The 56,265-nt window shown below is 63.2% G+C and carries 52 protein-coding genes (2 of these 52 running past the window's edge); 35 read left to right on the top strand and 17 right to left on the bottom strand.

From position 1 onward, the window contains the following. The 18 genes from ACWGTI_RS25700 to ACWGTI_RS25615 form a co-directional block, all read left to right on the top strand. On the top strand, positions 1 to 936 hold the 3' portion of the coding sequence (locus tag ACWGTI_RS25700; protein ID WP_454589716.1) for a peptidoglycan D,D-transpeptidase FtsI family protein. It extends 789 nt beyond the left edge of the window; the window shows 936 of its 1,725 coding nt (coding positions 790-1,725); its start codon lies beyond the left edge, outside the window; the stop codon is at positions 934 to 936. Between the two features lie 54 nt (positions 937 to 990). After that, positions 991 to 2,445, top strand: a complete 1,455-nt coding sequence (locus ACWGTI_RS25695; protein WP_454574888.1) for a UDP-N-acetylmuramoyl-L-alanyl-D-glutamate--2,6-diaminopimelate ligase — start codon at positions 991 to 993, stop codon at positions 2,443 to 2,445. Further along, positions 2,442 to 3,875 carry a UDP-N-acetylmuramoylalanyl-D-glutamyl-2,6-diaminopimelate--D-alanyl-D-alanine ligase gene (locus tag ACWGTI_RS25690; RefSeq protein WP_454589715.1) on the top strand — a complete coding sequence of 478 codons (1,434 nt, stop codon included), beginning with the start codon at positions 2,442 to 2,444 and terminating at the stop codon, positions 3,873 to 3,875. The genes ACWGTI_RS25695 and ACWGTI_RS25690 overlap by 4 nt, the downstream gene beginning before the upstream one ends. A gap of 19 nt (positions 3,876 to 3,894) precedes the next feature. Further along, positions 3,895 to 4,977: a phospho-N-acetylmuramoyl-pentapeptide-transferase gene (mraY, locus tag ACWGTI_RS25685; protein WP_023668273.1), complete on the top strand. Its 1,083-nt coding sequence runs from the start codon at positions 3,895 to 3,897 to the stop codon at positions 4,975 to 4,977. Positions 4,978 to 4,985: 8 nt separating this feature from the next. Then, entirely contained in the window at positions 4,986 to 6,386 is a 1,401-nt protein-coding gene (murD, locus tag ACWGTI_RS25680; RefSeq protein WP_454589714.1) for a UDP-N-acetylmuramoyl-L-alanine--D-glutamate ligase, read from the top strand. Then, the gene (gene ftsW / locus ACWGTI_RS25675) at positions 6,386 to 7,537 is read left to right on the top strand and encodes a putative lipid II flippase FtsW (RefSeq protein ID WP_454589713.1); all 1,152 of its coding nucleotides are present in this window, start codon (positions 6,386 to 6,388) and stop codon (positions 7,535 to 7,537) included. The genes murD and ftsW overlap by 1 nt, the downstream gene beginning before the upstream one ends. A 1-nt stretch (position 7,538) precedes the next feature. Continuing rightward, the gene (gene murG / locus ACWGTI_RS25670; RefSeq protein ID WP_454589712.1) at positions 7,539 to 8,663 is read left to right on the top strand and encodes an undecaprenyldiphospho-muramoylpentapeptide beta-N-acetylglucosaminyltransferase; all 1,125 of its coding nucleotides are present in this window, start codon (positions 7,539 to 7,541) and stop codon (positions 8,661 to 8,663) included. Further along, entirely contained in the window at positions 8,663 to 10,069 is a 1,407-nt protein-coding gene (murC, locus tag ACWGTI_RS25665) for a UDP-N-acetylmuramate--L-alanine ligase (protein WP_454589711.1), read from the top strand. The genes murG and murC overlap by 1 nt, the downstream gene beginning before the upstream one ends. Beyond that, on the top strand, positions 10,066 to 11,031 hold the full coding sequence (gene murB, locus ACWGTI_RS25660) for a UDP-N-acetylmuramate dehydrogenase (protein ID WP_454589710.1): 966 nt from the start codon (positions 10,066 to 10,068) through the stop codon (positions 11,029 to 11,031). The genes murC and murB overlap by 4 nt, the downstream gene beginning before the upstream one ends. A 450-nt stretch (positions 11,032 to 11,481) precedes the next feature. Then, a complete protein-coding gene (locus ACWGTI_RS25655) occupies positions 11,482 to 12,408 on the top strand; it encodes a D-alanine--D-alanine ligase (RefSeq protein ID WP_454589709.1) in 927 nt (308 codons plus the stop codon). Then, complete coding sequence (locus ACWGTI_RS25650) at positions 12,396 to 13,337, top strand: cell division protein FtsQ/DivIB (RefSeq protein ID WP_454589708.1); 942 nt, start codon at positions 12,396 to 12,398, stop codon at positions 13,335 to 13,337. The genes ACWGTI_RS25655 and ACWGTI_RS25650 overlap by 13 nt, the downstream gene beginning before the upstream one ends. Further along, positions 13,334 to 14,641 (top strand): cell division protein FtsA, encoded by a 1,308-nt coding sequence (gene ftsA / locus ACWGTI_RS25645; RefSeq protein WP_112560390.1) that lies wholly within the window; start codon positions 13,334 to 13,336, stop codon positions 14,639 to 14,641. Before ACWGTI_RS25650 ends, ftsA begins: the two co-directional genes overlap by 4 nt. A 66-nt stretch (positions 14,642 to 14,707) precedes the next feature. Then, positions 14,708 to 16,360, top strand: coding sequence for a cell division protein FtsZ (gene ftsZ / locus ACWGTI_RS25640; RefSeq protein ID WP_454589707.1), 1,653 nt, complete (start codon positions 14,708 to 14,710; stop codon positions 16,358 to 16,360). A gap of 275 nt (positions 16,361 to 16,635) precedes the next feature. Then, positions 16,636 to 17,583, top strand: a complete 948-nt coding sequence (gene lpxC, locus ACWGTI_RS25635; RefSeq protein ID WP_454589706.1) for a UDP-3-O-acyl-N-acetylglucosamine deacetylase — start codon at positions 16,636 to 16,638, stop codon at positions 17,581 to 17,583. Positions 17,584 to 17,846: 263 nt separating this feature from the next. Then, entirely contained in the window at positions 17,847 to 18,716 is an 870-nt protein-coding gene (locus ACWGTI_RS25630) for an outer membrane protein assembly factor BamD (protein ID WP_454589705.1), read from the top strand. Between the two features lie 188 nt (positions 18,717 to 18,904). Beyond that, complete coding sequence (gene recN / locus ACWGTI_RS25625; RefSeq protein ID WP_454589704.1) at positions 18,905 to 20,578, top strand: DNA repair protein RecN; 1,674 nt, start codon at positions 18,905 to 18,907, stop codon at positions 20,576 to 20,578. A gap of 111 nt (positions 20,579 to 20,689) precedes the next feature. Continuing rightward, complete coding sequence (gene ligA, locus ACWGTI_RS25620; RefSeq protein ID WP_454589703.1) at positions 20,690 to 22,894, top strand: NAD-dependent DNA ligase LigA; 2,205 nt, start codon at positions 20,690 to 20,692, stop codon at positions 22,892 to 22,894. Further along, positions 22,891 to 23,586, top strand: coding sequence for a DUF2461 domain-containing protein (locus ACWGTI_RS25615; RefSeq protein WP_454589702.1), 696 nt, complete (start codon positions 22,891 to 22,893; stop codon positions 23,584 to 23,586). Before ligA ends, ACWGTI_RS25615 begins: the two co-directional genes overlap by 4 nt. An 18-nt stretch (positions 23,587 to 23,604) precedes the next feature. Here the strand turns inward: ACWGTI_RS25615 and ACWGTI_RS25610 are convergent, their stop codons facing one another. Next, entirely contained in the window at positions 23,605 to 24,363 is a 759-nt protein-coding gene (locus tag ACWGTI_RS25610; protein ID WP_454589701.1) for an SDR family NAD(P)-dependent oxidoreductase, read from the bottom strand. A 122-nt stretch (positions 24,364 to 24,485) separates the two neighbouring features. Between ACWGTI_RS25610 and ACWGTI_RS25605 the strand changes: the two genes are divergently transcribed. Next, a complete protein-coding gene (locus tag ACWGTI_RS25605; RefSeq protein ID WP_454589700.1) occupies positions 24,486 to 25,214 on the top strand; it encodes an AzlC family ABC transporter permease in 729 nt (242 codons plus the stop codon). After that, the gene (locus ACWGTI_RS25600; protein WP_454589699.1) at positions 25,211 to 25,507 is read left to right on the top strand and encodes an AzlD family protein; all 297 of its coding nucleotides are present in this window, start codon (positions 25,211 to 25,213) and stop codon (positions 25,505 to 25,507) included. The genes ACWGTI_RS25605 and ACWGTI_RS25600 overlap by 4 nt, the downstream gene beginning before the upstream one ends. A gap of 4 nt (positions 25,508 to 25,511) precedes the next feature. On the opposite strand, the gene ACWGTI_RS25595 is transcribed toward ACWGTI_RS25600, so the two are convergent. From ACWGTI_RS25595 to ACWGTI_RS25585, 3 genes are all read right to left on the bottom strand, one after another. Then, positions 25,512 to 27,356: an aminopeptidase P family protein gene (locus tag ACWGTI_RS25595; RefSeq protein WP_454589698.1), complete on the bottom strand. Its 1,845-nt coding sequence runs from the start codon at positions 27,354 to 27,356 to the stop codon at positions 25,512 to 25,514. 84 nt (positions 27,357 to 27,440) lie between these two features. Then, positions 27,441 to 28,313, bottom strand: a complete 873-nt coding sequence (locus tag ACWGTI_RS25590) for a 50S ribosomal protein L11 methyltransferase (RefSeq protein WP_454589697.1) — start codon at positions 28,311 to 28,313, stop codon at positions 27,441 to 27,443. Between the two features lie 82 nt (positions 28,314 to 28,395). After that, on the bottom strand, positions 28,396 to 28,974 hold the full coding sequence (locus ACWGTI_RS25585) for an SCO family protein (protein WP_454574906.1): 579 nt from the start codon (positions 28,972 to 28,974) through the stop codon (positions 28,396 to 28,398). Positions 28,975 to 29,153: 179 nt separating this feature from the next. On the opposite strand from ACWGTI_RS25585, the gene ACWGTI_RS25580 reads away from it, so the two are divergent. Together ACWGTI_RS25580 and ACWGTI_RS25575 are read left to right on the top strand one after the other, a co-directional pair. Then, positions 29,154 to 29,657 (top strand): CreA family protein, encoded by a 504-nt coding sequence (locus ACWGTI_RS25580; RefSeq protein ID WP_454589696.1) that lies wholly within the window; start codon positions 29,154 to 29,156, stop codon positions 29,655 to 29,657. Between the two features lie 68 nt (positions 29,658 to 29,725). Next, on the top strand, positions 29,726 to 30,367 hold the full coding sequence (locus ACWGTI_RS25575; RefSeq protein ID WP_454589695.1) for a DapH/DapD/GlmU-related protein: 642 nt from the start codon (positions 29,726 to 29,728) through the stop codon (positions 30,365 to 30,367). Positions 30,368 to 30,436: 69 nt separating this feature from the next. Here the strand turns inward: ACWGTI_RS25575 and ACWGTI_RS25570 are convergent, their stop codons facing one another. Then, positions 30,437 to 30,793: a hypothetical protein gene (locus ACWGTI_RS25570; protein ID WP_454589694.1), complete on the bottom strand. Its 357-nt coding sequence runs from the start codon at positions 30,791 to 30,793 to the stop codon at positions 30,437 to 30,439. On the opposite strand from ACWGTI_RS25570, the gene ACWGTI_RS25565 reads away from it, so the two are divergent. Beyond that, on the top strand, positions 30,777 to 31,202 hold the full coding sequence (locus ACWGTI_RS25565; protein WP_454589693.1) for a low affinity iron permease family protein: 426 nt from the start codon (positions 30,777 to 30,779) through the stop codon (positions 31,200 to 31,202). The genes ACWGTI_RS25570 and ACWGTI_RS25565 overlap by 17 nt on opposite strands. Positions 31,203 to 31,211: 9 nt before the next feature. Here the strand turns inward: ACWGTI_RS25565 and ACWGTI_RS25560 are convergent, their stop codons facing one another. Continuing rightward, positions 31,212 to 32,078, bottom strand: coding sequence for an SDR family NAD(P)-dependent oxidoreductase (locus ACWGTI_RS25560; protein WP_454589692.1), 867 nt, complete (start codon positions 32,076 to 32,078; stop codon positions 31,212 to 31,214). Positions 32,079 to 32,212: 134 nt separating this feature from the next. On the opposite strand from ACWGTI_RS25560, the gene ACWGTI_RS25555 reads away from it, so the two are divergent. Beyond that, on the top strand, positions 32,213 to 32,494 hold the full coding sequence (locus ACWGTI_RS25555) for a hypothetical protein (protein WP_095773965.1): 282 nt from the start codon (positions 32,213 to 32,215) through the stop codon (positions 32,492 to 32,494). Between the two features lie 10 nt (positions 32,495 to 32,504). Here ACWGTI_RS25555 and ACWGTI_RS25550 read toward each other — a convergent pair whose 3' ends face one another. Further along, complete coding sequence (locus ACWGTI_RS25550; RefSeq protein WP_454574911.1) at positions 32,505 to 33,080, bottom strand: TMEM175 family protein; 576 nt, start codon at positions 33,078 to 33,080, stop codon at positions 32,505 to 32,507. 154 nt (positions 33,081 to 33,234) lie between these two features. On the opposite strand from ACWGTI_RS25550, the gene ACWGTI_RS25545 reads away from it, so the two are divergent. Beyond that, positions 33,235 to 34,446: an MFS transporter gene (locus ACWGTI_RS25545; protein WP_454589691.1), complete on the top strand. Its 1,212-nt coding sequence runs from the start codon at positions 33,235 to 33,237 to the stop codon at positions 34,444 to 34,446. 3 nt (positions 34,447 to 34,449) lie between these two features. Here ACWGTI_RS25545 and ACWGTI_RS25540 read toward each other — a convergent pair whose 3' ends face one another. Then, positions 34,450 to 35,922, bottom strand: a complete 1,473-nt coding sequence (locus ACWGTI_RS25540; protein ID WP_454589690.1) for an MATE family efflux transporter — start codon at positions 35,920 to 35,922, stop codon at positions 34,450 to 34,452. A gap of 63 nt (positions 35,923 to 35,985) precedes the next feature. Here ACWGTI_RS25540 and ACWGTI_RS25535 point away from each other — a divergent pair, with 63 nt between their 5' ends. Then, positions 35,986 to 36,780 (top strand): L,D-transpeptidase, encoded by a 795-nt coding sequence (locus tag ACWGTI_RS25535; RefSeq protein ID WP_454589689.1) that lies wholly within the window; start codon positions 35,986 to 35,988, stop codon positions 36,778 to 36,780. Between the two features lie 76 nt (positions 36,781 to 36,856). On the opposite strand, the gene ACWGTI_RS25530 is transcribed toward ACWGTI_RS25535, so the two are convergent. Continuing rightward, positions 36,857 to 38,338, bottom strand: coding sequence for an esterase-like activity of phytase family protein (locus ACWGTI_RS25530; RefSeq protein WP_454589688.1), 1,482 nt, complete (start codon positions 38,336 to 38,338; stop codon positions 36,857 to 36,859). A gap of 171 nt (positions 38,339 to 38,509) precedes the next feature. Between ACWGTI_RS25530 and ACWGTI_RS25525 the strand changes: the two genes are divergently transcribed. Together ACWGTI_RS25525 and ACWGTI_RS25520 are read left to right on the top strand one after the other, a co-directional pair. Continuing rightward, on the top strand, positions 38,510 to 39,265 hold the full coding sequence (locus tag ACWGTI_RS25525; RefSeq protein WP_454589740.1) for a bestrophin-like domain: 756 nt from the start codon (positions 38,510 to 38,512) through the stop codon (positions 39,263 to 39,265). A gap of 71 nt (positions 39,266 to 39,336) precedes the next feature. After that, entirely contained in the window at positions 39,337 to 39,651 is a 315-nt protein-coding gene (locus tag ACWGTI_RS25520; protein WP_454589687.1) for a ferritin family protein, read from the top strand. A gap of 85 nt (positions 39,652 to 39,736) precedes the next feature. Here ACWGTI_RS25520 and ACWGTI_RS25515 read toward each other — a convergent pair whose 3' ends face one another. Further along, positions 39,737 to 40,762, bottom strand: a complete 1,026-nt coding sequence (locus tag ACWGTI_RS25515) for a LacI family DNA-binding transcriptional regulator (RefSeq protein ID WP_454589686.1) — start codon at positions 40,760 to 40,762, stop codon at positions 39,737 to 39,739. A gap of 194 nt (positions 40,763 to 40,956) precedes the next feature. Between ACWGTI_RS25515 and ACWGTI_RS25510 the strand changes: the two genes are divergently transcribed. The 5 genes from ACWGTI_RS25510 to ACWGTI_RS25490 all read left to right on the top strand — a co-directional run bounded on the left by ACWGTI_RS25510 (position 40,957) and on the right by ACWGTI_RS25490 (position 45,930). Beyond that, positions 40,957 to 41,988 carry a Gfo/Idh/MocA family protein gene (locus tag ACWGTI_RS25510; RefSeq protein ID WP_454589685.1) on the top strand — a complete coding sequence of 344 codons (1,032 nt, stop codon included), beginning with the start codon at positions 40,957 to 40,959 and terminating at the stop codon, positions 41,986 to 41,988. Next, complete coding sequence (locus ACWGTI_RS25505; RefSeq protein WP_454589684.1) at positions 41,985 to 42,893, top strand: sugar phosphate isomerase/epimerase family protein; 909 nt, start codon at positions 41,985 to 41,987, stop codon at positions 42,891 to 42,893. The genes ACWGTI_RS25510 and ACWGTI_RS25505 overlap by 4 nt, the downstream gene beginning before the upstream one ends. A gap of 100 nt (positions 42,894 to 42,993) precedes the next feature. Further along, positions 42,994 to 44,001, top strand: coding sequence for a substrate-binding domain-containing protein (locus tag ACWGTI_RS25500; protein WP_454589683.1), 1,008 nt, complete (start codon positions 42,994 to 42,996; stop codon positions 43,999 to 44,001). Positions 44,002 to 44,086: 85 nt separating this feature from the next. Beyond that, entirely contained in the window at positions 44,087 to 44,884 is a 798-nt protein-coding gene (locus ACWGTI_RS25495) for an ATP-binding cassette domain-containing protein (RefSeq protein WP_454589682.1), read from the top strand. Next, a complete protein-coding gene (locus ACWGTI_RS25490) occupies positions 44,881 to 45,930 on the top strand; it encodes an ABC transporter permease (RefSeq protein WP_454589681.1) in 1,050 nt (349 codons plus the stop codon). Before ACWGTI_RS25495 ends, ACWGTI_RS25490 begins: the two co-directional genes overlap by 4 nt. Positions 45,931 to 46,038: 108 nt before the next feature. On the opposite strand, the gene ACWGTI_RS25485 is transcribed toward ACWGTI_RS25490, so the two are convergent. Beyond that, positions 46,039 to 46,596 (bottom strand): hypothetical protein, encoded by a 558-nt coding sequence (locus ACWGTI_RS25485; protein WP_454589680.1) that lies wholly within the window; start codon positions 46,594 to 46,596, stop codon positions 46,039 to 46,041. Positions 46,597 to 47,256: 660 nt separating this feature from the next. Further along, complete coding sequence (locus ACWGTI_RS25480) at positions 47,257 to 49,959, bottom strand: ATP-dependent helicase (RefSeq protein WP_454589679.1); 2,703 nt, start codon at positions 49,957 to 49,959, stop codon at positions 47,257 to 47,259. A 294-nt stretch (positions 49,960 to 50,253) separates the two neighbouring features. Here ACWGTI_RS25480 and ACWGTI_RS25475 point away from each other — a divergent pair, with 294 nt between their 5' ends. After that, positions 50,254 to 52,566 (top strand): glucose/quinate/shikimate family membrane-bound PQQ-dependent dehydrogenase, encoded by a 2,313-nt coding sequence (locus ACWGTI_RS25475; RefSeq protein WP_454589678.1) that lies wholly within the window; start codon positions 50,254 to 50,256, stop codon positions 52,564 to 52,566. Positions 52,567 to 52,604: 38 nt separating this feature from the next. Here ACWGTI_RS25475 and ACWGTI_RS25470 read toward each other — a convergent pair whose 3' ends face one another. Continuing rightward, positions 52,605 to 52,985: a hypothetical protein gene (locus ACWGTI_RS25470; RefSeq protein WP_454589677.1), complete on the bottom strand. Its 381-nt coding sequence runs from the start codon at positions 52,983 to 52,985 to the stop codon at positions 52,605 to 52,607. Between the two features lie 27 nt (positions 52,986 to 53,012). Then, positions 53,013 to 53,153: a hypothetical protein gene (locus ACWGTI_RS25465; protein ID WP_454589676.1), complete on the bottom strand. Its 141-nt coding sequence runs from the start codon at positions 53,151 to 53,153 to the stop codon at positions 53,013 to 53,015. Between the two features lie 238 nt (positions 53,154 to 53,391). Between ACWGTI_RS25465 and ACWGTI_RS25460 the strand changes: the two genes are divergently transcribed. Further along, the gene (locus ACWGTI_RS25460) at positions 53,392 to 54,297 is read left to right on the top strand and encodes a dienelactone hydrolase family protein (RefSeq protein WP_454589675.1); all 906 of its coding nucleotides are present in this window, start codon (positions 53,392 to 53,394) and stop codon (positions 54,295 to 54,297) included. Between the two features lie 3 nt (positions 54,298 to 54,300). Here the strand turns inward: ACWGTI_RS25460 and ACWGTI_RS25455 are convergent, their stop codons facing one another. The 3 genes from ACWGTI_RS25455 to ACWGTI_RS25445 all read right to left on the bottom strand — a co-directional run. Further along, positions 54,301 to 54,750 (bottom strand): response regulator, encoded by a 450-nt coding sequence (locus ACWGTI_RS25455; protein ID WP_454589674.1) that lies wholly within the window; start codon positions 54,748 to 54,750, stop codon positions 54,301 to 54,303. After that, a complete protein-coding gene (locus ACWGTI_RS25450; protein WP_454589673.1) occupies positions 54,747 to 55,895 on the bottom strand; it encodes a histidine kinase dimerization/phosphoacceptor domain -containing protein in 1,149 nt (382 codons plus the stop codon). The genes ACWGTI_RS25455 and ACWGTI_RS25450 overlap by 4 nt, the downstream gene beginning before the upstream one ends. 277 nt (positions 55,896 to 56,172) lie before the next feature. Next, positions 56,173 to 56,265, bottom strand: the 3' end of a protein-coding gene (locus ACWGTI_RS25445) for a hypothetical protein (protein ID WP_056582983.1). Its footprint extends 105 nt past the window's final position; 93 of the gene's 198 nt are visible here — the last part of the coding sequence; the start codon falls outside the window, past its right edge; the stop codon is at positions 56,173 to 56,175.

Here is a 56,265-nt window from a genome sequence, read left to right as displayed (position 1 = left end):
GCGATGGCCTCGGTGCCGGATTTCGATCCGAACAATCCCTTCAATGCGCAGGACAAGGATCGGCTGAACCGCATGTCGGCCGGCCTCTACGAGATGGGCTCTACCTTCAAGAGCTTTACCTCGGCCATGGCGCTTGATTCCGGCAAGGCCAATATGAACAGCCGTTTCGACGCATCGCATCCGATCCGTGTCGGCCATCAGGCCATCCACGATTTCCATGGCAAGAACCGCGTGCTGTCACTGCCGGAAGTGTTCCTCTATTCCTCCAACATCGGATCGGCCCGTGAGGCCGAAATGGTCGGTATCGAAGGGCACCGCGAATTCCTGCATCGCCTCGGTATCCTGGACAGGATGCAGACGGAACTGCCTGAAGTCGCCCGCCCGACCGAGCCGAAGGTCTGGAAACAGGTCAACTCCTTCACCATCGCGTTCGGCCATGGCGTATCGACGACACCGCTGCAGGCCGCTGTCGGCTGCGCGGCGCTGATGCAGGGCTACCTGATCCAGCCGACATTCCTGGTCCGCAGCGAGCAGGAAGCGATGGCGGTGGCCAAGAGAGTGGTCAGCGAAAAGACGGTGGAGGGCATGCGCTACCTCTACACGCTCAATGCCGAGAAAGGCTCGGCAAGAAACGCCAGGGCCCCCGGGTATCGCGTCGGCGGCAAGACCGGAACGGCCGAGAAGGTCATCAATGGCCGCTACTCGAAGGAACTGAATTTCAATACCTTCGTCGCCGCCTTCCCGATGGACGATCCGCAATATCTGGTGTTTACGATTGCCGACGCTCCGCATCCGGAAAAGCCAGGGATGACCGACGTCGCCGCCAACAATGCGGGTGTCATGGCCGGCAATATCATCAGGCGGGCAGCCGCCATGCTTGGCGTGAAGCCAGATTTCAGCCATGAAAATGGTGCAACGCTGGTTTCCTATCAGTGATTCTTGGGGCGCGCCGGCAACTGCGCGCTATTTTGTTGAGATAAACGGGGTTCGATGCACCTGAGAGACTTAGCCGGTATCCTGCCTGTCGAGGGAACAGCTTCCCGCGATGTGGAGGTAACCGGGATTTCATCGGATTCCCGTCAGGTCAAACCGGGTGTCGTCTTTTTTGCGCTTGCCGGCAGCAAGGCGGACGGCGCTGCCTATGCCGCCGATGCGGCGAAGCGCGGCGCGGCGGCGATTGTTGTGGGCAAGACCAGCGCGGTTACGGGCCTGTCGGTCCCGGTTCTCAGCGTTGACGACCCCCGCCTGGCATTGGCGCTGAGCGCGGCAAGTTTCTTCGGCAAGCAGCCTGACACCATGGTCGCGGTCACCGGCACCGCCGGCAAGACTTCGGTCGCCGCCTTCACCAGGCAGATCTGGGAGCAGGCCGGCTTTGCCGCCGCTTCGATCGGCACCACCGGCGTGGTGGCGCCAGGCCGCAACGATTATGGGTCGCTGACCACGCCCGATCCGGTGGCTTTGCACCAGTTGCTCAAGGAATTGGCTGAGGCCGGCGTCACCCATGCTTCGATGGAGGCTTCCAGCCACGGTCTCGACCAGCGCCGGCTGGACGGCGTCAAGCTTGCCGCCGGCGGCTTCACCAATCTTGGCCGCGACCATATGGACTATCATCCGACGGTCGAGGATTATCATCGCGCCAAATTGCGCCTGTTCGACACGCTGCTGCCGCAAGGCGCGCCGGCTGTCATCTTCGCCGACGATCCGTGGTCGGCGCCGACGATAAAGGCGGCGCAGGCCGCGGGGCTCAGTCTGCTGACGGTCGGCCGCCACGGCGATTTCCTGCGCCTGAAGCGGGTCGAGCACGAGCGCCACCGCCAGCGCGCCGAGGTTGAGGCCGACGGCGTGATCTATGAGATCGACCTGCCGCTGGCCGGTGATTTCCAGATCGCCAACGCCCTGGTTTCTGCGGGCCTGGCTATTTCGACTGGAACACCAGTCGCCAAGGCTTTGATGGCGTTGGAGAAACTCCAGGGGGCACCAGGCCGGCTCGACCTTGTCGGCGCGACCGTCAATGGCGCGCCGGTCTATGTCGATTATGCCCACAAGCCGGATGCGCTGGAAAATGTGCTGGCCGCGGTGCGCCCGTTCACCACCGGTCGCGTCATCGTCGTTTTCGGCTGCGGTGGCGACCGCGATAGGGGCAAGCGGCCGATCATGGGCGAGATCGCCACGCGGTTAGCCGATGTCGTCATCGTCACCGACGACAATCCACGTTCGGAAGTCCCCGAAACCATCCGCGCCGCGATCCTCGCGGCTGCGCCCGGCGCCATCGAAATCGGCGACCGCCGCAAGGCGATCCACGAAGCGGTCGCGATGCTCAAAGCCGGCGATACACTGATCGTTGCCGGCAAGGGCCATGAAGAGGGCCAGACCATCGGCGCCGAGACATTTCCTTTCTCAGACCATGAGGAAGTCCGCTCGGCGCTGCGGGAGCGGGCCGCATGAGCATGCTCTGGACTGCCGATGCGCTGGTCGACGCCATGGGCGGACGGCCGCTCGGGCCGATGCCGGAGGGCATTTCGGGGATATCGATCGACAGCCGCAGCCTGCAGCCGGGCGATGCTTTCTTCGCCATCAAGGGCGAGGCGATGGATGGCCATGATTTCGCGACCGCGGCGATCAAGGCCGGCGCCGGCGTGCTCGTTGTCGCCGAAGGCAAATTGCCGTCGCTCGGGCGTCTGACGGCGCCGATGATCGTAGTGCCGGACGTGCTGGCGGCGCTGGAAAAGCTTGGCGCCGCCGCCCGCGCGCGCTCCAAGGCGAAAGTCATCGCGGTGACCGGCTCGGCCGGCAAGACCACCACCAAGGAAGCGTTGCGCCATGTTCTGTCGGCCGTCGGCAAAGTGCACGCCTCGGCGCAGTCGTTCAACAATCACTGGGGTGTGCCGCTGACGCTGGCGCGCATGCCGGACGATTGCGACTATGCGGTGTTCGAGATCGGCATGAACCATCCCGGCGAGATCCGGCCGCTGGTCAAGATGGTCCGGCCGCATGTCGCCATCGTCACGCTGATCGCCGCCGCCCATCTCGGCTTCTTCAAAAATCTCGACGAGATCGCCAAAGCCAAGGCCGAGATTTTTGAAGGCATCGAGCCTGGCGGTGCTGCATTGTTGAACCGTGACGATTCACGCTGGAAGCTGCTCGACAAGATGGCGCGCGCCGCCGGCATAGAACATGTCTTCAGCTTCGGCGAAAACGTCCGCTCGACCTACAAGCTGACCAAATGCGAGCTGCAGGCCGACCATTCCGTCATCACCGCCAGGATCGGCGGGCAAGAGGTGACGGCCCGCATCGGCGCGCCCGGGCGCCACATGGTGCAGAATGTGCTCGCTGTCCTCGGTGCGACACATCTCATCGAGGCTGATATCGGCAAGGTGGCGGAGGCGCTGGCGGATCTCTCTGCCGAGCGCGGCCGCGGCAAGCGGTATGTGCTGCGCCACCCCAAGGGACTAATCACGCTGATCGACGAGAGCTACAACGCCAATCCGGCATCGATGAGTGCGGCCATGGCGCTGCTCAATGCGACGCCTGTCGCGGGCGAGGGCCGGCGTATCGCCGTGCTCGGTGACATGCTCGAGCTCGGCGACCATTCGGCCAAGCTCCATGCCGCCCTGGCCGAACTGATCGTCGGCACTGGGACAAATACAGTTTTTCTCGGCGGCCCGGAAATGCGGGCGCTGGCCGATATCCTGCCCGCCGAAATCACGACGGAATACCGCGCCGGCGCCGAGGAGTTGAAGCCGCTGCTGTTGTCGGCGCTGAGGGCCGGCGACGTGGTGATGATCAAATCGTCGAAAGGCATCGGCTTTTCAAAACTGGTCGAGGCCTTGCTGGGCAAATATCCGGCGGAAGCCGCAGGCACGAAACAGAACTAGTTCCCGGGGACGGAATCGCATGTTTACACTGCTCGTCGATTTTGCGGACAAGGTCTCGGTCTTCAATGTCTTCCGCTACATCACCTTCCGCACCGGCGGCGCGCTGATCACCTCGGCGCTGATCGTCTTCATCTTCGGGCCGACCATCATCAATTCGCTCAGGCTCAGGCAAGGCAAGGGCCAGCCGATCCGCGCCGACGGTCCGCAGACGCATTTCAAGAAGGCCGGCACGCCGACCATGGGTGGACTGATGATCCTTTGCGGCATCGTCGGCTCGTCGCTGCTTTGGGCGAACCTTTCCTCGATCTATGTCTGGGTGGTGCTGCTGGTCACGCTGGGCTTCGGCTCGATCGGCTTTTACGACGACTATCTCAAGGTGACGAAGCAGTCGCATCTCGGCTTTTCCGGCAAGGCGCGGCTGGCGCTGGAGTTCGTCATCGCCGGCATTGCTGCCTGGGCGATCATGCATAATGGCCAGGCGCCGTTCTCGTCGTCGCTGACTTTCCCCTTCGCCAAGGAATTCATCATCAATCTCGGCTGGTTCTTCGTGCCGTTCTCCTGCTTCGTCATCGTCGGCGCCGGCAATGCGGTGAATTTGACCGACGGCCTCGACGGGCTGGCGATCGTGCCGATTATGATTGCGGCGGCATCCTTCGGCGTTATCGCCTATCTCTCAGGCAATGCTGTCTTCGCCGAATATCTGCAGATCCATTTCGTGCCCGGTACCGGCGAGCTTGCTGTCGTGCTCGGCGCCGTCATCGGCGCCGGCCTCGGCTTCCTCTGGTTCAATGCGCCGCCGGCGGCGATCTTCATGGGCGACACCGGCTCGCTGGCGATGGGCGGCCTCATCGGCACCGTCGCGGTCGCCACCAAGCACGAGATCGTGCTGGTCATCGTCGGCGGATTGTTTGTCGTCGAAATCCTGTCGGTGATCATCCAGGTCGGCTACTTCAAGATGACCGGCAAGCGCGTCTTCCTGATGGCGCCGATCCACCACCATTTCGAAAAGCTCGGCTGGACCGAAAGCCAGGTGGTGATCCGCTTCTGGATCATCGCCGTCATCCTGGCGCTGGTCGGCCTGTCGACCCTCAAGTTGAGATAGGAGCCCGCTTGGTCCCCGCCGCATCCTTCTCGGGCAAACGCGTTTCGCTCTTCGGGCTCGGTGGCTCGGGGATCGCCACGGCGCGCGCGCTGATCGAGGGCGGGGCCGACGTGCTGGCCTGGGACGACAATCCCGACAGCGTTGCCAAGGCCGCTGGACAAGGCATTGCGACCGCCGATCTGCGCGGCGCCGAGTGGGCGAAATTCTCGGCCTTCGTGCTGTCGCCCGGCGTGCCGCTGACACATCCCAAGCCGCACTGGACGGTGGAGCTGGCGCGTGGTTCGGGCGTCGAGGTGATCGGCGACATCGAACTGTTCTGCCGCGAGCGGATCTCGCGCGCGCCGACTGCACCGTTCATCGCCATCACCGGCACCAATGGCAAGTCGACGACCACGGCGCTGACTGCGCATATCCTGAAATCGGCAGGGCGCGACACGCAGATGGGCGGCAATATCGGCCGCGCCATCATGACGCTCGATCCGCCGCAGCCCGAGCGCCACTATGTCGTCGAATGCTCCTCCTACCAGATCGATCTCGCCCCCTCGATCAATCCGACGGCCGGCATCCTGCTCAATCTGACGCCGGATCATCTCGACCGTCACGGCACCATGCAGCACTACGCCTCGATCAAGGAGCGGCTCGTCGCCGGCAGCGAGACGGCGATCGTCGGCGTCGACGATAGCTGGTGCGCGCAGATCGCCGATCGGTTGGAGCGGGCGGGCAGGCAGGTGATCCGCATCTCAAAGCGGCTGCCGCTGACCGATGGCTATTTCGCCGACGGCTCCAATCTGATGGAAGCCGTGCATGGCCGCTACAGCCGCGTCGCTTTCCTCGAAGGCATCGGCTCGCTGCGCGGCCAGCATAATGCGCAGAACGCGCTGGCCGCGGTCGCTGCCTGTTTGAAGGTCGGGCTGGACCTCGGCGAGATCCAGGCGGGGCTCGAGAGCTTTCCAGGTTTGGCGCATCGCATGGAGCAGGTCGGCCGCAAGGACCATGTGCTGTTCGTCAACGATTCCAAGGCGACCAATGCCGATGCGGCGGCACCCGCTCTGTCGAGCTTCCCGCGCATCTACTGGATCGCCGGCGGGCTGCCCAAGGAAGGCGGCATCGAGCCGCTGCGCGGGTTCTTCCCGCGCATCGCCAAGGCCTATCTCATTGGTGAGGCAGCACCTGCTTTCTCGGCGACACTCGGTGAAGCCGTGCCTTACGAGATATCGGGCACGCTCGCCGCCGCGGTCGACCATGCGGCCCAGGACGCGGCCAAAGATGACAGCGGCGAGGTGGTGGTGCTGCTGTCGCCGGCCTGCGCCAGTTTCGACCAGTTCAAGAATTTCGAAGTTCGCGGCGAAGCCTTCAGGCAAGCTGCGAATGCTATCGAGGGTGTGAAACCCATCGGAGGGGCACGATAATGCAAAGCCGTCTCGACAAAAGCCCGGTTGCAACCTGGTGGTGGACAATCGATCGCTGGTTCCTGGCGGCGTTCCTGTCGCTGATGGGGCTCGGCATCGTGCTATCCTTCGCGGCAAGCCCGGCGGTCGCCGAACGCATCGGCCTCGACAGTTTCCACTTCGCTACCAGGCAGATCATCTTCACCGTGCCGGCGCTCGGCGTAATGCTGGCAGTGTCCTTTCTCGAATCCAGACAAATTCGGCGCATGGCGCTCGTCATCTTGTGCATCATGCTGGTGCTGATGGTGGCCGTGCTCTACATCGGCGTCGAAGTGAAGGGCGCGCGGCGCTGGGTGTCGTTTGTCGGCATGTCGATCCAGCCGTCGGAATTCCTGAAACCAGCCTTCGTCATCGTCTGCGCCTGGCTGTTCGCCGAACACAAGCGCCAGCCCGACATTCCCGGCAATCTGTTCGCGCTGCTGCTCCTGATCCTGGTCATCTCACTTTTGGTGGCGCAACCCGATCTCGGCCAGACCATGCTGGTGACCGGCACCTGGGGCGTCATGTTCTTCATGGCCGGGCTGCCATGGCTTTGGATCATCGCGCTTGGCGCCACCGGCGCCAGCGGCCTGTTTGCCGCCTATACGGTGTTCCCGCATGTCGCCGCCCGCATCGACAAATTCCTGACCGGCGAAGGCGACACGTTCCAGGTCGATATGGGTCGCGAGGCGCTGATCAACGGCCACTGGTTCGGCGTCGGGCCGGGTGAGGGCACGGTCAAGCGCGTGATTCCCGATGCTCATGCCGACTTCGTGTTTTCAGTCGCGGGCGAAGAGTTCGGCCTGATCATGTGCTTCTTCATCATGTCGATCTTTGCCTTCATCGTGCTGCGCGGCCTGAGCACCGCATTGAAGGAACATGACGATTTCACCCGCTATGCCGTCGGCGGCCTGGTCACGGTGTTCGGCCTGCAGTCGGTCATCAACATGTGCGTCAATCTGCAGCTGATGCCGGCCAAGGGCATGACCCTGCCATTCATCTCCTATGGCGGCTCCTCGCAGATCGCCATTGCCATCTCGATGGGCATGGTACTGGCGCTGACGCGCAAGCGACCGGAAAAGCGCAAGCAGATGGGCTTTGCCCTGTCGCAGCGCGCCTTGCCGGCGGAGTGATATGGCGAGGGGTGTCATTCTTCTCGCGGCGGGCGGAACCGGTGGACATCTGTTTCCGGCCGAGGCGCTGGCGCATGAGCTGATCGAGCGCGGCTGGAGCGTGCAACTGGCGACGGACGACCGCGCGGAACGATTTGCCGGGCATTTCCCGGCCGCCGCCATCCATCCGATCCAGTCGGCGACGATGGGCTCGAAAAACCCTGTCGCCCTGCTTGGCGCGTTCTGGAAGATCTGGCGCGGCGTGCGGCAGGCTTCCGCCGTCATCGCCAGGATCAAGCCAGACGCGGTTGTCGGCTTCGGCGGCTATCCAACCTTGCCGCCGCTTTATGCCGCGACACGACGGAAGGTGCCGACGCTGATCCATGAGCAGAATGCGGTGATGGGCCGGGCCAACCGGGCGCTGTCCGGCCGTGTCGACGCCATTGCCGGCGGCTTCCTGCCCGAAGATGAAAGTGCTGCCGGCGCCAAGACGGTCATAACAGGCAATCCGGTCAGGCCGCCGATCCTGGAGGCCGCAAAGACGCCGTACACGCCATCCGCCGGGGAAGAGCCGTTTCGGCTCCTGGTGTTCGGCGGCAGTCAGGGCGCGCAGTTCTTTTCCGATGCCATGCCGGCGGCCATCGCACTGCTTTCCGATGCGCAACGCAAGCGGCTGGTGATCACCCAGCAGGCCCGCGCCGACGACGTGGCGCGGGTGAAAGCCGGCTATGCGGCCCTTGGCGTCCATGTCGAGGTCTCGCCCTTCTTCACCGATATGGCGCAGCGCATTGCGGCGGCGCATCTGGTGATTTCGCGCTCCGGCGCCTCGACGGTCTCGGAAATCGCCGTCATCGGCCGGCCGGCGCTGCTGGTGCCCTATCCCTATGCGCTGGACCACGACCAGGCAGCGAACGCGGCCGCCCTTGCGGCGGCCGGTGGCGGTGAAGTGCATCCGCAATCGTCGCTGTCGCCGGAGAGCATCGCGGCGCTTGTTGGCGGGCTGATGGACAGTCCCGAGCGGCTGGCGGCCATGGCTGCCGGCGCAAAGTCTGCCGGCAGGCCGAACGCGGCACGGTTGCTCGCCGATCTCACAGAGGCTATTGCGTCCAGAAAAACCGTATCGGATTTCAGGAAAGGGACGCATTGATGAAGATGCCGCAGACCATCGGCCTTGTGCATTTCATCGGCATTGGTGGCATCGGCATGAGCGGCATCGCCGAGGTGCTGCACAATCTCGGCTACAAGGTGCAGGGCTCCGACCAGGCCGACAGCGCCAATGTGCAGCGGCTGCGCGACAAGGGCATCGAATGCTTCGTCGGCCACAAGGCTGAGAATGTCGGCGCCGCCGAAGTCGTGGTCGTTTCGACCGCGATCAAGAAGACCAATCCGGAGCTGAAGGCTGCGCGCGAAAAGCTGCTGCCGATCGTGCGCCGCGCCGAGATGTTGGCCGAACTGATGCGCTTCCGCCAGGCCGTCGCCATCGGCGGCACGCACGGCAAGACGACGACGACCTCGATGGTGGCGACGCTGCTCGACGCCGGCGGGCTCGACCCGACGGTGATCAATGGCGGCATCATCAACGCCTACGGCACCAATGCCCGCATGGGCGATGGCGAATGGATGGTGGTCGAAGCCGATGAGAGCGACGGCACCTTCCTCAAGCTGCCGGCCGAAATCGCCGTCGTCACCAATATCGATCCCGAGCATCTCGACCACTATGGCAGCTTCGACAAGGTGCGTGAGGCGTTTCGCCAGTTCGTCGAGAACGTGCCGTTCTACGGCTTTGGCGTGATGTGCACCGACCATCCGGAGGTGCAGGCGCTGGTCAGCCGTATCGAGGACCGTCGCGTCATCACCTATGGCGAGAACGCGCAGGCCGATGTGCGCTTCACCAACCATCGCATGGCGGGCGCGGCCAGCGAGTTCGACGTGGTGATCCGCGACCGCAAGACCGGCGGCCAGACGACGATATCGGACCTGCGGCTGCCGATGCCCGGCCGCCACAACGTTTCCAACGCCACCGCCGCGATTGCGGTCGCGCATGAGCTCGGCCTGTCGGCCGAGGCGATCAAGAAGGGCCTGTCGTCCTTTGCCGGCGTCAAGAGGCGCTTCACCCACACCGGCTCGTGGAACGGCGTCGAGATCTTCGACGATTACGGCCATCACCCTGTCGAGATCACGGCGGTGCTGAAGGCGGCACGCAGCGCCACCAAGGGCCGTGTCATCGCCATCGCGCAACCGCACCGCTTCACCCGGCTGCACGATCTGTTCGACGAATTCTCGGTCTGCTTCAACGACGCCGACACGGTGATGCTGGCGCCGGTCTATGCGGCGGGTGAGGAGCCGATCGAGGGCGTGACCTCTGAGGCGCTGGTGTCGCGCATCCGCTCCGGCGGCCATCGCGATGCGCGCTATATCGAAGGTCCGACTGCCATCGCCCCCATCCTTCACGACTTGGCCAAGCCCGGCGACTTCGTCGTCTTCCTCGGCGCCGGCAACATCACCCAATGGGCCTATGCGCTGCCCAAAGAACTCGGCGGTGCGGTCTCATGATGCGCGGCCAGGACCTGCTCGACAAACTGGGCGATCGGCTTACCGGCTTGCGCGGCCGGCTGACACCGAACGCCGAGATGGACAAGATCACGTGGTTCCGCGCCGGAGGGCTGGCCGAGGCACTGTTTCAGCCGGCCGACGAGGAAGACCTTGCCGCCTTCCTGCGCGCCGTGCCGGAGGAGATCCCGCTGACCATCGTCGGTGTCGGCTCGAACCTGTTGGTGCGCGACGGCGGCATTCCGGGTTTCGTCGTCAGACTTTCGGCGAAGGGCTTTGGCGAGGCCGAGGCGGTTTCGCCGACCGGCATCAAGGCGGGAGCGGCGACGCCCGACAAGCGTGTTGCTGCCGTCGCCTATGAGGCCGGCATTGGTGGCTTTCATTTCTATCACGGCATTCCCGGCGCCATTGGCGGCGCGCTCAGGATGAATGCCGGCGCCAATGGCGCCGAGACGCGCGAGCGCGTCGTCGAGGTGCGGGCGCTCGACCGCAAGGGCAATCTCCACACGCTCAGCAATGAAGACATGGGTTACGCCTATCGCCATTCGGCAGCACCGGCCGGGCTGATCTTCACCTCGGCCATTTTCGAAGGTGTTCCCGAAGACAAGGCGGCGATCAAGGCGGCGATGGACGCCGTCCAGACGCATCGCGAGACGGTGCAGCCGATCCGCGAGAAGACCGGCGGCTCGACCTTCAAGAATCCGGAAGGCACTTCGGCCTGGAAAGAGATCGACAAGGCCGGCTGCCGTGGGCTGATGATCGGCGGCGCGCAGATGTCGCCGATGCACTGCAACTTCATGATCAACACCGGAACCGCGACCGGCTACGACCTCGAATATCTCGGCGAGACGGTGCGTGCCCGCGTGCTTGAAAATTCGGGTATCCGGTTGCAGTGGGAAATCAAGCGCCTCGGCAATTTCCGCCCCGGCCATGCCGTGCAGGAATTCCTCGGGCAACTGCTTTAAGGCGCATTGATATTCAGGTGAGGCCGGCCTGCAAACGATGGCCTTCTGCGCTTCCGGTGCTCATGGACCCAATGTCCGCTTCGGTTCTCGAACGCCACCATTTTCGGCTCGGCCTGACCTGAATCTCAACGCGCCTTGGTGCGTTAGCGCGTGCTGAAGTTCATGTGATGCATGAACTTCGAACGGTCTGAAATACCCGTCCGACCGTTGCTGCAAAGACTCACAATCCGCTTTTTCCGGCTGTTTTTACGGAAAGTGAATCTGTCGGAATCATAAGCACTTGCCAGCGAATCAACTCTCTGATTCTCTGCCCTAAAGCGTTTCCTGATTTGAGTCGTTCGACGCGTCGACCGCGTTTTCCGTCTGGGGGGCAACCTGCCGGGAGACTCGGACTCAATCTGGTCGCTGAATGCGTGGTTGCGAGCCCGCCGTGAGAGGGGATGACGGGATATGAAGAACAAGCATGTGGCTGTCCTCCTGGGCGGGTTCTCGTCCGAGCGGCCCGTGTCTCTGTCTTCGGGGAAGGCGTGTGCTGATGCGCTTGAGAATGAAGGCTACCAGGTTACCCGCGTCGATGTTGCGCGCGATGTCGGCGCCGTGCTCGCGGAACTCAAGCCGGATGTTGTCTTCAACGCGCTGCACGGCCCGTTCGGCGAGGACGGCACCATCCAGGGCATCCTCGAATATCTGGCCATTCCCTACACCCATTCGGGCGTGCTCGCCTCGGCGCTCGCCATGAACAAGGAACAGGCCAAGAAGGTTGCCAAGGCTGCCGGCATTGCGGTGGCGGAATCGAAGGTTGCCAGCCGCTTCGCCATCCAGAACAAGCATCCGATGAAGCCGCCCTATGTGGTCAAGCCGGTCAATGAAGGCTCGAGCTTCGGCGTCGTCATCGTGCATGAAGGCCAGTCGCATCCGCCGCAGGTCATCGGCTCGTCCGAGTGGAAATATGGCGAAACCGTCATGGTCGAGCGCTACGTCCATGGCCGTGAGTTGACCTGCGCTGTCATGGGCGACGTGGCGCTTGGTGTCTGCGAGATCATTCCGACCGGACATTCCTTCTACGACTACGATTCAAAATACGTCGCCGGCGGATCAAAACACGAAATCCCTGCTAAAATTTCACCGAATATTTACCAAAAAATACAGACACTGGCGCTCAAGGCACATCTGGCTATCGGCTGTCGGGGCGTTTCCCGGTCGGACTTCCGCTATGACGATCGTCACTCCGAAAACGGCGAAATTGTCTGGCTCGAGATCAACACTCAGCCTGGCATGACACCGACGTCTTTGGTGCCTGAAATCGCCGCCCAAGCGGGGCATCCGTTCGGCGATCTGTTGAGTTGGATGGTGGAGGACGCTTCGTGTCTGCGTTGAAATGGGGACAGGACAAGGGCAGGGGCGGCGCCGGGCCGGCGCTGTTCGGCATGCCGTTGTCGTTCGACCATTTCGTGCTGCCGCGCGTGCTGCGCCGGCCGGTGCGCGTGCTGGCGCGCCTGGGTGGCGGCGACTTTGTCGCGCCGCGTTTTTCCGCGGCCATCCTGTCCCTTTCGCTCATTGCATCAAGCAGCCTTTATGGCGCCATTCTCGGCGGCCATGCCGACGACATCGTCCAGAGCATCACCGCCCGCACCGGCTTTGCCGTCGACCAGATCAAGGTGGTGGGCAATCGCCAGACCTCGGAGATCGACATACTGGACCGGCTTGAGCTCGATGGCTGGACCTCGCTGATCGGCTTCGATGCCGAGGCGGCGCGGGAACGGATCGACACCTTGCCCTGGGTCGAAGTGGCGGCCGTGCGCAAGGTCTATCCGCATACACTGGAAGTGCGCGTCGAGGAGCGTGAGCCCTTCGCGCTCTGGCAGCAGGGCTCGGAACTTTCGGTCATTGAGCGGTCCGGTGCGGTGATCGCGCCGTTCTCGGGCGGCAAGCAGGCCTTGCTGCCGCTGCTCATCGGCACCGGTGCGCCGGCCAAGGCGCCCGACTTCGTGGCCAAGATCAAGAAATTTCCCGAGCTTGCCGCGCGGGTCAAAGGCTATATCCGCATCGGCGAACGGCGCTGGGACCTGAAGCTGGAAAACGGCATCACGGTCAAGCTGCCCGAGGATGGCGAGGATCAGGCGATTGCCGATCTGGTCCGCATGGATCATGACAACGGTCTTCTGACGCGCGATATCGCTGCCGTCGACATGCGCATCTCCGATCGCCTGGTCGTGCAGCTGACGCCGGAAGCAGCGACGCAGCGCCAGGCCGCGCTCAACGAAAGGCCGCAGAACCTGAAGCGCAAGCCGGAGACGAAGATATGAGCTGGCTTGGCGGCAATAGCGATGCCTCTTCGCGCCGCTCCGGCACGCTGACCGTGCTGGATGTCGGCTCGAGCAAAGTTTGCTGCGTGGTGGCGAAGCTGAAGCCGCGCGAGGACGGCAAGCTGTTGCGTGGCCGCTCGCATCGCATCCAGGTGATCGGCATCGGCCATCAGAAGTCGCAGGGCGTGAAGTCGGGCGTGGTTGTCGATCTCGACCGCGCCGAACACGCCATTCGCCTGTCCGTCGACGCCGCCGAGCGCATGGCGGGACTGACCGTGGACTCGTTGATCGTCAACATGACGGCCGGCCGGCTGAAGAGCGAAACGTACTCGGCCACCATCAATCTCGGTGGCCATCAGGCCGACGAGGCCGATATCAAGCGCGTCCTTGCCGCCGGCGCCAAGCAGGCACTCAAGGCCGAGCGCGACGTGATCCATTCGCTGCCGGTCGGCTTTTCGCTGGACGCCGAACGCGGCGTGCGCGATCCGCGCGGCATGGTCGGCGATCAACTCGGCGTCGACATGCATGTGCTGACCGGTGACGCCGCACCGCTGCGCAATCTGGAGCTCTGCATCAACCGCTCGCATCTTTCGGTCGAGCGCATGGTGGCAACGCCCTATGCCAGCGGGCTTGCGGCGCTTGTCGACGACGAACTCGAAATGGGTGCCGCCTGCATCGACATGGGCGGCGGCACGACGACAATCTCGGTGTTTTCGGAAGGCAAGTTCGTCCATGGCGACGCCATCGCCATCGGCGGCAACCATGTGACGCTGGATATGGCCAAGGGCCTGTCGACGTCGCTCGACGCCGCCGAACGGCTGAAGGTGATGCATGGCTCGGCGCTGCCCGGCAGTGCCGACGATCGCGACCTGGTTTCGATCCAGCCGATCGGCGAGGAAGGCGAGATGCCGCTGCAGATCCCACGCTCGGTGATGACGCGCATCATCCGCGCCCGCATCGATGAGACGCTGGAACTCCTTCGCGACCGGCTGAACAAGTCCGGCTACGGCAATGCCGTGGGAAAACGCGTCGTGCTGACCGGCGGCGCCAGCCAGCTCGCGGGCCTGCCGGAAGCGGCGCGCCGGATTCTCGGACGCAATGTGCGCATCGGTCGCCCGCTTGGCGTGGCGGGCCTGCCGGAAGCCGCCAAGGGGCCGGCTTTCTCGACGGCGGTCGGACTGCTGATCTATCCGCAGATGGCGAGTTTCGAGAGCCATCCGGCGAAAGGAATTTCCGGTCTCAGGATGACCGGAACGGGCGGAAAACTGCATCGCATGAGTCAGTGGTTGAGAGACAGTTTCTAATTGACGGGGACAGCCCCATAGGCGGCCGCGGCGGCGAAGCGGCGGGAAAGGCAAAGGACGGAGACAATGACCATCAATCTGCAAAAGCCGGACATCACCGAGCTCAAGCCGCGGATCACCGTGTTCGGTGTCGGCGGCGGCGGCGGCAATGCCGTCAACAACATGATCACCGCCGGCTTGCGCGGCGTCGAGTTCGTGGTGGCCAACACCGACGCGCAGGCGCTGACCATGTCGAAGGCCGAGCGGCTGATCCAGCTCGGCGCGCACGTCACCGAGGGCCTCGGCGCCGGATCGCAGCCGGAAGTCGGCCGCGCGGCGGCTGAGGAGTGCATCGATGAGATCATCGATCACCTCTCCAACACCCATATGTGCTTCGTCACCGCCGGCATGGGCGGCGGCACCGGCACCGGTGCTGCCCCGGTCGTTGCCCGCGCGGCGCGCGAAAAGGGCATCCTCACCGTCGGCGTCGTCACCAAGCCGTTCCATTTCGAAGGCCAGCGCCGCATGAAGACGGCGGATATGGGCATCGAGGAACTGCAGAAATGCGTCGACACCCTGATCGTCATCCCCAACCAGAACCTGTTCCGGCTGGCCAATGACAAGACCACCTTCGCCGACGCCTTCGCCATGGCCGACCAGGTGCTCTATTCCGGAGTTGCCTGCATCACCGATCTGATGGTCAAGGAAGGCCTGATCAATCTCGACTTTGCCGACGTTCGCTCGGTGATGCGCGAGATGGGCAAGGCGATGATGGGCACCGGCGAGGCTTCAGGCGAGGGCCGCGCGATGGCCGCCGCCGAAGCAGCGATCGCCAACCCGCTGCTCGACGAGACCTCGATGAGGGGCGCCAAGGGCCTGCTGATCTCGATCACCGGCGGCCGCGACCTGACCCTGTTCGAAGTCGACGAAGCCGCGACCCGCATCCGCGAAGAGGTCGACCAGGACGCCAACATCATCCTCGGCGCCACCTTCGACGAGGAGCTCGAAGGCGTCATCCGCGTCTCGGTTGTCGCGACCGGCATCGACAAGTCGGCGGCCGAAATCGCCGCGGTGCCGATCTCGATCCGCGCCGTGCCGTCGCAGCAGAAGCCTGTCAGCCGTCCGGCTCCGGCGGCGGAAAGCCGGCCAGCGCCGGTCCAGCAGACCTATGAGCCGCGCGCGGCCGATCCGGTCGCCGAGGCGATCCAGCTTGCCGAAGCCAATGCGGCGGCAATGGCTCGTCCGGCGCCGATGGCTCAGGCGGAAGACTTCCGCCCGCAGAGCAAGATCTTCCAGGCTCCGCCTGCCCAGCCGCAGCCTGTCGTGCAGCAGGTCATGCAGCCGGCGCCGCTGAGGGAAATGCCGCAGCCGGTGGCTGCCGCACCGCAGCGCATGCCCCGGGTGGAGGATTTTCCGCCGGTGGTGAAGGCCGAGGTGGAAGCCAAGGCCCGTCCGGCCGATCATGAAAACAGCGGGCCGATGGGGCTGCTCAAGCGGTTGACCAACGGGCTGACGCGCCGCGAGGAAGAGCCGGCCCGACTGCAGCCGGCGCAGCCGCGCGAACCGAAACTGCGCCAGGCAGCGCCGGAAATGCGCCGCCTTGCCAGCCAGGATCCGCAGCTTTACGCACCGCGCCGCGGCCAGCTCGACGATCAGGGCCGGCTGACGCCGCAGACCAGGTCAGCCCAGGAAGACGACCAGCTGGAGATCCCGGCTTTCCTGCGCCGCCAGGCTAACTGAGCCGTTAACGGTATGTAACACTTGTTAACAGGCAGACGAGAGATCGTTTGCCTGTTAACACTTAAAGTGGTTTGATATCAACGCGTTACGATACGACGCTCACAGCAGCTCGCGGTTACACAGAGTAAGAAACCGTGATTTGGAGTCTCCCTGACGGGCCACTATCTTTGCCGCAGCACTTTCGGTGTGCTGGGATTCGGGGAGTTGGCCCTGCCTGCCGATAATCAAGAGCCGCGCCCTTTGGGGCTATAAAGCGGACACTGGCGTTATGGGCTATGGGGTTTGTCTTGCAAGACTACCAGACGACACTTCGATCGCGTGCAACGCTGACAGGTACCGGCGTTCATAGCGGCAAACCGGTCACCGTCAATTTCCTTCCCGCGGACGCCGACACCGGCGTCATCTTCCACCTTTCGAACGGAAGCGAGAGCCGGGAGTTCCGTGCGCTGGTTGCCGAAGTCGGCGCAACCGACCTCTGCACCATGCTCGGCGATCCGGCAGGCGAACATATCGCCACCGTCGAACATCTGATGGCGACGCTCTTCGGGCTCGGCATTGACAACATCGTCATCGAGATCGACGGCCACGAAGTTCCGATCCTCGACGGCAGCGCGGTGGCGTTCGTCGAAGCCATCGACCAGGCCGGCATCGAGACGCTGGCGGTCAAGCGCCGCTACATCAGGGTGGTCAAGCCGGTCCGGATCGAGAACGGCGCGTCCTGGGCCGAGTTCAGGCCCTATAGCGGCACGCGCTTCGAGGTCGAGATCGATTTCGAAAGCCCGGCGATCGGCCGTCAGCTGTTCGCCTCCGACATCAACCCCGACATCTTCCGCCAGGACATTGCGCGCGCCCGCACCTTCGGTTTCATGAAGGATGTCGAGCGGCTGTGGGCGGCCGGCTATGCGCTGGGCTCGTCGCTGGAGAACTCTCTGGTGATCGGCGACGACAACCGGGTGATCAACATGGGCGGCCTGCGCTATCCCAATGAATTCGCCCGCCACAAGACGATGGACGCGATGGGCGATCTGGCGCTGGCCGGCGCCCGCTTCATTGGCTGCTTCCGTTCCTATCGCGGCGGCCACCGGATGAACGCCGCGGCCTTGCGGCGCCTGCTGTCCGACCGTTCAGCCTTCGAGGTCGTCGAGACCACGCGCCGCGAGCGCGGCCGTTCCGCCGAGATGAGCGCCGTCACCGGGCCTGTCTTTGCGCCCTGGGTAATCTGATTCTTAATGGTTTTCTGGCTTTCTTGGCGTCGGCTGGTGTTGCATGGATGCATCACTGGCCGGTGAAAGCGCATAGCTTTCGGGGCAACGCCAGGCCGCCACAAAAATGTGCGATTGGCTAGACATAGCGTTGCTGGGCAAGGCAGTTATGGTTTATGGCTGCCGCCGTCTATTTGGTGCATGTCGCTCAAAAGTGGGGATCAGTTTTGAGGGAACGCCATGCGAAAGGCATTGAAATAACGCCGAAAGGGCGCAATCCAATCATGTTCTTCAAGCGAGTTGGTCAATCGAAAGCGCCGTATCGGGCTGTTTTCCTGGCGCTTTCGGTGGTTGTGCCATCGCTGTTCCTCTCGGCCTGCATGTCGTCGGAGAAAGACGTCGATCTGTCGACCTATGTCGACCAGACCGAACCGGCGGACGTCCTTTACAATCAAGGCCTTGCCAATCTGAACGCCGGCCGCCTGGATGAGGCGAGCAAGAAGTTCGACGCCGTCGACCGCCAGCATCCCTATTCGGAATTCGCCCGCAAATCGATGGTGATGGGCGCCTTTGCCGACTACCGCGCCGGCCATTATGACGAAGCGATCGGCTCGGCCAAGCGCTACCTCACGCTCTACCCGTCGACCGACGACGCCGCTTATGCGCAATACATCATCGGCCTGAGCTACTACCGTCAGATCAAGGACGTCACCCAGGACCAGAAGGAAGCTCGCCAGACCGTGCAGACGATGCAGGATCTGGTGACGCGCTGGCCGACTTCGGAATATGTCGACGACGCCAAGGACAAGATCCGCTTCGCCAACGACCAGCTGGCCGGCAAGGAGATGCAGATCGGCCGCTACTATCTCGAACGGCGCGAATACATCGCTGCCGTCAAGCGCTTCCGCAATGTGGTCGAGAACTATTCCAACACCCGCCACGTCGAAGAGTCGCTGGCGCGTCTGACGGAAAGCTATTACGCGATGGGTCTGACCTCGGAAGCGCAGACAGCTGCCGCCGTGCTCGGCACCAACTATCCCGACAGCCAGTGGTACAAGGATTCCTACAAGCTCTTGCAGAGCAACGGGCTTGAGCCGCGCGAGAATGCCGGATCGTGGATATCCAAGGCCGGAAAGCTGATCACCGGCGCCTGAAGCCTCTACAAAGGCGGACAGCGCTTTTCGGATTGATCCGACGCTCAAACAAAAAGATAGTGCGGCGCTGCGACTCCACCGGTCGCATGCCGCATTGAGGCGCGTCGCGCCTTAAGTCTTTTGTCTTGTGCATGCCGTTGTCCCAAACCGATCCGCTTTGGGACGACATGCGATAGGTTCGGGTTCTGATGCTTTCCAGACTGTCGATCCGCGATATCGTCCTGATCGAGAAGCTGGATATCGACTTCCAGCCCGGCCTTTCCGTGCTGACCGGTGAAACCGGCGCCGGCAAATCCATCCTGCTCGACGCGCTGTCGCTGGCGCTTGGCGCGCGCGGCGACGCCTCGCTGGTGCGCCACGGCGCGGCGCAGGGCCAGGTCATTGCCGTGTTCGACGTACCGCGCAACCACCCTGTGCGCGCGCTGCTGGCCGAAAACGCCATCGAGGACGACGGCGATATCATCCTGCGCCGGCTGCAGACGGCCGATGGCCGCACCCGTGTCTTCGTCAACGACCAGCCATCCAGCGTCACCCTGATGCGCGACATCGGCCATGCACTGGTCGAAATCCATGGCCAGCACGATGAGCGCGCTCTGGTCGATCCGGGCGCACATCGCGAATTGCTGGACAGTTTTGGCGGTCATCTCGGTGCTGCCCGCGCGACTGGCGAGGCATGGCGCTACTGGCGCGGCTGCGAACAGGACTTCGCCAGGCACCGCGCGAAGGTCGAGGCGGCGGCGCGCGAGGCCGATTATCTCAGGGCGTCCGTCGCCGAACTGGCCAAGCTCGATCCGCAGCCCGGCGAGGAGACGCAGCTGGCGGAACTGCGTGCCACGATGATGCGAGCGGAAAAGATTGCTTCGGAAATACATGACGCGCAGGATGTGCTGTCTGGCCCGTCCTCGCCGCTGCCGCAGCTCGCCAGCCTGCTCAGGCGGCTGCAGCGCAAGGCGAGCGAAGCGCCGGGCCTGCTCGAGGATGTGGTGAAGTCGCTTGATGAGGCGATGCTGTCGCTCGACGCCGCGCAGTCCGGTGTCGAGGCGGCTTTGCGCGCCACCGAATATGATCCGCAGCGGCTGGAGAAAGCGGAGGAGCGGCTGTTTTCGCTGCGCGCGGCGTCACGCAAGCACAGTGTGCCCGTCGACGATCTGGCGCAGCTGCGCGATACGATGTCCGCCGACCTTGCCGATCTCGATGCCGGCGAAGGGCGCCTGCATGTCCTGGAAAAGCAGGCTGCAGCCGCGCGCGAAGCCTATGACATTTCCGCGGCCCAGCTGTCCTCGCTTCGCCACGCCGCCGCGATCGGCTTGACCAAGGCTGTCATGGCCGAACTGCCGGCGCTCAAGCTCGAGCGGGCCGAGTTCATCGTTGAACTGGCCAGCGATGGCGAGAACCGTATGGAAGAAGGCATCGACCAGGTAGAGTTTTGGGTGCGCACCAACCCCGGCACCAGGGCCGGTCCGATGATGAGAGTCGCATCCGGCGGCGAGCTGTCGCGCTTCCTTCTCGCGCTCAAGGTGGCGCTGGCGGACCGCGGCTCGGCGCCGACATTGGTCTTCGACGAGATCGACACCGGGGTCGGTGGCGCCGTGGCCGATGCCATCGGCCAACGGTTAGCGAGGCTGTCGACGCGGGTGCAGGTGCTCTCGGTCACGCATGCGCCGCAGGTCGCGGCGCGTGCGGCGACGCATTTCCTGATTTCGAAATCCGGCGGCTCCGACAAGGTCGCCACCGGCATTGCCGAGATGGACCGGGCGGCGCGCCAGGAAGAGATCGCGCGCATGCTGGCCGGCGCCACCATCACTGACGAGGCGCGCGCCGCGGCCGAGCGGTTGCTGCGCGAAAATACCGCCGCTGCTTAGGCTGTCGCATGGCTTTGGGCAGAGTCAGGATATGGCTCCATCCCGCTGTTCGGGAATGATTTTTCCGAAATCCTGATTTATGGTGTCGCGCCACTGTCCAGGGACCGCTGCATGTCTGAAAAACCAGTCGAATCGTTGAGCGAAAACGAGGCCGCGGATGAGCTCCAGCGGCTGGCCGAGGAGATCGCCGGCCATGACCGGCGCTACCATGCCGAGGACGCGCCGACGATCACAGACGCCGAATATGATGCGCTGCGGCGGCGCAATCTTGCCATTGAAGAGCGCTTTCCCGGTCTGGTGCGCGAGGACTCGCCCTCGCTCAGGGTCGGCGCTGCGCCGGCGGAAGGCTTTGCCAAAGTGCGCCATGCCGTGCCGATGCTCAGCCTCGCCAAGGCCTATACCGACGAGGACGTCGCCGATTTCATCGACCGTGGCCGGCGCTTCTTCGACCGCGACAAGGATCTCGACATCGCCTTTACGGCCGAGCCGAAGATCGACGGGCTGTCGGCGTCGCTGCGCTATGAACGCGGCGTGTTCGTGCAGGGCGCTACGCGCGGCGACGGCGCTGTCGGCGAAGACATCACCGCCAACCTCAGGACCATCGCCGACATTCCCGCCAAGCTGAAGGGCTCGGGCTGGCCCGAGACCATCGAGATCCGCGGCGAGGTCTACATGACCTATGCCGAATTCGAGGCGCTGAAGGCGCGCTCGGCGGCGGTTGGCGGCCAGGACTATGTCAACCCGCGCAACACGGCGGCGGGATCGCTGCGCCAGAAGGATGCGTCCGTCACCGCCAGCCGCAATCTCAGATTTTTCGCCTATGCGTGGGGCTACACCACGCACGATCCTGCGCCGACGCAATTCGAGTCGGTGCAAAAATTTGCCGAGTGGGGATTCAAGGTCAGCCCGCTGATGGTGCGGGCGAAGTCTGTCGAGGAACTGATCGCGCAGTATCATAAGATCGAAGAACTGCGCTCGTCGCTCGGCTATGACATTGACGGCGTCGTCTACAAGGTCGACCAGCTGGAACTGCAGCGCCGCTGGGGTTTCGTCACCGGCGAGCCGCGCTGGGCGGTAGCGCATAAATTCCCGGCCGAACAGGCGATGACGACGGTGCAGAGGATCGACATCCAGGTCGGCCGCACCGGCACGCTGGCGCCGGTGGCACGGCTGGCGCCGGTCACCGTCGGCGGCGTGGTGGTCGAAAACGTCACGCTGCACAATGAGGATTACATCAAGGGCTTCGACAGCAATGGCCTGCCGATCCGCGACGGCATCGATGTCCGCATCGGTGACACGGTTGTCATACAACGGGCCGGCGACGTCATTCCACAGATCGTCAGCGTCGTCGTCGACAAGCGGCCTGCCGATGCAGTGCCTTACGAATTCCCGCACACTTGTCCGGTCTGCGGCTCGCCGGCGACGCGCGAGGTCAACGAGAAGACCGGCAAGGAGGATTCGCGCCGGCGCTGCACCGGCGAGCTGATCTGTGCCGCGCAGGCCGTGGAACGATTGCGCCACTTCGTCTCCCGCGGCGCGCTCGACATCGAGGGCCTTGGTGCGGAAAACATCGACCTGTTCTTCAATTCGGGACTGGTCAAGACAGCCGCCGACATCTTTACCCTCAGGGACCGCCGGCCGGCCGTCACCAGGGCGCTGGCCGAGCGGCGCGAGGAGCAGGCCAGGCAGCGTGAGGCGGCATCGGGCAAGGCGCGCAAGAATGTGCGCGGTGTCGAGGATCGCAATTATGAAGGCCTCGACAAGTTGTTCGCCGCCATCGATTCGCGCCGCGAGCCGGAACTCGACCGTTTCATCTTCGCGCTCGGCATCCGCCATATCGGCGAAACGACGGCAGCCGTGCTTGCCCGGACGTTCTCCACCATCGACGAGCTGATCCGCGTCGGCAAGGAGACGGCCGCGGCGGAGGATCCGCACAGTGTCTTCCCTTCGATCAACGGCATCGGCGACACGGTGATCGATGCGCTGCGCGATTTCTTCGGCAATGAGCGCAATGACGACGTGCTCGACAAGCTGCTCGAGCAGGTCAAGCCGAAGCCTTATATCGTCACCGTTTCTGCCGACAGCGAGGTTGCCGGCAAGACCATCGTCTTCACCGGCACGCTGGAAAAGATGACGCGCTCCGAAGCCAAGGCGATGGCCGAGCGGCTCGGCGCCAAGGTGGCAGGTTCGGTCTCGGCGAAGACGGATCTGCTGGTGGCTGGGCCGGGTGCGGGCTCCAAACTGAAGCTTGCCAGTGAACTCGGCGTCGAAGTCATCGACGAGGACACCTGGCTGCAACGGGTCGGCAAGGCGTGACCGGCGGCGCGTTCAAAGGCTTTGGTCCGAAAGCCATTCCGTTCTTCAAGGCGCTTGATTTCCACCAGAGCCGCGAATGGTTCCAGGAGAACCGCGCGCTTTACGACAGCGATCTGCATAGGCCGATCGGCGATCTGGTCGAGACCCTCACAGAGCGCTTCGCAGCGGCGGGGCTTGGCCTGCGCGGCGACCGCAAGAAGTCGCTGTTTCGCATCAACCGCGATGTCCGCTTTGCCAAGGACAAACGGCCCTACAACCGGCATGTTTCGGCCATCCTGTCGCCGGATGGCAGCAAGACAGGCCTGGGCGTCTTCTACGTGCATATCGGGCTGGAGCGCTGCTTTGCCGACGTCGCCTGGTGGAACCCGGAGCCGCCGCTTTTGCTGGCGATGCGCAAGGCGATCACCGATCGGCCCGGCGATTTCCGCAAGCTGCTTTCAACGTTGAAGAAAAACGGCCTCGAATTCGAAACCGAAGGCCGCATGAAGCGGGCGCCGCGTGGTTTCGAGCAGATCGCGGACGCCGATCTCGCGGAGGCCGTGCGCAACCGGTACTTCGTCGTCCAGCGTGTCATCGATCCGGCCGAAATTCACGCGCCGGCGCTGGTCGACGAGCTTGTCGATTTTACCTTACGCGCCAGGCCGCTGCTCGACTGGGGCAGGGCGATCCAGGGCACCGCGCCGCGGAGCTAGCCCAGGCACGCTGCGTGGCTACATCCGCATCAAAAGACCGCCGTCGACCGCCAGTTCGATACCAGTGACGTAGCTTGCCGCGTCGGAAAGCAGGAAGAGCGCCGCATTGGCCATGTCCTGCGGCGTGCCGATGCGGCCGAGCGGGGTGTAATCGGCAACGGCAGCGCGCTTCTCCTCGGTGTCCCAGCGCGCCTGCAGCGGCGTCAGCGCCATGCCCGGGCAGATCGAATTGGAGCGGATGCCGTCGCTCGCCAACTGCATGGCGAGCGACTTCGACAGCGCGCATACGCCGGCCTTGGAGGCCTGGTAGGCATCCTGCGGTTTGGGATCGCCGCGATACCACTGGATGGTCGAGAAATGCACCATGGCGCCGCCGCGCCCGCCGGCGCGCATATGCGGAACGACAGCCCGCGCGGTATGGACGAAGGATTTCAGATTGATGTTGAACACCTGGTCCCAGACATCGAGGTCCATTTCAAGGGCGGACTTGTCGCGGCCGAACCAGAGTACGCCTGCGACATTGGCGAGATAGTCGATGCCGCCGCGCTCGCGACCTGCCGCTCCAATGGTCTGCTCGACAAAGGCGGCGTCGGTGAGGTCGCCCTGGGCGAAGGTGAGCCGGTCGTCATGGGCGGCAAGGGACGCCGGACGCGGCTTGATGTCGAGGGCGGTGACCGAGGCCCCGGCATTGAGCAACGCCAGCGTGATTGCCTCGCCCATACCGCCACCGGCGCCAGTGACGACCGCGTGCCTGCCGGTGAAATCGTAGACGATCATGTGAACCCCTCGTGAAGCTTCGCGACGCCTTACATCAGTTTCGCTGATCTGTTGGCTCAAGCGCATTCGTCTGACTTTTCGAACGTTGGCTCCTACATAGCAGCGCGATTGGGAAATGTGACATGTCGGCAGAGACCTTAACCGAAAAATCTGTGGCCAGCGATTTCTGGGACGGCGTACGGCTGTCGTTGCCGGTGGTGGTCGCCGCGGCCCCGTTCGGGGTGCTGTTCGGTGCAATCGCGGTGGATAACGGCTTTTCCGTTCTCGAAGCTTTTCTGATGAGCGCCACGATCTATGGTGGCGCCAGCCAGATGGTCGGCATCGAACTGTTCGGCCAGCACGTCGCGCCTTGGCTGATCGTGCTGTCGATTTTTGCGGTGAACTTTCGTCATGTGCTCTACTCCGCCGGCATCGGGCGGCGCATCGCGCACTGGCCTGTGATCCAGCAGGCACTGGGCTATTTCGTCCTCACCGATCCACAATTCGCCATCGCCGAAGCGAGGGCAGAATCGGGCCGTTCCGTCGGCTTCGTCTGGTATATGGGTGTCGGCCTGCCGGTCTATGTGTTCTGGGTGATCGAGAGCGGCCTGGGCGCCGTGTTCGGCAAGCTCATCCCGGACACGCACGCACTCGGCATCGATTTCCTGCTGCCGATCTATTTCCTTGGGCTGGTGCTGGGCTTTCGCAAGCGGCCTTTGTGGCTGCCGGTCGTGATCGCCAGCGCCGCCGCCTCGATCATTGCCTACAAGACAGTCGGTTCGCCCTGGCACGTTTCCATCGGCGCCATTGCCGGCGTGCTCCTGGCGGTCATCCTGCCGCCGCACCATAGCGGCGTGGAGGCAAAGCGATGAGCGCGACCTTCTGGATCATCATTGCCGGTGCGATCGCCACCTATCTCACCCGCGTCGGCGGCCATCTGGTCATCTCGCGCTTCGACCACATCCATCCACGCGTCGAGGCCGGCCTCAACGCCGTGCCGGCCGCGGTGCTGACGACGCTGGTGGCGCCGGCCGCCCTTAGCGCCGGGCCGGCCGAATGGGCGGCGCTGATCGTCACCGCCGTGGTGTCGTTGCGCGGCGGCCTGATGGCGATGTTTTTGGCCGGGGCGGCCGTGCTGATCCTGGCGCGGCAGTTCGTCGGGTAGAATCTCAAATCTTGGCATCGTGCGGCAGCGGAGCCGTCGCCTTCTCCAGCCAGGCCAGCGTCTCGCCGTCGAGCATCGGGCCAATCTCGGCCAGCACCCAGGCGTGATACCGGTCGAGCCATTGCAGCTCGTCGCGGTGCAAGAGGTCGGTGCGGATCAGGCGCTTGTCGATCGGCACCAGTGTCAGCGTCTCGAAACTGTGCATGGCGATGTCGCCGCCCTCTACCGGTTCGGCCTGCGTCACCAGGATCAGGTTCTCGATTCGGATGCCGTAGGAGCCTTCCTTGTAGTAGCCGGGTTCGTTGGAGAGCATCATGCCGGCAAGCAGCTTTTCGGTGCCGGTGCGAGCGATACGCTGCGGCCCTTCATGGACGGCCAGATAGGAGCCGACGCCATGCCCGGTGCCGTGAGCGAAGTCGCAGCCATGCTTCCACAGCGCTATGCGCGCCACCGCGTCGATTTCGGAGCCGCGCGTGCCGGCGGGGAAGCGCAGTGTGGAAATACCGATCATGCCTTTCAGCACCAGGGTGAAGCGCTCGCGCATTTCTTCGGTCGGCTGGCCGATAGGCACGGTGCGGGTGATGTCTGTCGTGCCGTCCTGATACTGAGCGCCGGAATCGAGCAGAAACAGCTCGCCCTTTGCCAGCTTGCGGTTGGTGGCGCGCGACACGCGGTAATGCATGATGGCGCCGTTCGGGCCGGCGCCGGAAATGGTGTCGAAGGAGACGTCACGCAACGGCATCTGCGTTTCCTCGCCGGTCAGCCGGCGCGTCTCTTCCAGGTTGGTGACGACGGTTATTTCGTCGAGCGAGCCCGGCTCCTGCCGCTCCAGCCAGCACAACAGCTTCGCCACGGCCGCGCCGTCGCGGCGATGCGCTGCGCGGCTGCCGGCGATTTCGGCCTGGTTCTTGGTCGCACGCGGAATGCGGGCGGGATCGGGCGCGGAAACAACGGTGCCGCCATTGTCCTCGACCAGCATTCTGAGCTTTTCCGCCGCCAGCACCGGGTCGAGCGCGATCCTTGCGCCGCCCTTGGCAAGGGCGACGACCGCCGCCTCGAACTCGCCGGGCTCGTGCAAGTCGGCAAGCTGGGTGAGATAGGCCGCGACCGTGCGTGAGAACTTGCGCTGGTCCATGAACAGCTGATGTTTGCCGTCGGCGGCGAGGATCGCAAAGCCGAGCGCCAGCGGCGTGTGTGGCACGTCGCCGCCGCGAATGTTGAAGGCCCAGGCGATCGAGGAGGGATCGGTGAGCACGGCGTGCGTTGCGCCGTCCTTGCCGATCGCCGCCGCCAGCCGCACCAGCTTGTCCTTGGCCAGTTCGCCGGCGAAGCCGATCGGGTGAATCTCGACGGGTGCCGCCGGCGGTGCCGGCTGATCCTTCCAGATGATGTCGATCGGATTCTTGTCCAGCGGCACCAGCGTGGCGCCGGATTGCTCGGCCGAGGCTTTCAGCGCCTTGACCTCGTTGATCGTGTGCAGCCAGGGGTCGAAGCCAAGCCGCGCGCCCTTGCCGAGATTGTCCTTGATCCAGGACGCCGGTGGATTGTCGACGAGGCTCTCGATGGCAAAAATGTCGAGATCGACCTCACCGCGTACCTGCAGCGTGTAACGCCCGTCGACGAACATGAAGGCGCGGTCGCGCAGCACGAGCGCGACGCCGGCGGAGCCGCTGAAGCCGGTCAGCCATTTCAGCCGCGCGGAGCGGTCGGCGACATATTCGCCCTGATGCTCGTCGGCGCGAGGCACGAGGAAACCGTCCAGGCCATTGTCCGCCAGCCATTGCCGAAGCAACGCCACGCGCGGCTTGCCGACACTGGCATCGCCGGCGGAATCAAAGGTCTGGAACATGGCGGGTCCTCCTGTATTGCGAGCGACCGTAGCGCATGACCCGGAAAACCGGAATCGATTTTCGATGACGCGAATTGGTCCAGCTCAGTGCTTGAGGTGGATCGTCACCCAGCCCTCGCGGTGCAAGGTCCTGACATGGCGAAAATTCTGGCCGACATAGGCCGAGATCACCGCGTTGCATTGGCGATCGAGGATGCCGGACAGCACGATCGAGCCGCCGAGCCTGATATGCTTTGCCATTTCCGGCGCGAGCCGCATCAATGGCCGCGCCAATATGTTGGCGACGATGAGATCGAAAGGGGCGCGCTTGCCAAAGATCGGGTGGTGGAAGCCGGGCGCCGTCACGGTTTCGACCAGCGCTTTCACATGGTTGAGGCGCGCATTGGCGGCGGCGACCCGGACGGCGATCGGATCGATATCGGTCGCCAGCACCGGAATATGCGCCAGCTTGGCGACGGCAATGGCCAGCACCGCGCTGCCGGTGCCGAGGTCGAGAGCATTGCTGGGATGCTCGCGCCGCACAACCCGCTCCAGCATTTCCAGGCAGCCGGCGGTGGTGCCGTGATGGCCGGTGCCGAAGGCAAGGCCGGCCTCGATCTCGATGGCGAGTTCGCCGCTATGGCGCTTCCGGCGGTCATGCGCGCCATGGACGAAGAAACGCCCGGCGCGCACCGGCTTCAGCCCTTCCAGCGAGCGCGCCACCCAGTCGATGTCGGGCAAGACCTCGCGTTCGATAGGCTTCGATAGCGAAAGTCCGGCAAGGATGTCTTTCAGCCTTGTCTCGACCGCGTCGACATCGCCGTCGGCATAGAGCGAGACTTCGTAGATATCGCGGTCCTCGTCGACCTCGAGCACGGCAAGCGGCAGGCCTTCATCCTCGAAAGCGAGTTCGAGCGCGGCGAAGATGCTGTCGGCTTCGACCTTGCCAGCGATGAAATGGAGCCTGGTCTGCACCATCAGCTGGTCTCTTGTTTGAGCATGATCTCCGGACAAAACCTTTTTGTCCGAGAAAACCGGATTCCACTTTTTGGGATCATGCTTAGCCTGCCGCCAGCCGCTTCAGCTTGGCAATCGCCGTGTCGGCGCTCTCACCGTAAGCGATGGTGCCGGCGAACTCGCCCTTGGCATTGAGCAACAGCACCGAGGCGGTGTGGTCCATCGTGTAGTCGCCGTCGCCGGTGTCGACCTTCTTCCAGTAGATGCTGAAGGACTTCGCCATGGCGTGCACTTTATCGGGATCGCCCGATATGCCGACGATGCGGTCAGAGAAATTGCCGACATAGGTTTTCATCACCTCGGGCGTGTCGCGCTCCGGGTCGACGGTAACGAAATAGGCGTTGAGGTTCTTGCCGTCGTCCCCCAGGGTCTTCAGCCAACCGGCCAGTTCGAACAGCGTGGTCGGACAGACTTCCGGGCAATGGGTGAAGCCGAAGAAGACGACGCTGGGATGGCCGCTCCTCAAGGCGGCTTCGGTGATCGGTCCGCCTTTCTGGTCGACCAGCGCGAAGGCCCCGCCATACGGCTCGCCGCCATAATGGCCCTTGTACCAGTCGAAGGTGAGCCAGCCGATGCCGGCCGCCATCAGAACCAGAATGCCGACCAGGATTGAACGCATCATCAGGAAGTGTCCGTCGTGATTTTGATGGGCGCCGGATTGGCGCCCGCAGCGGCAGTCTTAGCCGGTCGCGAGGGTCTAGGCAAAGATGCCGCGTTGCCGCAACCGGACCGGGCACTACCTTGCAAACAGCAGATCCTGATCCCACCTGAGGCCGGCAAACTGAACCTGAGGAGGCTCCCTTGCTACGACGGATTGGGCAGAAACTGTTCGGCGGCGCGCTGGCCGCATGCATTGCCCTTGGCGCCGGTGCTGCCGCGGCGGAGGAAGTCGGCAAGGTCGGCGTTGACTGGCTCGGCAACGACATCATCGTCGAGGCCATCAAGGATCCCAAAGTCGACGGCATCACATGCCACGTCTCCTATTTCGACCGCGGCGTGATCGACCGCCTGCAGAAAGGCAACTGGTTCGAGGACCCGTCCGATTCCTCGATTTCCTGCCGCCAAACCGGGCCGATCACCATCGGCGACATCGACATGAGCGAGGGCGGCGAAGAGGTGTTCAAGCAAGGCATCAGCCTGATCTGGAAGAAGCAGGTGGTGAACCGCATCTACGACAAGAAGAACGAGACGCTGATCTATCTGTCGCATTCGCGCCAGGTGCAGGACGGCTCGGCGAAAATGTCGGTGACCACCGTGCCGCTGTTTGGCCAGAGCGTGGTATGGACCAACGGCCAGCCGAAATAGCCAGTTACTCTGGGCTGTTTGGCGGCGCGACAATTGCTTCCGCAATTGCGCGGAGGTAAAGCCGCGCCATGGACCGTACCGAAAACCTTGTCCTGAAAGACCCCGAGCCGCGCATCCATCCGACCGCGGAGCTCAAGGCGTGCAAGCTCGGGCGCTATGCCTCGATCGGCGAGCGCGTCGTGCTGCGCGAGGTCAATGTCGGCGACTTCTCCTATTTCGAGCGCCACGCCGAGGCGATCTACACCACGATCGGCAAATTCTGCTCGATTGCCGCCAACAGCCGCATCAATGCACTGGAGCATCCGATCGAGCGGTTGACCCAGCACAAGCTGAGCTACCGGCCGAACGAGTACTTCCGCTGGCTGGGCGTCGACGCGGCGTTCCGCGAGCGGCGGCAGGCCAAGGCCGTCAGCATCGGCAACGATGTCTGGATCGGCCATGGCGCTGTCATCATGCCCGGCATCAGCATTGGCAACGGCGCCATTGTCGGCGCCAATGCAGTGGTGACGCGGGATGTGCCAGCCTATGCGATCGTCGCCGGCGTGCCGGCAAAACAGTTGCGCCGGCGTTTTTCCCCTGAGATCGCGGCGCGGATCGAAAACCTCGCCTGGTGGGACTGGCCGCCGGAGAAACTCGCCAAAGCGGTTCCCGACATGCAGGCCTTGCCGCTCGAAGCTTTCCTTGACCGCTGGGAACAGGAACGCTCCTGAACGCAGCGGTCAGATGAGCATGCCGCCGGGCTCCTCGATGCGCATGCGCGTCTTCGTCGACTGGCTGGCCTAATCCTTGCGCCGAAGTTCTGAACAGCGCCTGTCGGGAAGAGATCCGTCGGTCTGCGGCAACAGAACCCCTTCCGCTCTGCGGGGGTGGCGCAGCGGAAGGGCTTTGGAGATAAACCGCCGTGAAGCGGAAGAACCAGGCTCTTTGGCCTGCACAGTGACTATGGCAACAAAGCCATAAGGCGGCTTTTTCGGGTGCCACGCTTTTCGCGTGTGTTCAATTGTAGCCGCGATATCACCTGCGACAGAGAACCGGGAGCGGCTGCCGACTGTTTCTTGCTGAGCGATGAACGCGGCGCCGTCCGGCTTGCCGCGTTTCGGGCAATTGAAGGATTTTGAATTGGAAAAGCTGTTCACGAGGATCGCCAACACGGTCGCTCATCTGGCCGGGCTGCCGCTGACCTTTGTCGGCTGCTGCGCGATCGTCATCGTCTGGGGGGTCAGCGGGCCATTCTTCGGCTTTTCCGATACATGGCAGTTGGTCATCAACACCGGAACGACGATCATCACCTTCCTGATGGTGTTCCTGATCCAGAACACCCAGAACCGCGACGGCGCCGCGGTCCAGGCCAAGCTCGATGAACTGATCCGGGTCGGCAAGGGTCACAACCATTTCATCGGCATCGAGCACCTGACCGAAACCGAGGTCGAGGAGATCCGTGACAAATGCGAGCGCGCGGCAAAGCGTCACGACCGCGAGATCGCCGAGCTGGCTGCCAAGAAAGCCGTCACGCAGAAGCGCACCGCGAAAAAACGCGCCGCCTGAATTCGCTGGTCAGCGCTCCATGAAGGCCGCAAAAGCGTCCTTGTGGTCGGGATGCCAGCGCGACAGGGCAGGGCGGTTCTCGATGATGTCGCCGATCGCCCAGGCCATGCGTTTTTCGTCCGTCGGCCGCTTCACCTCATTGTCCGGGCAAAGGATGTAGAAATCGCCACGCATGAGGGAGGCCAGCATGAAGTCGATGACCTGCTCGCCGGTCCAGGCGCCGGCCGGTTTTTCGGTCGCGCCCTCGGTGATGCCGGTGAAGGTGAAGCCGGGAATGAGAAGATGTGCCGCAACCTTCGCGCCCGGTTCGTTGCGCAGTGCGTGCGCCAAGCCTTCGGTGAAGGTCTTCAACGCCGATTTGGAGACGTTGTAGGCCAGATTGCCTGGCGGCGTAGTGATGCCCTGCTTGGATCCGGTGTTGATGATCAGGCCGGGCTTGCCCGACGCCAGCATAGCCGGCGCGAAAGCCTCCACGCCATGCACGACGCCCCAGAAATTGGTGTCGAGCAATCGCCTCCAAGCTACCCGGTTTTCCCAGGGCTTGCCCGGATTGTTGCCGACGCCGGCATTGTTCATGACGATCGACACCGCCCCGAAAGCGCTGTCGACGGTGTTGGCCAGCCTTTCGACGTCGTCGATGTAGGAGACGTTGGTGGCAACTGCAAGAACGTTATCGTCGCCACCGATCGCTGCGACGACCTGCTTGGCTTCGTCCAAACGCGCGCCGCCGAGATCGGCAAGCACCGTCTTCATGCCCATCGCCGCGAAACGTTTCGCGGCGGCAAGGCCGATGCCGCTGGCGCTGCCGGTGATAACGGCGACATTGCCTGGGCTGAGGGCGGGCAAAGCGGACTGGATTTCGGCGTCGGAGGTCATGGTCTTTTCCTTGGCTTGGGGTTGCGCCGAACTTAGCGCCAGACGCGGCCCATTCAAGCCCGTTGCAGTGGCTTCGGGTTGACCGGAGCGGTGGGCGCTGCGCATGCTGCCTGCCATCGAAGGAGATCGACCGATTGACCGACTGGATTGCAATCCTGAAGGAGCAGACCGCCACCGGTGACCAGATGGGCCGCGAGGTGCCGCAGATGCTCGCCAATCCCGATATCAGCGAAGCACAGGTGAAGACGCTGTTTTCGGCGCTGGAAAAACAGGCCGAGTTCGTCGAGAAATTGCGCATGGCGCTGGAAAAATTCGGCCATGATTTTTCGATCATCAAGGCGGCCGAACGGCTTGAGGAGCGCTATGCCGATCTCGCCGCGTCGGTCGCCGAAAAGCTGAAGGCGATGCGCAAGTAGTGGCGGCGCGCTACTTTTCGATCACCCGCGAAAAACGCGTATCCGGCACGAACCAGATCGCGGCCACCAGAACATAGATCGCCAGGCCGATCCACTGGTTGACGAACGTCAGCAGCACCGCCGTTGTGTAAAGCGCTACCGAAATCTTGCCCTTGCGGTCACTGCCCAACGCCTTGGCGAAGGCGGTCTCGTTGCCGTGCAGATGGTGCAGCTTGGTCACAAGAAACCTGTAGGCGACCCCGCACAGCACCAGGTCGACGCCATAGACGGCGACGGGGATCGGCGCGAAATGGTTCTCGCCCATGAAGGCCGTCGTTGCCGGGATCAGCGACAGCCAGAACAGAAGGTTGAGGTTTGCCCACAGCACGCGGCCGTCGACGCGCTGCACGGTGTGGAACATGTTGTGCAGATTGTTCCAGTAGATGCCGACATTGATGAAGGACAAGACATAGCTGAAGAAGATCGGCCACAGCGGCGCCAGCGCTGATAGGTCCTCGCCATGCGGCACTTTCAGCTCCAGCACCATGATGGTGATGATGATGGCGACGACGCCATCGGTGAATGCCTCAACCCTGCCTTTGCCCATGGATTCTCCCTCTCGATGGACAGACGTTAAGGGAGGATTTCGGGCAAGGCCATACTGGCAAGATTGTCAGGAGCGGGTTGGGCAAGTGGAACGGCCGTCCTTACATCGACGTTGGACTTCTATTGGGGCGTTGGGCAACTGGCCGGAGGTTGCCATGACCAGCTATACCGAGACCATGACGACGCGCGACAATGAACTCGGCGGCCGCGCCGGGATGGCCGCCGTTGCTGCGATGATTGCAGCTTTGTTCGCCGGCAGCACGGCGCTGACGCCGCTTTACGTCATCTACAAGCAGGCCTTCGGTTTCTCGCAGATCACGCTGACGCTGGTCTACGCCGTTTATGTCGTCGGCAATCTCGGCGCATTGCTGATGTTCGGACGTTTGTCCGACGGCATTGGCCGCCGTCCTGCGGCCTTGGCGGCGATGGCGGTGGCGGTGGTCAGCGCGCTGGTGTTCTTGCTGGCCGAGAATGTCGCCTGGCTCGATGCGGCCCGCATCCTGAGCGGCCTTGGCATCGGCATCGGCGCGGGAACCGGCACCGCCTGGCTGGCGGAGTTGATCGAGGGCGAGGACAAGTCGCGCGCCGCCGTCATCGCCACGAGCACCAACTTCGTCGGCCTCGGCCTTGGCGCGCTGGTGTCGGGGCTGCTCGCCGAATATGCGCCGTGGCCATTGAGACTGACGTTTGCGGTCTATCTTGCCTTACTCGTGGTGGTCACGATCCTGATCTGGCGCACGCGGGAGACGGTCTCGCGGCCGGGACGGCTGGCCGATGTTTCGCTGCGGCCGCGGCTGTCGGTGCCGGCCGACATCCGCGCCGCTTTCGTGGCGCCAGCGGTGACCGGCTTCGGCGCCATGGCGCTGGTCGGCTTCTATGCAGCACTGGCGCCGAGCATCCTGGCGCAGCAGCTGCATGTGGCCAACCATGCCGAGGCCGGCGGGCTGTTCTTCGAACTGTCGATCGTTGCGGCCGCGACCATTCTGGGCACGACCTGGCTGCTCAGCCGCACCGGCATGCTGGCGGCGCTGGCGCTGATGATCCCGGCTGTGGCGCTGGTGGTCGCGGCGCAGATCTTTGCCTCGATGTCGCTGATGATCGCCGCGACGGCCCTGTGCGGCGTGGTGGGCGCGCTCGGCTATCGCGGCGGCCTGCAGGTTGTGAGCCAGATCGCACCGGCGGATCGCCGCGCCGAAGTGGTGTCGGCTTTCTTCATCTGCTGCTTCTGCGGCAACGCGCTGCCGGTGATCGGCATCGGCCTGCTGTCGAGCTGGACCAGTGCCGCGACTGCAAGCCTGGCCTTCGCAGGCATGATCACGATCTTCTCGGTAATCGCTTTGGTGTTCGGCGCCAAATATGCGCGCTGAACCTTACCCGTTCGGCGTCTCCGGCGCCATGTTGGCGCGCTGGCGCGGGATGCCGAGGCCGGTGTCAGGCGGCTCACCGGCTGCCGGCCGATCCTCGATCATGTGCATGGTGCGCCAGCGGCCGAAACGATAGTAGGCGGCGGCCAGCAGCAGCGAGGTGATCGATCCCGCCGGAAAACTCCACCACAGCGCTTCCGCGCCGATATAGCTCCTGAAGAAATAGGCAAAGCCGGTGCGCACGACGAGCACCGAAATCACCAGGATGATCAGCGGCGGCATCACCGCACCTGTGGCGCGCACGGTGGCGAACAGCACGATGGTGATGCCGAACAGGATGAATGACCAGGACGCTATCCTGTTGATATGGGCGGCGATGTCGATCGCGGTGCTGTCACCACTCAGGAAAAGGCTCAGCACGGGCCGGTCGAAGAAGAACAGCAGCGCCACCAGCGCGCCGGTGAGCACGAGGTTGAAGCCGACGCCGGAAGCGGCGATGCGGCCGATCCTGTCCCAGCGCCCGGCGCCGACATTCTGCGCCGCCATGGAGGAGACCGCGGCGCCGATCGCCAGCGCCGGCATCTGGATATAGGTCCACATCTGCGCGGCGATGCCGTAGGCGGCGGCGACCTGCGAGCCGTAGGTATTCACGATGCCCATCACCGTGAGCGCCGCCGCGGAAATCACGATCATCTGCAAGCCCATCGGCACGCCCTTGAAGACGACGATCCTGAGCAGGGTCGGGTCCGGGCGCAGTAGAGCGAGGTCGGCGCCGGCGATTCTGAGCGGATGCTTTCGCGCATACAGCACGACGAGGATGGCGATCACGCTCACCGTCTGGCCGACCAGCGTCGAGGTGGCGGAGCCGGCTATGCCGAGTTCGGGGAAGGGGCCGATGCCGCGGATCAGCAGCGGGTTCAGCACGATGTCGAGCACGACCGCCAGCGCCATGAAAAAGAACGGCGTGCGTGAATCGCCCGCACCGCGCAGCACCGTCATGACGAAGGACAGGAGGTTCATCATCGGCACAGCGACGAAGATGATGCGCAGATAGGAGCGCGCCAGCGGCAGCGCGTCGGGTGGCGTGCCAAGGGTGTTGAGGATGGCGTCGACCCAGATCCAGCCGCAGACGGCGAAGACCACCGAGACGAGGAAGAAGAAGGTGGCGCTGGTGCCGACGATGCGCCGCGCCTCGGGCAGGTCGCGGGCGCCGACCGATTGCGCCACCAGGATGGTCGCCGCCATGCCGATGCCGAACACCGTGCCGAGGATCAGGAACAGCACCAGATTGGCGTTGGACGTCGCGGTCAGCGCGGATTCGCCGAGAAAGCGGCCGACCCAGACGGCGTTGATCGAACCGTTGAGCGATTGCAGTACGTTGGAGCCGAGCACCGGCAGCGCGAACAAAAGCAGGGTGCGCGGGATGGGGCCGCTGGTCAGGTCGACGGTGCGCCGGCGCGCGGGCATTCTTTCGTCCATGGGCTGCTCGGCGAAGGTTCATCTCAAAGTCCGCCCGGCAATGATTGCCAAATCGGGGGGATCATGTCCGACAATCCGCTTTTTTCCGAGCGCCTGAACCGGCGCGCGTTTCTCGGGGCATCCGCCTTGGGTGCCGCTTCCGTGGCGCTTTCGGCCTGCACAACCACGGACGTGGCGCCGCCGCCGGTGGCAGCGCCGCCGCCGCCGAGCGAATCGGCTTTCGGCGCTGCCGAAAGCATGTACGCGGCACGCGTCGACGAGGGCTATCAACTGCCGGCGATCCCGATATCCAAGCTCGATCCCAAGTTCGTGCGCCAGATCGTGACCGACCCGACCGGCGAAAAGCCGGGCACCATCATCGTCGATACGTCGGAACATTTCCTCTATCTGGTGCGCGATGGCGGCAAGGCGATCCGCTACGGCGTCAGCCTCGGCAAGGCCGGTTTCGGCTGGACCGGCAGCGCCGTGGTCCAGGCGCGCAAGAAGTGGCCGGTGTGGACGCCGCCGCCGGAAATGATTCAGCGCCGGCCGGAACTGGCGAAATACAAGGACGGCATGCCGCCGGGACCGCAGAGCCCGCTCGGCGCCCGTGCGCTCTATCTGTTCCGCGACGGCAAGGACACGATGTACCGGCTGCACGGCACGCCGGAATGGGATTCCATCGGCAAGAACGCGTCGTCGGGCTGCGTGCGCTTCATGAACCAGGACATCATCGACCTCTACAGCCGGGTCAACGGTGTAACCCAGGTTTATGTGCGCCCGAACCTGTCGCCGGCCGGCAAGATCATGGCCGTGTCGAGCCGGACCGCCGAGCCGATCGATGCCGGCGTGCCGAGGGATGCCGAGATTTTGAAATAGGGCGCCAGCGGTATCGCTGATCGCCGACAAAAAGGCGGACGCGCCGGGCGCGTCCGCTTTTTTCTGTTGTATGCGACTACTTCTTGGCGAGGCCGGGAAGCGTGACCTGATAGACCAGGAACATGGTGTCGACATCGGCGCCGTCTTCGGCCTTGTAGGGCGCGCCGACCTGGAAGCCGTCCTGGGCGAGGAAGTCGTTGTCATTGCCGACGAACAGGAAATAGTCGTCGGGCAGCGCCGGATCGAGCACGCTGACCACCGACATCGCCTCCCACTTCTCCGAGAGGTTGTTCTTGTCGTTCGGCTTGCCGTCATGCAGGCCGAAGCGGCTGAGTTCCTTGTTGTCGTTGATGTCGATGAACGGCGTCAGCTTGGCCGGGGTCACCGAGGGGTCGAGCACGCCCTTCGGCGCCAGCGGCTTGTCGGCGGCATCGAAGGCGCCACCGGCAATGTCGGTCGCGGCCGACACGTCGACAACGAAGATCTGGCGGACAAGCGAAGTGTCGCCCTTCACGCCCTGGCCGTTGCCGCTATCGCGCGTCAGCATCAGGAAGGTCTTGTCGGACAGCGCCACGATCTCGCTCTGCGCGGCGATCTTGGTCTTGCCCTTGTCGTCCTTGAACACCGGCAGCGGCACGACATATTCATGCGCCAGCTTGAGATGGGCCGGGTCTGTCGCGTCATAGACCAAAGCGCGGGTGTTCTGGCGCGTGGCGCCGGAATCGCCGCCGTCCTGGCGGGGTGCGGACTGCAGCACCGCAATCAGCGACTTGCCGTCCGGGGTCAGCGCCATGCCCTCGAGGCCCTGGTTGTTCTGGCGGCCGGTCTCGGGATCCTTCGGATCGGGCTCTGCGGCACCGGGACCCGGATTGTCGGAGGCGAAGTTCGGCGTGCCCTTGCGCATCGGCACCAGGGCCGCCGGCGGCTGCGTCGCCGACATCAGGTGGCCGTCGGCCGAGAAGCGATAGATGTTGGGACCATATTCGTCGGAGATGAACATTGTGCCGTCGGGCAGCCGCGCGATCGCCTCATTGTCGAGCGCCAGCTTGCCGTTGGCCTCGGGCAGCATCGGCATGTCGCCGCTGGCGGCGCGCACGCCATTGAGCGGGTCTAGGCCGGTGGCGTCGGCTCCCTTGTCGTCGGTCAGAAGCAGGGAATCGGAGAGCGTCGCCTTGACGCCGGTCTGTTCCTGGCCGGCGGCGGGTGTCGCGCCCAGCGCGGTCGGCGTAAGCTCGATGGTGATGGTGTTGAGGCGCGGCCGGTAGTCGGTGGTGCCGACGACATTGTAGCCGCGATCCGGCAGCAGCCAGAGCGAACCCTTGTAGCCATTGGCGTCATGCGTCCAGCTTGCGGCGTCGATCGACATGCCGGAACCGGAGCCGAAGGTCTCGCCGAACTTGTCCTTCAGGTCGGCCGGGAGGCGGCCGACGCCGACCAGGCCCTTGTTGACGAAGCTGACGCCGCCAACGGTGGCGGTGCTGTCGGCAAGGGCAGGGGTCAAAGCGGTAAACAGCGCCAATGCGGCGCCGAGCGACAACGTTCGGTGCGAGATTTTCATGGAGATCCTCTTTGTGACAAGCCTTCGAGCGGCCGAGACTGCAAAGGGCTCTGCGTCGCATCGACGATCTCGCCCTCCCGCAAGCGGTCTAGGACGTGAACATGATACTTGCGTGACAAGTGCGTTCTGCCGGCCATTGGCATTCGTTGCTTGCCGTGCAGAAATGGCTGCATGCACGAAACACTCGTCGCGTTGGCTGTTTTCCTCTGCCTGACGGCGGCGCCGCTGGTCAGCATGGCTGTCTATGGCAAATTGCCCGCGCATCACCGCGAGGACGACACCAACAATGTGGTACGGCTGGCCGCCAACCTGTTCGTCGTCATGACCTCGCTGGTGCTTGGTCTGATGATCAACTCGGCCAAGAACACTTTCGAGTCGATCGACCGCAACGTGCACACATATGCGACGGAGTTGATCCTTCTCGACCGGTCGCTTCGACAATATGGGCCTGAGACTGCCGAGGTCCGTCAGCCACTGGTCGCTTATGTGCAAAGACAGACCAACAACTGGACAGAAGCCAACGAAACACCCCTCGTCGCCAACCGGCTGTCTGAACGTCTGTTGACCGAGATCAGCACACGATTGACCGCTCTGCAGCCTGCTGACGCAGCGCATGTTTCCGTGCAGGAGGACTCCCACCAGCATCTGCAGAAGGTGGTGGAACTGCGCTGGGCTTTGATTGAGCAATCGGAGGGTACCATCCCGCGGCCGCTGATCGTTATGCTCGTTGCCTGGCTGGTGCTGATCTTCGCCAGTTTCGGTTTCAGGGCGCCGCGGAATGCCATCACCATAGAGACGTTCGTGGTGTCGGCAGCGCTGATTGCCAGCGCTCTCTACCTCATCCTCGACATGGATATACCGTTCTCCGGTCCGATCCAGATCTCTTCTGCGCCTCTGCAGAGGACTTTGATTGAATTGCAGCAGTAAGCGGAACTTGCGGCGCTCCAGTGCATTCATGGGTACGGCCAGATTTGCCGGTCCGTTTGAGGGAGGGCGACATGGGCTTCGATCAGTATCACGAGCCGCCGGAAGAGCTGACGCAGAAGGTGCGGACCTTCGCCCGCATGATCACCTCGCTGATCGAAGAGGCGGAAGCGATCGGCTGGTACGAACAGCGCATGTCGGTCGAGAAGGACCCGCAGGCCAAGGCGATCATGAAGAATGCGCAAGGCGAGGAGTTCAAGCATTTCGGCATGGATCTCGAATTCCTGCTGCGCCAGAAGAAGGAGTGGCGGGCGGAGCTGAAGGAAATCCTGTTCACGACCGGCGACATCGTCAAGGCCGGCGAGCGGGGCGAGAAGAAGGTGGACTGAGGCCGACCGGCCTAGAGCAATTCCAGGAAAAGTGTGAAACGGTTTTCCGTCCGGAATTGCCTAAAAATAAGGATAGAGCGGCGGATCAGTCGCTGTCGCGCGCGATCAGCTCCAGCGGCCAGACTTCGCGGATGATGCGCGGACCTTCGGGGCCGGCAAAGGCCGGGATCGAGGCCAGCAGCATTTCGGCCAGCCGCCTTCCCATCGGCTCCAGCGCCGGGCGGAAGGCGGTCAGCGCCGGCGAGAAATAGCGGCAGAGCGGCGTGTCGACGATGACGGTCACCGCAATGTCGTGGCCGGGTCGGATGCCCATCTCGGCCAGTGCCTTGCAGCCGCCGAGCGCCATGGCGTCATTGTTGAAGATGATGGCCGTCGGCCGGTCCTTTGCCAGCATCACGCGCGGCGTCACCTGGTAGCCGCCGGCCTCGTTGATGAAGCCGTCGGCGATCAGCGCCGGATCGACCTCGATGCCGTGCCGCTTCAGCGCCTTGCGGTAGCCGTCGACGAACAGATAGCCGAAATTCAGATTGAGCGACGGGCGGATGGCGGCGATGCGGCGGTGGCCGCGCGCCACCAGCCGGTCGACGGCGTCGCTGCCGGCCTTTTCGAAATCGAGGTCGAGCGAGGGATAGGCCTTGCCGCCGGTGCGGCTGCGGCCGAGCGTGGCGAAGGGGAAGCCGGCCTCGAGCAGATAGTCAATGCGTTCATCCTCACGCCGCGTCCAGGCCAGCACCACGGCATCGGCCCGGCGGGTCTCGACGACACGGCGCAGGCGCTCCTGCTGATAATCGCCAGGCGCGCCCATGACCACGGTGAGGTCAAGCCCGCTTTCGGCCAGCCGGCCCTGCAGCCCGATCAGGAATGGGATGAAGAACGGTTCGCCATATTGCTGGTCGCCCGGATGCGGCTGCAGCATGAAGGCGATCGAATGGGTGGCGCCTTGCCGCAGACTGCGGCCGGACTGGTTCGGTGAATAGTTCAGCTGCTTGGCGGCGGCGAGCACGCGCTGGCGGGTGTCGGCATTGACGTCGGCGCGACCATTCAGCGCCCGCGACACGGTGCCGATCGAAATGTTCAGGTGACGCGCAAGGTCGTGGATGCTGGACGCCAAGGACTGTTCTCCCCCTTGCCTTGGCTAGCACCGGCTGCCGCTCAGGCCAAGGGTTCGGGATGATTTTTGCTGGCAGCTGATTGACATTCTACGCCATCGGGTGTGTTCTCGTAAACGTTTACGGAAAAACGTTTACGGTGATGCCGTGGATGCCGTGACATTCGGTCTGGAGGACCGGACGGGAGGAATGCCGGATGATGAATGCCGTCCTCGTCGGCTGTGGTGCGATGAGCAAGGCCTGGCTCGATGCCGCAAGGCAAATCGACGGGCTTGCGATTGTCGGCCTGGTCGACCTCGACGCCGAACGGGCAAAGGCCAGGGCGCGCGAATATGGGCTGGATGGCGTCGTGATCGGCACCAGCCTCGAGCAGGTGCTCGGCCAGACCAGGCCGGACGCGGTGTTCGATGTCGTCGTTCCCGCCGCCCGCCGTGACGTCGCCTTCGCTGCCTTCGCCCACAACTGTCATTTGCTCACTGAAAAGCCGCTGGCCGACACGCCGGAAAATGCCCGCGCCATCGTCGAGGCGGCGCGCGGGGCAGGGCGCGTTCATGCCGTGGTGCAGAACCGGCGCTACGTCGCCAATGTCCGGCGCATAAGACGGTTTCTGGACTCGGGCGCCATCGGCAAGCCGACCAGCATCCATGCCGATTTCTTCGTTGCGCCGCATTTCGGCGGCTTTCGCGAGGAGATGGCGCATGTGCTTCTGCTCGACATGGCGATCCATACTTTCGACGCTGCGCGCTACATGGTCGGCGGAGAGCCGGCCGGCGTCTATTGCCAGGAATGGGAGCCCGCCAATTCCTGGTACCGGCAGGGTTCGTCGGCGAGCGCCGTCTTCGATCTCGGCGGCGGCAAGGTGTTCACCTATGCTGGCTCTTGGTGCGCCGACGGTTTCCGCACCAGCTGGGAAGGCAGCTGGCGCATCGTTGCCGAGCGCGGCAGCCTCATTTGGGATGGCAACGATACGCTGAAGGCGGAAATGGTGGTGCTGGGTCGAGACGGCCTGTTTGCCAAAACCCAGCCGATCGACGTGCTGCCGCTCGATTCCGCCGACCGCGTTGGCGGCCATCTCGGCATCATCCGGGATTTCATGCAGGCCATCGAAACCGGGACCGAGCCGGAAACGCGCGGCGCCGACAACATCAAAAGCCTGGCCATGGTTTTCGGCGCCATCGAAAGCGCCGAGACCGGACGCCGTGTGGCAATCGCACAGGACGCATCATGACGGCGAATCCGCTCCTCGACATCCGCATCGGCACCATGGTGCGGGCCAATCTCGACGATCCCGCGGCCTACATCAGGCAGATCCTGCCGTTGGGCTTCGAGAGCATCCAGCCCTTCTTCTGGCAGACGCTGGGTGGCAAGGATTTGCCGCAGCTGGCAGGTGAGATTCGCGAGGCGATCGGCGATGCCGATGTCGCCGTGTCCTCGATCGGCGTGTTCGGCAATCCGCTGGAGGATGGTGAGGTCGATCGCGGCGTGCTCGCCGCCTGGGAAACTGTCATCGACAATGCGCATCTGTTCGGAGCTTCGATGGTCACTGGCTTCACCGGCCGCCTGCGCGGCAGGAAGCTGACCGACAGCCTGCCGCGCTTTCGCGAGGTGTGGGGACCGCTCGCCAGGCACGCGGCCGACAAGGGCGTGCGCATCGCCTTCGAGAATTGCGCCATGAACGGCAACTGGGAAAGCGGTGACTGGAACATCGCCCACAATCCGGATGCCTGGGAGCTGATGTTCAACGAATTGCCCGACGAGAATCTGGGGCTGGAATGGGAGCCCTGTCATCAGCTCGTCTATCTCATCGATCCTGTCCCGCAGATCCGCAAATGGGCGCCGAAAATCTTCCATGTTCACGGCAAGGACGCGACGGTGCGCTGGGACGTCATCCGCGAGCACGGCGTGTTCGGCCGGCTGCCCTTCGTGCAGATGCGTACGCCCGGTTTCGGCGACAGCGACTGGACGCGGGTGATCAGCGAGTTGCGGCTGGCCGGATACAAGGGCGCCATCGACATCGAAGGCTGGCACGACCCAGTCTATCGCGGCGATCTCGAAATCACCGGTCAGGTGCGTGCGCTGGAGTATCTCAAGCAATGCCGCGGAGGAGCGGCCTATTTGCCGAACCCGGCGTGACGGCGGCCGGCGGGAGGAGCCGGCCTGAACAGATTGCGGCGCACTGCCGAAGCGAATGTCGAAAACCCTCGGCTTCCGAGGACAAAAGGGAGGAACGTGCATGAGCATCGCAACGAGAAAAACACTTCTGCGCTCGACCGTCGTGGCCGCCGCCACCGCGCTCTGCGCCGCCATCTCCACTCTGCCGGCGCGGGCGCTTGACGCCCAGTGGTGCAAGGATGTCCATATCCGCTTCTTCGTCGGCGGCGCCGAGGGCGACGCCTTCGGCACCATCGTCTACAATGGCGCCAAGCAGGCGGCGGCCGATCTCGGGCCGAAGGTCGACTACATCTTCTCCGCCTGGAACATCGAAATGATGGTGCAGCAGCTGCGCGAGGCGGTCGCCGTCAAGCCCAACGGCATCGCCATGATGGGCCATCCGGGCGACGCCGCCATCATGCCGCTGGCCGAACAGGCGCACAAGGACGGCATCAAGATGATGTATCAGAACGTGCCCCTGCCGACGGTCGTCGCGGCGTTCGGCGGCGGCTATGTCGGCGCCCAGCAAGAGCAGCAGGGCCGTGCGCTCGGCGTCGAGGCGTTCAAGCTCGCCAAGCTGAAGGCCGGCGACAAGGCGATCATGATCGGGCCGTTCGACAATGAGAGCCGCGGCGCGCGCGAGCGCGGAACGGTCGCGGCGCTGAAGGAGGCAGGCGTCGAGGTGGTTCAAATCAGTTCGCAGACCGAATGGGCGGCGGATCCCAATCTCGCGATACCGGTGATCACGGCTGCTCTTTTGAACAATCCCGACGTGAAGGTGGTCGGTTACCCCGGCGGCCAGATGCTCGGCAATGTGCCGACATACATGCAGGCAGCAGGGCGCAAGCCCGGCGACATCTTCAATTTCGGCTTCGACACCAGTCCGCAGATCGTCGATGCCTTCAAAGGCGGCTGGGTGCAACTGACGGCCGACCAGCAGCCGTTCCTGCAGGGCTATCTGCCGATCCTCAGCCTCTGCCAACAAGTGGTGCTGGGGCTGGCGCCGATGAATGTCGACACCGGCGCCGGTTTCGTCACGCCCGACAATTACGAGATCGTCGCCGAGCTCGCCAAGCAGGCGCTGCGCTGACCTCCCAAGCCGTCGGCCGGGTTCAGGCCCGGCCGGCGGGGCCGCCGGCGAAAAGGTCGGCATGCGACAATCAAGCGAGGATCCGATGGCCGAACGCCTTATCGAACTGCGCGACATCAGCAAGTCCTATGGCCAGGTCTATGCACTGGGCGGAGTCAATCTCAGCGTCGATCGGGGCGAGGTGGTCGGCCTCCTCGGCGACAATGGCGCCGGCAAGTCGACGCTGATCAAGATCCTGTCCGGCGTCGTAAAGCCGACCAGCGGCGAGATCCTGGTGCGCGGCGAGCCGGTGACCGGATGGAGCGCGGCGCGCTCGCGCGACGCCGGCATCGAGACGGTGTTCCAGGATAGGGCGCTCGCCGTGCAGCAGACCATCGTGCGCAACATCTTCATGGGCCGCGAACTCACCGGCTTCATGGGCTTTCTGAAGGTCAACAGGGAGATTGAGGAGGCGAGCCGGCTGATGCGCGAGATCGGCTTCACCTCAAAGGTGTTCACGCCGCAGTCGATCGTCGGCCAGCTCTCGGGCGGCGAACGCCAGGGCGTGGCGATCGCGCGCGCCATCTACAAGCAGGCAGAGCTGATCGTCCTTGACGAGCCGACGACGGCGCTGTCGCTGACCGAGACCGCCAAGGTCTTCCATTTCGTGCGCCAGGTGCGGGCGAGCGGCCGTTCGATCCTGTTCATCGGCCACAACATTCATCACGTCTTCGACATCGCCGACCGCTTCGTCGTTCTCGATCGCGGCAAGGTCGCGCTGACCACCGACCGCAGCCAGGTCAAGTCGGCCGAAGATCTGATCAACTTCATGGAAGAGGTCGCGCATCCGGGCGGGTTGGCCGGGCTGCACGACGCCGGCGACGCGGAGCAGAGAGCACGATGAGCAAGACCATGGAACCCGATCTGCACGAGCCGGCGGCCAGCATTCCCCGCCCCAATTCCCAGAAGGAGTGGAAGCACCCTTCCGATCACTGGATGCGCGGTTTCATCCTCGACAACCGCGCCTCGCTCGGCACGCTCGGCGTGTTCATCATCATGATGGCGGTGTTCATCATCGCCAACCCGACCGTCTTCACCACCTGGTATCTCTACAGTTCGGTGCTGACCACGCTGCCGGTGGCGCTGTTCGTGGTGGTGCCGCTGGTCTTTGTCGTCACCTGCAACGAAATCGACCTGTCGTTTCCGGCGACGATGGGCCTTGCTTCATGGGTCTTCGCGCTGGTCGTGCAGGCCGGCTATGATCCGTTCCTCGGCATCGCCGCGGCACTCGTCACCGGCATGCTGCTCGGTTTCCTGGTCGGGTCGCTGGTGGTCTATGGCGGGCTGTCGTCGCTGATCGCCACGCTCGGCATGAATTTCCTGCTGCGCGGCCTGATCCAGATCATCAACGAAGGCAAGTCGATCTCGCTGACCAGCCTCAGCGGCGACTGGGCCTACACGATCTTCTCCAGCCAGATCCACGGTATCCCGGTGCAGATCTTCTGGGCCATTGCCTTCGTCGTGCTCTCGGCGCTGCTCTACAACAGACATCGCTTCGGCGCGCAGGTGAGGGTGGTCGGCGACAATCCCGACAGCGCCCAGCAGATGGGCATCGACGTCAAACGCGTGCGGGTGAAAGTGTTCGTCTTCGTCGGCATAGGGGCTGCGATCGCCGGCTGCTTCTCGGTGATGATCAACTTCACCTGGTGGCCGACGGCCGGCGACGGCTATTTGCTGCCGGTGCTGGCCTCGGTGTTCGTCGGCGGCACGCCGACCTGGGGCGGCATCGGCACCGTGGTCGGCGGCGCAATCGGCGCGGTCACCGTGTCCTTCATCCAGACCGGCGTCGTGGCGGCGGGGCTGAGTGGCTTCTACGTGCAATTCTTCAACGGCCTGATCATCATCCTGTCGCTGCTGGGGCACAAGTGGAACCAGGCAAGGTATCGGTGAGGGGTGGGGAATAATTCCAGATCCCAGAAAAGGAAACTCGGGTGAATATATAGTAGATGTGTTTCAAAAATGTAAAATCATCGATATGATGTAAATATGACGATTGCGTCAGTCTATGAGGGTGTTAAGGATTGCATCCTTAACTCTCTCTGATAATTCGTCGAGCGTCTCAAAAAATATTATTCTTCTTGATTGAATGTCGAACGGTACGGCTCCGCCCTCCTTTCCTGCAATAAGAATCGCAGGTTTATCTAGGCCATGAGTTAATCCTAATTCATAATAAACATTAGGGTTTCTTCCATCTAGGAGGCATAGCACAACGCCGCTGCTTATTATTCCTTCAATAATCGTTGGCATTATGTTTCCCGGTCGGAATTCTTCATCGCCCCTGCTGCATCTTATTTTGAAGTCGCTGCAGGCTCTCTTTATTGTATCAAATACTTTATCAAAATCGCTATGAAATGGCATCAAAACGAAGACAGATCTTTTGTCAATTTTAAGGTTGTCTAAATTAACTCCGCTTTTTACAATAAAGGAATTATTTCGATAACTATGAGACCTGCTAAAGTCCCCTCTGCTGTATTCGATGTTATTCCTTACAAGTAAATGATTCACGTCTTTCCATCGTTCCTCGTTTGACATCAATGCTCGGTTGATGTCGTACATCCTTGTCTCTAGGTTTTCTCGCATTAGCGACAGCTCGACTTGCCGTGATCTTAGTTCGTCCCTTTGCCTCTTGGCGGTGTTGAAGAAGTAGAACACGACCGAGATAGCCACTGAAACAGTCAGCGTGGCCGTTAATGATTGCAGTATTATACTGTAGAAATCTATATTCATGGGGCTGCCGGCAGATTTTGTGCCACTGGTGCTATTATTGACAATGAAAACACAATAGATATGATTGATATCAGGAGAACGACAAGCCCAAATCCAATTATTGCTTTGTCCATACTCCCTTTTTCATCAAATCTGAATCTAGAAAATATCATATATGAATAGCAAATTATAACAACTACAACGTCCAACACGGCGAATAGGATATAGTTATTCTTCGTTGGGTCTGATATTATCAGGCCACATATAAAAGTTAGCGACAATATCGAAATATCAGCAGGGATATCAAAAACATTTCTCGTAAAGCCGACGATTGACAGCTGCTGTGCAACACAAGATTTCAAGAAATATGTTAGAGCTAATATCAGTACCGGAAGAACTATTGCGGCGTGACCGATGACGTACTGCATCCTCCTTGCTAGCGCCCCCTTAAACGCGTTTGGTTGGCTCCATAATGCACAACTTGCAGTGCAAGAAAATAGCCCTACGGACTCACACCGCCGCGACGAACCCGTCCAGCACGCGTTTCTGGCCGGCCTTGTCGAAGTCGATGGTGAGCTTGTTGCCTTCGATGGCCGATATGTTGCCGTTGCCGAATTTCTGGTGGAAGACGCGGTCGCCGACGCTGAAGGCGGACGGGGTGTCGGACACGGATTTGGCGACCAGCTCGCCGTCGATGGTGCGGCCTTTGACCGAGGTTCGGCCGGCGCCGTAGCCGGAGTCCGTTTCGCCATAGCCGATGCGCTCGACCTGGTGGCCGGAGCGGGTGCCCCAGTTGCGGTCGGTCGCCTCGGTGCGGTTGGCCTGCGCGCGCTGCCAGCCCGGCGTCGCGTAGGTGTTGGAGAAAGCGCCGGATTTTTCTGCGCTGGCGGTGTTGGCGCCGACATTGTCGAAACGTGAGGCGCCATAGGGATTCTGTCGTCCTGCTCCCTGGCCGCCACGGCCCGAGGCGAACGAACCGCCGCCATAGGAATTGCCGTAGCCGCCGTAGCTGTTGCCACTTTCGGCGACCTCGACATGGGCGTTCGGCAACTCTTCGAGGAAACGTGACGGGATGGTCGATTGCCACAGGCCGTGGATGCGGCGGTTGGAGACGAACCACAGATGCAGGTTCTTCTTGGCGCGGGTCAGGCCGACATAGGCAAGGCGGCGTTCCTCCTCCAGCCCCGAGCGGCCGCCTTCGTCCAGCGCGCGCTGGTGCGGGAACAGGCCTTCCTCCCATCCGGGCAGGAACACGGTCTCGAATTCGAGGCCCTTGGCTGAATGCAGCGTCATGATGTTGACGGCATCGAGCTCGGCATTCTGTTCGGCGTCCATGACCAGGGAGACATGTTCAAGGAAGGAGCGGAGTGACTCATACTCTTCCATCGAGCGGATCAGCTCCTTCAGGTTTTCCAACCGTCCCGGCGCTTCGACCGAACGGTCGTTCTTCCACATGTCGGTGTAGCCGCTCTCTTCCAGAATGGTCTCGGCGAGTTCGGTGTGCGGCGTGGTTTCCAGCGCCTTCTGCCAGCGCTCGAAATTGGCCGCCACTTCGCGCAAGGCCGCACGTGGCTTGGGCTTCAGCTCGTCGCTTTCGGCGAGCTTGGCGGCGGCCTCCAGCATCGGGATGCGAAGCGCACGCGCCGTGTCGTGGATCTGGCGGATGGTGGCTTCGCCCAGGCCACGCTTCGGCACATTGACGATGCGCTCGAAGGCGAGGTCGTCGGCGCCTTGCGCAACGACGCGGAAGAAGGCGAGCGCGTCGCGGATTTCCATGCGCTCATAGAAACGCGGGCCGCCGATGACGCGGTAGTTCAGGCCGAGCGTGACGAAACGATCCTCGAACTCGCGCATCTGGAAGGAGGCGCGGACAAGAATGGCCATGTCGTTGAGGTTGTGCTTGGCACGCTGGTAGGTCTCGATGGTCTCGCCGACCGCGCGGGCCTCCTCCTCGGAATCCCAGGCGGCGTGGACATGCACCTTCTCGTCGTCCTCGGCGACCTTCTCGGTGAACAGCGTCTTGCCGAAGCGGCCTTCATTGTGGGCGATGAGATGCGAGGCGGTGCCGAGAATGTGGGCGGTCGAGCGGTAGTTGCGCTCCAGCCGGATGATGGTGGCGCCGGGAAAATCCTTGTCGAAGCGCAGGATGTTGTCGACCTCGGCGCCGCGCCAGCCATAGATGGACTGGTCGTCGTCGCCGACGCAGCAGATGTTCACGGTGGACGAGCGCTGATATCCCTCCCCCTTGAGGGGAGGGTGGCCGGGCGCAGCCCGGTCGGGTGGGGTCCTCGCGGCAGTGCTCGACGTTCTGGCGGTGCCTTCTGCGGCGACCCCCTCCGCCCGCTTCGCGGGCACCTCCCCCTCAAGGGGGGAGGTTTGCGGCCGCTGCGCCAGCAGGCGCAGCCACATGTATTGCGCCGTGTTGGTGTCCTGGTATTCGTCGACGAGGATGTATTTGAAGCGCTTGTGGTAGTCCTTGAGCACATCCGGATTGGCGCGGAAGATGCGGATCGGGTGGCAGAGCAGATCGCCGAAGTCGCAAGCGTTCAGCGTCTGCAGCCGCTCCTGATAGGCCTTGTAGAGCTCGCGGCCCTTGCCGTTGGCAAAGCTGCGGGCGTCGCCTTCGGGAATGTCAGCGGGGCCGAGGCCCTTGTTCTTCCAGCCGTCGATCATCTGCGCGAACTGCTTGGCCGGCCAGCGCTTGTCGTCGAGGCCTTCGGCCTGGATCAACTGCTTGATCAGCCGCACGACGTCGTCGGTGTCGAGAATGGTGAAGTCGGATTTCAGCCCGGCCAACTCGGCGTGTCTGCGAAGCAGTTTCACGCCGATCGAGTGGAAGGTGCCGAGCCACGGCATGCCTTCGACGGCTTCACCGACCAAAAGGCCGATGCGCTGCTTCATCTCGCGGGCGGCCTTGTTGGTAAAGGTCACCGCCAGGATTTGCGAGGGGAAGGCCTTTCCGGTCGCGAGGATATGGGCGATGCGGGTGGTCAGCACCCGCGTCTTGCCGGTGCCGGCGCCGGCCAGCACCAGGACCGGGCCTTCTGTGGTTTCGACGGCGAGCCGCTGCTCAGGGTTCAATCCCTTGAGATAATCAGGCGCGCTGTTGCTACCGCTGCGGGCCGCCATGGCGCGCGCGGCTATGCCCGACGGGGCCGCGGGCCGCGCATTGGGTTCGTCAAAAAAGGGCATGTCTTCCGAAAAGCCGGACATCGCCCCCGAATGTAGTGATTCGGCAGCGAAAGACCAGAAGTGTCTACGTTTTGTTCTGGTTGGAAGCCAGATTCCCGGGCGCCGTGTTGAATTGTTGGCCTGAATCCACCCACCCGGGCCAAAACACGTTGGTTGGGAGGCGCCGGCGCGAAAGGTGAGAGCATGCTGGGCTCTCAGCCTATGCTGGCAGGCTTTGCTTGACACACGCGGCTTGCGGGAGAAAGTTGCGCTCGGGGCGGGGACGGGATGCCCTGGCCGCGGCGCGGGACGCGCATCAGTCGAAGGAGTATCGTCTTGGCTGTTGTCATCACCTCCCTCATCCTGTTTCTCATCGGCCTGGCGCTTGGCGGCGGTGGCATCCGGCTCGCGATGCTGGGCGGCAGCTGGTATTACGTCATCACCGGTGTCGCCTTTCTGATAACCGCCTGGCTGCTGTTTCGACGCAAGTCGACTTCGCTTTGGCTCTATGCGGCAATCGTGCTCTGCACGCTGGCCTGGGCAGTGTGGGAAATCGGCTTCGACTGGTGGGAACTCGGCCCGCGCGGCGGCATCATCGTGCTTCTGGCGCTGTGGCTGCTGACGCCGTGGGCAAGGCGGGGCCTCACCGGTCCCGACGCACGCGCACCGCTCATCCTGGCAGTGCTCGCCTCACTCGCGGTGGCCGGCTATTCGATGACCGCCGATCCCAAGGACATTGCCGGCGAACTCAATGCCGACAAGGTGACGCCGACCGCCGATCTCGGCGGCAATGTGCCTCCCGGCGAATGGCACTTCTATGGCCGCACGCCGTTCGGCCAGCGCTATTCGCCGCTCGACCAGATCACGCCGGACAACGTCGCCAAATTGCAGCCGGCCTGGACCTACCAGACCGGTGACGTGAAGGGTCCGGACGATATCGGCGAAACCACCTATCAGGTGACGCCGCTGAAGGTGGGCGACGCGCTCTACATCTGCACGCCGCACAATTTCGCCATCGCCATCGATGCCGCGACCGGCAAGGAGAAGTGGCGCTTCGATCCCAAGGTCAAGCTCGACAAGGACCGCCAGCACCAGACCTGCCGCGGCGTGTCCTACTTCACCGATGCCAAGATCGCGGCTGGCCAGCCCTGTGCGACACGCGTCTATTTGCCGACCTCGGACGCGCGGCTGATCGCGCTCGACGCCGCCAACGGCCAGGTCTGCGCGTCCTTCGCCGAAGCCGGCACGCTGAACCTCATGATCAACATGCCCTATCCGAAGTCGGGCTATTATTACTCGACCTCGGCGCCGCTGATTGCCGGCGGCAAGATCATCGTCGGCGGGGCCGTCAACGACAATTATTCGACCGAGGAGCCGTCCGGTGTCATCCGCGCCTTCGATGTCGACACCGGCGCCCTGGTGTGGAACTGGGATTCCGGCAATCCGGACCAGACGACACCGCTGGCGGCAGGCCAGACCTACACCCACAACTCGCCCAACATGTGGTCGACGGCGAGCGCCGACGAGAAGCTCGGCTTGCTCTATGTGCCGCTCGGCAACCAGACGCCTGACCAGCTCGGCGCCGGCCGCAGCGCCAATGTCGAGAAGTTCTCCTCCTCGATCACCGCGCTCGATCTCGCCACCGGACAATTGCGCTGGGTGCGGCAGACCGTGCACCATGACCTCTGGGATATGGACGTGCCGGCGCAGCCGACGCTGGTCGACATCACCACCGCCGCCGGTGTGGTGCCGGCGCTGGTAGGCCCAACCAAGCAGGGCGACCTCTATGTGCTCGACCGGCGCAGCGGCGAGCCGATCATTCCGGTCAAGGAAGTGCCGGCGCCGGGCGGCGCCATCGAGGGCGACCACACGTCCCCAACGCAGCCGACCTCGGATCTCTCCTTCAATCCGAAACCGCTGACCGGCGCCGACATGTGGGGCATCACCATGTTCGATCAGCTGGCCTGCCGAATCGAATTCCAGGGCCTGCGCTATGAGGGCCGCTATACCCCGCCTTCCGTGCAGGGATCGCTGATCTATCCCGGCAATTTCGGCACCTTCAATTGGGGCGGCGTCGCCGTCGATCCGGTGCGGCAGGTGATGTTCGGCATGCCGACCTATCTCGCCTTCAAATCGCAGCTCATTCCGCGCGATGAGGTGCCACCGCCGGATGAAGGCCGTGGCAGCGAACAGGGGCTGAACCGCAATGAGGGTGCGCCCTACGCGGTTGTGATGGGGCCGTTCCTGTCGCCGCTCGGCGTGCCGTGCCAGGCGCCGCCATGGGGCTATGTCGCCGGCGCCGATCTCAGAACCGGCAAGATCGCCTACAAGCACCGCAACGGCACCGTCTACGACATGACGCCGCTGCCATTGCCGCTGAAGGTGGGCGTGCCCGGCATTGGCGGGCCGATGATCACCGCCGGCGGCGTCGCGTTCCTGGGTGCGGCGGTCGATGATTATCTGCGCGCCTATGATGTGACATCGGGCAAGCAGCTCTGGCGGGCCAGGCTGCCGGCAGGCGGGCAATCGACGCCGATGACCTACACTGTCGCCGACGGCCGCCAGTTCGTGGTCATCGTCGCCGGCGGCCATGGCTCGGTCGGCACCAAGCCGGGCGATTATGTGATGGCGTATACGCTGCCGAAATAGCCCCTTCAGGCTGGGCACCGAGCCCAGTACTTCGTTGGTCAAAGCTTCGGCCCAGCGGCGGCTTCGGCCTGCTGGATCAGCGTAGCGCCGGCCTTCTGGATCTGCGCTATGTCGAGCCCGGACGCTTTCAGCGCTGCGATGCCGTTGATCAGCGCGCCGGTCTTTTCACCGAGCACGCCGCCAAGGGCACCCTGCAGGGACGACAGGAAACCACCGCCACCGGTCGGCGCGGCAGCCATGACATCATATTTCTGCGCCAGTGCGTCGGCGCCCGGTATCTTGGCGAAGAACGAAGAGGCAGCGGTGCCGTCGGCTTCATGCTCAAGAACCGAGAAGATGGTGCCGACGACCTTTTCCGTTACCGCCTGATCGAGGCCGGCTTTCTCGGCGACGGTGTTCACGATGCTCTGGGCGTCCATGGTATTTCCCCTCGGTCTTGGCGTCGGTTATCGGGTTTTCGAACGGCGCCGGTCGATGCGGACCTTGACCATCCGCCTGGCGGCTTCCGACGCGGCGGAGCGCAGGGCCAGCAAGGCCGAGCCGGCAACGACGAGTGCGCTTACAAGGATCGGAGTGGACAAGTTCATGGCGTTGTTCCTTCTCGTCTGGCTGCGGCAACGGGCGAAGCCGCAATCAACTTCTCCTGATATTGTGGCAGCACCATCAACATTCTCCGAAATGACCAAAATGTGATGGCGGCGCGGTTGTTTCAGCTGTGCCACCTGGACCGCCCCACGGCGGAACCGTCACCGACCCGTGACTGGACCGTGCGAGCTTGCACCCTATCTTGATCCGCGAGCTCATGTCTGAGCGAGGAGCGCCGCCATGACGAAACCCACCGCCGAAGCAGCCAGGCCCGGTAACCCTGCCATCACCCAGGCGATGATCGACGCCTACGACGAATACACCCATCTGACGCTCGATCGCCGCCGCTTCATGGAGCAGCTGACCAGGCTTGCCGGATCAGGTGCGGCCGCGACCGCGATCGCGCCGCTGCTGGCCGCCAATTCGGCACAGGCGGCTGTTGTCGCCGACAACGATCCGCGGGTGAAAGCGCAAGATATCACCTATCCGGGCAGCAGCGGTGAAATGAAGGGCTATCTGGTCAAGCCGGCGGACCAGTCCGGCAAGCTCGGCACGGTCATCGTCATTCACGAAAACCGTGGCCTCAATCCGCATATCAGGGATATCGCGCGGCGGGTGGCGCTTGAGGGTTTCGTGGCGCTGGCGCCGGATTTCCTGTCGCCGCTCGGCGGCACTCCCGCTGACGAAGACAAGGCGCGCGACATGTTCACCCAGCTCGACGCCAAGCAGGTCACCGCCGATGGCCTGGCGACCATCGCCTATCTCAAGGGCGAGAAGGACGGCAATGGCAAGGTCGGCGCGGTCGGCTTCTGTTGGGGCGGCGGCATGGTCAACACGCTGGCCGTCAATGCGCCCGATCTCGCGGCCGGCGTCGCCTACTACGGCATGCAACCGGAGGCCAAGGATGCGGCGAAGATCAAGGCGGCCCTTTTGCTGCACTATGCGGGGCTCGACGAGCGCATCGACGCCGGCATCGATGCCTACAAGAAGGCGCTCGACGCGGCGCATGTCGAATACACGGTCTATGTCTATGACGGCGTCAACCATGCCTTCAACAACGACACCTCAGCCGCGCGTTACGACAAGAAGGCCGCCGATCTGGCCTGGGGGAGGACCATCGCTTTCCTAAAGGAGAAACTCGGATAGTCTTCACGTGGCCGGCGACGCCCACACGTTCTGGTATGCCGGCGACAGCGTAAAACCGGCCGGCAGCACCGAGACAGGAGGCGGGCGGCGCACACCCTCCTGGAGATAGCGCAATGCTGAAAACAGTCCATTCATCGTATAGGGCTTGGCGATCACTCCGATCGCGCCGGCGAAGTGGTCGGGAATGCGCTTTGGATTGGCGGTCATGAAGACCACCATGGAGCGTTTGCTATCGCGGATATGTTCAGCAATTTCGACCCCGGTCGGCCCATCGGCCAAATGAATATCGACAAAGGCGATGTCGGCATCCGCGGCATCCACAATGTCCCTTGCTTCGGCTAGGGATGTCGCCCAGCCGACGACGTGATGGCCGGCCTCCTCGACAAGGCTTTCCAATTCCATCGCCAGCAGCGCCTCGTCCTCGACGATCAGGACCTTGAGCGGTTCAATCATGACACATTCCCTTTCTGCTGCGATTCATTTGGCATCGAGATGACGACCCTGGTGCCCGGGCCGGCGTCGCGCCATTCGATGTCGGCATGCAACTGGCGGGCAAGCGACTTGATCAGCCGCATGCCGAAAGAGGCGTCGCCACTGGCATCGGCCATGCCGACACCGTCATCGGATACCTCGATGTTGAAGTGGCCGTCGGGCTGGCTCATCTTGATGCCGATGCGGCCCGTGGTGGTGCCGTCGGGCTTTTCCTTGAAAGCGTGCTTCAGCGCGTTGGTGACGAGTTCGTTGACCATCAAGGCGACAGGCGTGGCCTTTTCGGCCGGAATGACGATCGGTTCGAGGTCCAGCGTCGACTTGATTTCCCCGCGGCCGGACGCTGTCAGCAGGTCGGTGACGAGATCCCTGGCGAAGTCCGAGACGTCGAAGCGGCTGACATCCTTCGACTGATAGAGCCGGCGGTGCACGGTGCTCAGCGCCTCAATGCGCTCCAGCATCGTGGTCAGCGACTGCTTCGTCGCTTCATCCTTGATCGTCCGGCTTTGCATGATGATCAGCGACGAGATCATCTGCAGGTTGTTCTTCACACGGTGGTCGACCTCGTGCAGCAGAGTGGTCTGAGCCTCGAGCGCTGCTTCAAGCTCGCTGGTGCGTTCTTTCACGGCCTGTTCGAAGCGGTCCTTGTCGGCGGTGATGCGATGCTCGGAAAGCTTGCGATCGGACACATCGAGTTGCGAGGCGAAGAAGAACTGCAACTCACCTTTATCGTTGGAAACCGGGCTGATGTAGAGCGCATTCCAGAACGTCGAGCCGTCCTTTCGGTAGTTCAGCATATCCACGCTGATATCCGTCCGCTCGGCAATCGCTTCGCGCACGCTGGCAATGGCTGCCTTGTCGGTTTTGGGGCCTTGCAGGAAACGGCAGTTCTTACCCATGACCTCCGCGCGCTCATAACCGGTGAGGCGCAGGAAGGCGTCATTGGCAAAGACGATCGGATTGTCCGGCTGCCTGGGATCGGTGATGATCATCGACATGCGGGTGGCACGAATAGCTGCCGCGAACGGATCGCCCTTGCCGTGCTCGGCGTGCAGATTGTCCGTCATGTGCCATGCGTCGGCCGGTTCCCTGGTCCTTTTCCAGTCCATGCTTTCACTCCCAAGCCGTTTTTCAGGGGGCACAACGGCTCAGACGTGGAATTGTTCAATCCTAAGCTTTCTTGTCGCACGCAGCCGTTCGCGGAACAAAATCGCCGGTTCCCCAATCGATTGAAAACGAAAGGTTTTTGTTGTCGATCCGAGTCAGCCGATTTGCTGAAAGCAGCGCTGGCGCCGACGCTCTACCATGGTCAACGCGGTGGTCTTGCAATCGTCAACGGGGATGTCGCGCACGCCGCTGGCGGCGGTTTCAGGGGCAGGGGAAACGTCAGGCGTGGCCGCGTTTCATGCGCGCCTGCTTCAGGATGGCGCGCCAGCGAATCATGTCGAAGGGGATCGGCTCGTTGCTGTTGGCGATGTG

This window comes from Mesorhizobium sp. ArgA1 (genome assembly GCF_053714375.1).
The sequence above is the reverse complement of the archived record's forward strand: the minus strand, read 5'-3'. Positions and strand labels throughout refer to the sequence as shown.

What these genes read in the sequence shown, in the direction of transcription:
- ACWGTI_RS25695 (WP_454574888.1), top strand. Translation starts at nt 991, where the DNA reads ATGCACCTGAGAGACTTAGCCGGTATCCTGCCTGTCGAGGGAACAGCT.
- ACWGTI_RS25690 (WP_454589715.1), top strand. Translation starts at nt 2,442, where the DNA reads ATGAGCATGCTCTGGACTGCCGATGCGCTGGTCGACGCCATGGGCGGA.
- mraY (WP_023668273.1), top strand. Translation starts at nt 3,895, where the DNA reads ATGTTTACACTGCTCGTCGATTTTGCGGACAAGGTCTCGGTCTTCAAT.
- ftsW (WP_454589713.1), top strand. Translation starts at nt 6,386, where the DNA reads ATGCAAAGCCGTCTCGACAAAAGCCCGGTTGCAACCTGGTGGTGGACA.
- murG (WP_454589712.1), top strand. Translation starts at nt 7,539, where the DNA reads ATGGCGAGGGGTGTCATTCTTCTCGCGGCGGGCGGAACCGGTGGACAT.
- murC (WP_454589711.1), top strand. Translation starts at nt 8,663, where the DNA reads ATGAAGATGCCGCAGACCATCGGCCTTGTGCATTTCATCGGCATTGGT.
- murB (WP_454589710.1), top strand. Translation starts at nt 10,066, where the DNA reads ATGATGCGCGGCCAGGACCTGCTCGACAAACTGGGCGATCGGCTTACC.
- ACWGTI_RS25655 (WP_454589709.1), top strand. Translation starts at nt 11,482, where the DNA reads ATGAAGAACAAGCATGTGGCTGTCCTCCTGGGCGGGTTCTCGTCCGAG.
- ftsA (WP_112560390.1), top strand. Translation starts at nt 13,334, where the DNA reads ATGAGCTGGCTTGGCGGCAATAGCGATGCCTCTTCGCGCCGCTCCGGC.
- ftsZ (WP_454589707.1), top strand. Translation starts at nt 14,708, where the DNA reads ATGACCATCAATCTGCAAAAGCCGGACATCACCGAGCTCAAGCCGCGG.
- lpxC (WP_454589706.1), top strand. Translation starts at nt 16,636, where the DNA reads ATGGGGTTTGTCTTGCAAGACTACCAGACGACACTTCGATCGCGTGCA.
- ACWGTI_RS25630 (WP_454589705.1), top strand. Translation starts at nt 17,847, where the DNA reads ATGTTCTTCAAGCGAGTTGGTCAATCGAAAGCGCCGTATCGGGCTGTT.
- recN (WP_454589704.1), top strand. Translation starts at nt 18,905, where the DNA reads ATGCTTTCCAGACTGTCGATCCGCGATATCGTCCTGATCGAGAAGCTG.
- ligA (WP_454589703.1), top strand. Translation starts at nt 20,690, where the DNA reads ATGTCTGAAAAACCAGTCGAATCGTTGAGCGAAAACGAGGCCGCGGAT.
- ACWGTI_RS25610 (WP_454589701.1), bottom strand. Translation starts at nt 24,363, where the DNA reads ATGATCGTCTACGATTTCACCGGCAGGCACGCGGTCGTCACTGGCGCC.
- ACWGTI_RS25605 (WP_454589700.1), top strand. Translation starts at nt 24,486, where the DNA reads ATGTCGGCAGAGACCTTAACCGAAAAATCTGTGGCCAGCGATTTCTGG.
- ACWGTI_RS25600 (WP_454589699.1), top strand. Translation starts at nt 25,211, where the DNA reads ATGAGCGCGACCTTCTGGATCATCATTGCCGGTGCGATCGCCACCTAT.
- ACWGTI_RS25595 (WP_454589698.1), bottom strand. Translation starts at nt 27,356, where the DNA reads ATGTTCCAGACCTTTGATTCCGCCGGCGATGCCAGTGTCGGCAAGCCG.
- ACWGTI_RS25590 (WP_454589697.1), bottom strand. Translation starts at nt 28,313, where the DNA reads ATGGTGCAGACCAGGCTCCATTTCATCGCTGGCAAGGTCGAAGCCGAC.
- ACWGTI_RS25585 (WP_454574906.1), bottom strand. Translation starts at nt 28,974, where the DNA reads ATGATGCGTTCAATCCTGGTCGGCATTCTGGTTCTGATGGCGGCCGGC.
- ACWGTI_RS25575 (WP_454589695.1), top strand. Translation starts at nt 29,726, where the DNA reads ATGGACCGTACCGAAAACCTTGTCCTGAAAGACCCCGAGCCGCGCATC.
- ACWGTI_RS25560 (WP_454589692.1), bottom strand. Translation starts at nt 32,078, where the DNA reads ATGACCTCCGACGCCGAAATCCAGTCCGCTTTGCCCGCCCTCAGCCCA.
- ACWGTI_RS25550 (WP_454574911.1), bottom strand. Translation starts at nt 33,080, where the DNA reads ATGGGCAAAGGCAGGGTTGAGGCATTCACCGATGGCGTCGTCGCCATC.
- ACWGTI_RS25545 (WP_454589691.1), top strand. Translation starts at nt 33,235, where the DNA reads ATGACCAGCTATACCGAGACCATGACGACGCGCGACAATGAACTCGGC.
- ACWGTI_RS25540 (WP_454589690.1), bottom strand. Translation starts at nt 35,922, where the DNA reads ATGGACGAAAGAATGCCCGCGCGCCGGCGCACCGTCGACCTGACCAGC.
- ACWGTI_RS25535 (WP_454589689.1), top strand. Translation starts at nt 35,986, where the DNA reads ATGTCCGACAATCCGCTTTTTTCCGAGCGCCTGAACCGGCGCGCGTTT.
- ACWGTI_RS25530 (WP_454589688.1), bottom strand. Translation starts at nt 38,338, where the DNA reads ATGAAAATCTCGCACCGAACGTTGTCGCTCGGCGCCGCATTGGCGCTG.
- ACWGTI_RS25525 (WP_454589740.1), top strand. Translation starts at nt 38,510, where the DNA reads ATGCACGAAACACTCGTCGCGTTGGCTGTTTTCCTCTGCCTGACGGCG.
- ACWGTI_RS25520 (WP_454589687.1), top strand. Translation starts at nt 39,337, where the DNA reads ATGGGCTTCGATCAGTATCACGAGCCGCCGGAAGAGCTGACGCAGAAG.
- ACWGTI_RS25510 (WP_454589685.1), top strand. Translation starts at nt 40,957, where the DNA reads ATGATGAATGCCGTCCTCGTCGGCTGTGGTGCGATGAGCAAGGCCTGG.
- ACWGTI_RS25505 (WP_454589684.1), top strand. Translation starts at nt 41,985, where the DNA reads ATGACGGCGAATCCGCTCCTCGACATCCGCATCGGCACCATGGTGCGG.
- ACWGTI_RS25500 (WP_454589683.1), top strand. Translation starts at nt 42,994, where the DNA reads ATGAGCATCGCAACGAGAAAAACACTTCTGCGCTCGACCGTCGTGGCC.
- ACWGTI_RS25495 (WP_454589682.1), top strand. Translation starts at nt 44,087, where the DNA reads ATGGCCGAACGCCTTATCGAACTGCGCGACATCAGCAAGTCCTATGGC.
- ACWGTI_RS25490 (WP_454589681.1), top strand. Translation starts at nt 44,881, where the DNA reads ATGAGCAAGACCATGGAACCCGATCTGCACGAGCCGGCGGCCAGCATT.
- ACWGTI_RS25485 (WP_454589680.1), bottom strand. Translation starts at nt 46,596, where the DNA reads ATGTACGACATCAACCGAGCATTGATGTCAAACGAGGAACGATGGAAA.
- ACWGTI_RS25480 (WP_454589679.1), bottom strand. Translation starts at nt 49,959, where the DNA reads ATGTCCGGCTTTTCGGAAGACATGCCCTTTTTTGACGAACCCAATGCG.
- ACWGTI_RS25470 (WP_454589677.1), bottom strand. Translation starts at nt 52,985, where the DNA reads ATGGACGCCCAGAGCATCGTGAACACCGTCGCCGAGAAAGCCGGCCTC.
- ACWGTI_RS25465 (WP_454589676.1), bottom strand. Translation starts at nt 53,153, where the DNA reads ATGAACTTGTCCACTCCGATCCTTGTAAGCGCACTCGTCGTTGCCGGC.
- ACWGTI_RS25460 (WP_454589675.1), top strand. Translation starts at nt 53,392, where the DNA reads ATGACGAAACCCACCGCCGAAGCAGCCAGGCCCGGTAACCCTGCCATC.
- ACWGTI_RS25455 (WP_454589674.1), bottom strand. Translation starts at nt 54,750, where the DNA reads ATGATTGAACCGCTCAAGGTCCTGATCGTCGAGGACGAGGCGCTGCTG.
- ACWGTI_RS25450 (WP_454589673.1), bottom strand. Translation starts at nt 55,895, where the DNA reads ATGGACTGGAAAAGGACCAGGGAACCGGCCGACGCATGGCACATGACG.